General features: G+C 62.6%; 51 protein-coding genes, 2 tRNA genes and 2 pseudogenes. 37 read left to right on the top strand and 18 right to left on the bottom strand.

Features of this window, described 5'->3' with window-relative positions:
* The first annotated feature begins 180 nt into the window (after nt 1-180).
* Complete coding sequence (locus tag KI242_RS06890) at nt 181-2,361, top strand: hypothetical protein (RefSeq protein ID WP_011059644.1); 2,181 nt, start codon at nt 181-183, stop codon at nt 2,359-2,361.
* Nucleotides 2,362-2,635: 274 nt separating this feature from the next.
* On the opposite strand, the gene KI242_RS06885 is transcribed toward KI242_RS06890, so the two are convergent.
* Complete coding sequence (locus KI242_RS06885) at nt 2,636-2,941, bottom strand: DUF2288 domain-containing protein (RefSeq protein WP_041116319.1); 306 nt, start codon at nt 2,939-2,941, stop codon at nt 2,636-2,638.
* Nucleotides 2,942-3,281: 340 nt separating this feature from the next.
* Between KI242_RS06885 and KI242_RS06880 the strand changes: the two genes are divergently transcribed.
* The 9 genes from KI242_RS06880 (at nt 3,282) to KI242_RS06840 (ending at nt 10,932) form a co-directional block, all read left to right on the top strand.
* Nucleotides 3,282-4,409 carry a branched-chain amino acid ABC transporter substrate-binding protein gene (locus KI242_RS06880; protein WP_011059642.1) on the top strand — a complete coding sequence of 376 codons (1,128 nt, stop codon included), beginning with the start codon at nt 3,282-3,284 and terminating at the stop codon, nt 4,407-4,409.
* A gap of 230 nt (nt 4,410-4,639) precedes the next feature.
* Nucleotides 4,640-5,563 carry a high-affinity branched-chain amino acid ABC transporter permease LivH gene (gene livH, locus KI242_RS06875; protein WP_011059641.1) on the top strand — a complete coding sequence of 308 codons (924 nt, stop codon included), beginning with the start codon at nt 4,640-4,642 and terminating at the stop codon, nt 5,561-5,563.
* A complete protein-coding gene (locus KI242_RS06870; protein WP_011059640.1) occupies nt 5,560-6,816 on the top strand; it encodes a high-affinity branched-chain amino acid ABC transporter permease LivM in 1,257 nt (418 codons plus the stop codon). Before livH ends, KI242_RS06870 begins: the two co-directional genes overlap by 4 nt.
* Nucleotides 6,813-7,580, top strand: coding sequence for a high-affinity branched-chain amino acid ABC transporter ATP-binding protein LivG (gene livG, locus KI242_RS06865; protein WP_011059639.1), 768 nt, complete (start codon nt 6,813-6,815; stop codon nt 7,578-7,580). The genes KI242_RS06870 and livG overlap by 4 nt, the downstream gene beginning before the upstream one ends.
* Nucleotides 7,581-8,282: an ABC transporter ATP-binding protein gene (locus tag KI242_RS06860; RefSeq protein ID WP_015634412.1), complete on the top strand. Its 702-nt coding sequence runs from the start codon at nt 7,581-7,583 to the stop codon at nt 8,280-8,282. It abuts the gene before it with no gap.
* A 149-nt stretch (nt 8,283-8,431) separates the two neighbouring features.
* Entirely contained in the window at nt 8,432-8,737 is a 306-nt protein-coding gene (locus KI242_RS06855) for a DUF2282 domain-containing protein (protein WP_026020136.1), read from the top strand.
* A gap of 25 nt (nt 8,738-8,762) precedes the next feature.
* Entirely contained in the window at nt 8,763-9,653 is an 891-nt protein-coding gene (locus tag KI242_RS06850) for a DUF692 domain-containing protein (RefSeq protein ID WP_053156672.1), read from the top strand.
* Nucleotides 9,650-10,420 (top strand): DNA-binding domain-containing protein, encoded by a 771-nt coding sequence (locus KI242_RS06845; RefSeq protein WP_053156669.1) that lies wholly within the window; start codon nt 9,650-9,652, stop codon nt 10,418-10,420. The genes KI242_RS06850 and KI242_RS06845 overlap by 4 nt, the downstream gene beginning before the upstream one ends.
* A gap of 2 nt (nt 10,421-10,422) precedes the next feature.
* Nucleotides 10,423-10,932 carry a DoxX family protein gene (locus KI242_RS06840; protein WP_011059634.1) on the top strand — a complete coding sequence of 170 codons (510 nt, stop codon included), beginning with the start codon at nt 10,423-10,425 and terminating at the stop codon, nt 10,930-10,932.
* 70 nt (nt 10,933-11,002) lie between these two features.
* Here the strand turns inward: KI242_RS06840 and KI242_RS06835 are convergent, their stop codons facing one another.
* A complete protein-coding gene (locus KI242_RS06835) occupies nt 11,003-11,911 on the bottom strand; it encodes a LysR family transcriptional regulator (RefSeq protein WP_212806004.1) in 909 nt (302 codons plus the stop codon).
* A 102-nt stretch (nt 11,912-12,013) separates the two neighbouring features.
* Here KI242_RS06835 and KI242_RS06830 point away from each other — a divergent pair, with 102 nt between their 5' ends.
* The 3 genes from KI242_RS06830 to KI242_RS06820 all read left to right on the top strand — a co-directional run bounded on the left by KI242_RS06830 (nt 12,014) and on the right by KI242_RS06820 (nt 15,213).
* Nucleotides 12,014-12,613, top strand: coding sequence for a short chain dehydrogenase (locus tag KI242_RS06830; protein ID WP_053156663.1), 600 nt, complete (start codon nt 12,014-12,016; stop codon nt 12,611-12,613).
* Between the two features lie 195 nt (nt 12,614-12,808).
* Complete coding sequence (locus KI242_RS06825) at nt 12,809-13,486, top strand: membrane protein (RefSeq protein WP_041120567.1); 678 nt, start codon at nt 12,809-12,811, stop codon at nt 13,484-13,486.
* Between the two features lie 113 nt (nt 13,487-13,599).
* Nucleotides 13,600-15,213, top strand: coding sequence for an NAD(P)/FAD-dependent oxidoreductase (locus KI242_RS06820; protein WP_053149409.1), 1,614 nt, complete (start codon nt 13,600-13,602; stop codon nt 15,211-15,213).
* Nucleotides 15,214-15,345: 132 nt separating this feature from the next.
* Here KI242_RS06820 and KI242_RS06815 read toward each other — a convergent pair whose 3' ends face one another.
* Complete coding sequence (locus KI242_RS06815) at nt 15,346-16,440, bottom strand: PLP-dependent cysteine synthase family protein (protein ID WP_011059629.1); 1,095 nt, start codon at nt 16,438-16,440, stop codon at nt 15,346-15,348.
* 321 nt (nt 16,441-16,761) lie between these two features.
* On the opposite strand from KI242_RS06815, the gene nhaA reads away from it, so the two are divergent.
* Nucleotides 16,762-17,949: a Na+/H+ antiporter NhaA gene (gene nhaA, locus KI242_RS06810; RefSeq protein WP_011059628.1), complete on the top strand. Its 1,188-nt coding sequence runs from the start codon at nt 16,762-16,764 to the stop codon at nt 17,947-17,949.
* A gap of 79 nt (nt 17,950-18,028) precedes the next feature.
* Here the strand turns inward: nhaA and KI242_RS06805 are convergent, their stop codons facing one another.
* Nucleotides 18,029-18,493, bottom strand: a complete 465-nt coding sequence (locus tag KI242_RS06805) for a glycine zipper 2TM domain-containing protein (RefSeq protein WP_011059627.1) — start codon at nt 18,491-18,493, stop codon at nt 18,029-18,031.
* A 174-nt stretch (nt 18,494-18,667) separates the two neighbouring features.
* Here KI242_RS06805 and KI242_RS06800 point away from each other — a divergent pair, with 174 nt between their 5' ends.
* Entirely contained in the window at nt 18,668-18,904 is a 237-nt protein-coding gene (locus KI242_RS06800; protein WP_212806003.1) for a hypothetical protein, read from the top strand.
* Nucleotides 18,905-18,916: 12 nt separating this feature from the next.
* Here the strand turns inward: KI242_RS06800 and pdxH are convergent, their stop codons facing one another.
* From pdxH to dinG, 5 genes are all read right to left on the bottom strand, one after another.
* Nucleotides 18,917-19,564, bottom strand: a complete 648-nt coding sequence (gene pdxH / locus KI242_RS06795) for a pyridoxamine 5'-phosphate oxidase (protein ID WP_011059625.1) — start codon at nt 19,562-19,564, stop codon at nt 18,917-18,919.
* A 23-nt stretch (nt 19,565-19,587) separates the two neighbouring features.
* The gene (locus tag KI242_RS06790; protein WP_053149407.1) at nt 19,588-20,838 is read right to left on the bottom strand and encodes an OmpA family protein; all 1,251 of its coding nucleotides are present in this window, start codon (nt 20,836-20,838) and stop codon (nt 19,588-19,590) included.
* 140 nt (nt 20,839-20,978) lie between these two features.
* Nucleotides 20,979-22,124 (bottom strand): EstA family serine hydrolase, encoded by a 1,146-nt coding sequence (locus KI242_RS06785; protein ID WP_019094465.1) that lies wholly within the window; start codon nt 22,122-22,124, stop codon nt 20,979-20,981.
* A 160-nt stretch (nt 22,125-22,284) separates the two neighbouring features.
* Nucleotides 22,285-24,672, bottom strand: a complete 2,388-nt coding sequence (locus KI242_RS06780) for a beta-galactosidase (RefSeq protein ID WP_053156658.1) — start codon at nt 24,670-24,672, stop codon at nt 22,285-22,287.
* Nucleotides 24,673-24,765: 93 nt separating this feature from the next.
* Nucleotides 24,766-26,910 carry an ATP-dependent DNA helicase DinG gene (gene dinG, locus KI242_RS06775; protein ID WP_011059621.1) on the bottom strand — a complete coding sequence of 715 codons (2,145 nt, stop codon included), beginning with the start codon at nt 26,908-26,910 and terminating at the stop codon, nt 24,766-24,768.
* Nucleotides 26,911-27,009: 99 nt separating this feature from the next.
* Here dinG and KI242_RS06770 point away from each other — a divergent pair, with 99 nt between their 5' ends.
* Nucleotides 27,010-27,474, top strand: a complete 465-nt coding sequence (locus tag KI242_RS06770; RefSeq protein ID WP_011059620.1) for a CopD family protein — start codon at nt 27,010-27,012, stop codon at nt 27,472-27,474.
* A gap of 60 nt (nt 27,475-27,534) precedes the next feature.
* Here the strand turns inward: KI242_RS06770 and KI242_RS06765 are convergent, their stop codons facing one another.
* The 3 genes from KI242_RS06765 to KI242_RS06755 all read right to left on the bottom strand — a co-directional run bounded on the left by KI242_RS06765 (nt 27,535) and on the right by KI242_RS06755 (nt 29,503).
* Nucleotides 27,535-28,293, bottom strand: a complete 759-nt coding sequence (locus tag KI242_RS06765; RefSeq protein WP_015634398.1) for a hypothetical protein — start codon at nt 28,291-28,293, stop codon at nt 27,535-27,537.
* Nucleotides 28,286-28,564, bottom strand: a complete 279-nt coding sequence (locus KI242_RS06760; protein ID WP_011059618.1) for a DUF1145 domain-containing protein — start codon at nt 28,562-28,564, stop codon at nt 28,286-28,288. The genes KI242_RS06765 and KI242_RS06760 overlap by 8 nt, the downstream gene beginning before the upstream one ends.
* A 249-nt stretch (nt 28,565-28,813) precedes the next feature.
* The gene (locus KI242_RS06755; RefSeq protein WP_011059617.1) at nt 28,814-29,503 is read right to left on the bottom strand and encodes an OmpA family protein; all 690 of its coding nucleotides are present in this window, start codon (nt 29,501-29,503) and stop codon (nt 28,814-28,816) included.
* Nucleotides 29,504-29,693: 190 nt separating this feature from the next.
* Between KI242_RS06755 and KI242_RS06750 the strand changes: the two genes are divergently transcribed.
* The 4 genes from KI242_RS06750 (at nt 29,694) to KI242_RS06735 (ending at nt 31,429) form a co-directional block, all read left to right on the top strand.
* The gene (locus tag KI242_RS06750) at nt 29,694-30,191 is read left to right on the top strand and encodes a DUF6231 family protein (protein ID WP_011059616.1); all 498 of its coding nucleotides are present in this window, start codon (nt 29,694-29,696) and stop codon (nt 30,189-30,191) included.
* A 4-nt stretch (nt 30,192-30,195) separates the two neighbouring features.
* Complete coding sequence (locus KI242_RS06745; protein ID WP_011059615.1) at nt 30,196-30,672, top strand: YchJ family protein; 477 nt, start codon at nt 30,196-30,198, stop codon at nt 30,670-30,672.
* 64 nt (nt 30,673-30,736) lie between these two features.
* Nucleotides 30,737-31,222, top strand: coding sequence for an LEA type 2 family protein (locus KI242_RS06740; protein WP_015634397.1), 486 nt, complete (start codon nt 30,737-30,739; stop codon nt 31,220-31,222).
* Between the two features lie 6 nt (nt 31,223-31,228).
* Nucleotides 31,229-31,429, top strand: coding sequence for an SEC-C metal-binding domain-containing protein (locus KI242_RS06735; protein ID WP_007923047.1), 201 nt, complete (start codon nt 31,229-31,231; stop codon nt 31,427-31,429).
* Between the two features lie 38 nt (nt 31,430-31,467).
* Here the strand turns inward: KI242_RS06735 and KI242_RS06730 are convergent.
* A pseudogene (locus KI242_RS06730) lies at nt 31,468-32,035 on the bottom strand (cysteine hydrolase family protein).
* A 141-nt stretch (nt 32,036-32,176) separates the two neighbouring features.
* Between KI242_RS06730 and KI242_RS06725 the strand changes: the two are divergent.
* The 7 genes from KI242_RS06725 (at nt 32,177) to KI242_RS06695 (ending at nt 40,002) form a co-directional block, all read left to right on the top strand.
* Nucleotides 32,177-32,818 (top strand): glutathione binding-like protein, encoded by a 642-nt coding sequence (locus KI242_RS06725; RefSeq protein WP_011059612.1) that lies wholly within the window; start codon nt 32,177-32,179, stop codon nt 32,816-32,818.
* A 233-nt stretch (nt 32,819-33,051) separates the two neighbouring features.
* A complete protein-coding gene (locus tag KI242_RS06720; RefSeq protein WP_212806002.1) occupies nt 33,052-35,481 on the top strand; it encodes a penicillin acylase family protein in 2,430 nt (809 codons plus the stop codon).
* Between the two features lie 325 nt (nt 35,482-35,806).
* Nucleotides 35,807-36,589: a transporter substrate-binding domain-containing protein gene (locus KI242_RS06715; protein ID WP_011059610.1), complete on the top strand. Its 783-nt coding sequence runs from the start codon at nt 35,807-35,809 to the stop codon at nt 36,587-36,589.
* A 56-nt stretch (nt 36,590-36,645) separates the two neighbouring features.
* A complete protein-coding gene (locus tag KI242_RS06710; RefSeq protein ID WP_011059609.1) occupies nt 36,646-37,374 on the top strand; it encodes an ABC transporter permease in 729 nt (242 codons plus the stop codon).
* The gene (locus tag KI242_RS06705; RefSeq protein ID WP_011059608.1) at nt 37,371-38,081 is read left to right on the top strand and encodes an ABC transporter permease; all 711 of its coding nucleotides are present in this window, start codon (nt 37,371-37,373) and stop codon (nt 38,079-38,081) included. Before KI242_RS06710 ends, KI242_RS06705 begins: the two co-directional genes overlap by 4 nt.
* Nucleotides 38,082-38,104: 23 nt before the next feature.
* A complete protein-coding gene (locus tag KI242_RS06700; RefSeq protein ID WP_125062675.1) occupies nt 38,105-39,223 on the top strand; it encodes a succinylglutamate desuccinylase/aspartoacylase family protein in 1,119 nt (372 codons plus the stop codon).
* A 14-nt stretch (nt 39,224-39,237) separates the two neighbouring features.
* Nucleotides 39,238-40,002 carry an ATP-binding cassette domain-containing protein gene (locus KI242_RS06695; RefSeq protein WP_123430417.1) on the top strand — a complete coding sequence of 255 codons (765 nt, stop codon included), beginning with the start codon at nt 39,238-39,240 and terminating at the stop codon, nt 40,000-40,002.
* Nucleotides 40,003-40,054: 52 nt separating this feature from the next.
* Here the strand turns inward: KI242_RS06695 and KI242_RS06690 are convergent, their stop codons facing one another.
* Together KI242_RS06690 and dcd are read right to left on the bottom strand one after the other, a co-directional pair.
* The gene (locus tag KI242_RS06690) at nt 40,055-40,267 is read right to left on the bottom strand and encodes a hypothetical protein (RefSeq protein WP_011059605.1); all 213 of its coding nucleotides are present in this window, start codon (nt 40,265-40,267) and stop codon (nt 40,055-40,057) included.
* Between the two features lie 106 nt (nt 40,268-40,373).
* Nucleotides 40,374-40,940, bottom strand: a complete 567-nt coding sequence (dcd, locus tag KI242_RS06685; protein WP_011059604.1) for a dCTP deaminase — start codon at nt 40,938-40,940, stop codon at nt 40,374-40,376.
* A gap of 352 nt (nt 40,941-41,292) precedes the next feature.
* Between dcd and KI242_RS06680 the strand changes: the two genes are divergently transcribed.
* Entirely contained in the window at nt 41,293-41,502 is a 210-nt protein-coding gene (locus KI242_RS06680) for a cold-shock protein (RefSeq protein WP_002554837.1), read from the top strand.
* 104 nt (nt 41,503-41,606) lie between these two features.
* On the opposite strand, the gene KI242_RS06675 is transcribed toward KI242_RS06680, so the two are convergent.
* On the bottom strand, nt 41,607-42,614 hold the full coding sequence (locus tag KI242_RS06675; RefSeq protein ID WP_026020131.1) for a DUF481 domain-containing protein: 1,008 nt from the start codon (nt 42,612-42,614) through the stop codon (nt 41,607-41,609).
* A 161-nt stretch (nt 42,615-42,775) separates the two neighbouring features.
* On the opposite strand from KI242_RS06675, the gene KI242_RS06670 reads away from it, so the two are divergent.
* The 4 genes from KI242_RS06670 to KI242_RS06655 all read left to right on the top strand — a co-directional run bounded on the left by KI242_RS06670 (nt 42,776) and on the right by KI242_RS06655 (nt 47,553).
* Nucleotides 42,776-43,129, top strand: coding sequence for an MGMT family protein (locus KI242_RS06670; protein ID WP_183001409.1), 354 nt, complete (start codon nt 42,776-42,778; stop codon nt 43,127-43,129).
* A 42-nt stretch (nt 43,130-43,171) separates the two neighbouring features.
* Nucleotides 43,172-44,737: an AmpG family muropeptide MFS transporter gene (locus tag KI242_RS06665; protein WP_212806001.1), complete on the top strand. Its 1,566-nt coding sequence runs from the start codon at nt 43,172-43,174 to the stop codon at nt 44,735-44,737.
* A gap of 129 nt (nt 44,738-44,866) precedes the next feature.
* Nucleotides 44,867-46,582, top strand: coding sequence for a proline--tRNA ligase (locus KI242_RS06660; RefSeq protein WP_015634388.1), 1,716 nt, complete (start codon nt 44,867-44,869; stop codon nt 46,580-46,582).
* 17 nt (nt 46,583-46,599) lie between these two features.
* Complete coding sequence (locus KI242_RS06655; protein WP_011059599.1) at nt 46,600-47,553, top strand: hypothetical protein; 954 nt, start codon at nt 46,600-46,602, stop codon at nt 47,551-47,553.
* Nucleotides 47,554-47,617: 64 nt separating this feature from the next.
* Here the strand turns inward: KI242_RS06655 and dinB are convergent, their stop codons facing one another.
* Nucleotides 47,618-48,685 carry a DNA polymerase IV gene (gene dinB / locus KI242_RS06650; protein ID WP_212806000.1) on the bottom strand — a complete coding sequence of 356 codons (1,068 nt, stop codon included), beginning with the start codon at nt 48,683-48,685 and terminating at the stop codon, nt 47,618-47,620.
* A gap of 295 nt (nt 48,686-48,980) precedes the next feature.
* On the opposite strand from dinB, the gene KI242_RS06645 reads away from it, so the two are divergent.
* From KI242_RS06645 to KI242_RS06625, 5 genes and pseudogenes are all read left to right on the top strand, one after another.
* Nucleotides 48,981-49,057, top strand: a tRNA-Met gene (locus KI242_RS06645).
* Nucleotides 49,058-49,259: 202 nt separating this feature from the next.
* Nucleotides 49,260-49,336: transfer RNA gene (locus tag KI242_RS06640), tRNA-Met, on the top strand.
* A 277-nt stretch (nt 49,337-49,613) separates the two neighbouring features.
* On the top strand, nt 49,614-52,262 hold the full coding sequence (mprF, locus tag KI242_RS06635; protein WP_212805999.1) for a bifunctional lysylphosphatidylglycerol flippase/synthetase MprF: 2,649 nt from the start codon (nt 49,614-49,616) through the stop codon (nt 52,260-52,262).
* A pseudogene (locus KI242_RS06630) lies at nt 52,262-53,559 on the top strand (AcvB/VirJ family lysyl-phosphatidylglycerol hydrolase). The gene mprF and the pseudogene KI242_RS06630 overlap by 1 nt, the downstream one beginning before the upstream one ends.
* A 430-nt stretch (nt 53,560-53,989) precedes the next feature.
* Nucleotides 53,990-54,265 carry a DUF3077 domain-containing protein gene (locus KI242_RS06625; RefSeq protein WP_015634384.1) on the top strand — a complete coding sequence of 92 codons (276 nt, stop codon included), beginning with the start codon at nt 53,990-53,992 and terminating at the stop codon, nt 54,263-54,265.
* Between the two features lie 168 nt (nt 54,266-54,433).
* On the opposite strand, the gene KI242_RS06620 is transcribed toward KI242_RS06625, so the two are convergent.
* On the bottom strand, nt 54,434-56,335 hold the full coding sequence (locus KI242_RS06620) for a potassium transporter Kup (RefSeq protein ID WP_015634383.1): 1,902 nt from the start codon (nt 56,333-56,335) through the stop codon (nt 54,434-54,436).
* Nucleotides 56,336-56,603 lie beyond the last annotated feature (268 nt).

Genomic DNA, 56,603 nt, shown 5'->3' with positions numbered 1-56,603 from the left:
AAGATCACCGAATACTGGCCGATTCATCATGATTCAGGAAAGGATTCCCCCGAGCGTCGCTCAGAAAAAACCCTGACGCCTTGGGCAAAATTCGCGCTCCACGCAGCGACGAGGTCCCATTCCGTGATGGTTCGACGACACCTCGTCCACGAGCCAACCTGACCAGGCATATGGCGCACAATGACTTCTAAAAACAAACCTGCCAACGCAGTCTCCGAGATGACGCTGACCTCCCCCACAACTAGCCCCTCAGACCCGAAGCCATTGTCCAGTTCACGCCCCCTGTCGACTCAGCAGTACCTGTATTTCACCGAAACCAATACCGACCGCATCCTCGACAACCTCGACGGTCTGCGCGACACGGTGTTCCCGCGGCCACCGCACCTGGAAGGCGAGCCGGACAACCGCCGCGACCAGGAATTTCCGTCGGTCTGCCTGATCGGCCTGGGCCGCTGCGGCTCCAACATCGCCCTGGATGTGGCCGAACTGGTGTACAACGCCCGCAAGTTCTACCTCAACGAATTCAATAACGAAGACAAGGCCTACGAAGGCGGCTACAGCCCCGGCCAGTGGATCCGCCAGAACCTGCGCCTGGGCCAGAACAAGGCCAGCAAACCGGTATTCCTGGTGGAGCCTTTGGTGATGCTCGGCGACCTGGACAAGGACATCGCCGGGCGCATCCGTTTCTCGCGCAAGGGCGAGAAAAGCGGCTTCATCCGCGATTACAGCAAGATGAAGATCATGGACCTCTCGGAAGTCCACGCCGGTGGCGCCGGTAACGCGCCAATCCTCGGCCAGTACCTGGCCAAGATCATCCTCAACAAGGACACCCAGCGCTTCTCCAGCCCCGACTGGAAGATGATCCACTCGTACCTGATCGACTCCTGCGGGATCAAGGCCAACCAGTCGCGCCTGTACTTCTCGATCTTCAGTGCCGGCGGCGGCACCGGCTCGGGCATGGCCTCGGAATTCGGCCTGGCCCAGCAGTACTCGTACATGAACAAGACCTTCGACACCAAGCCGATGGACGAGCACGACAGCAAGAGCGGGCACTCCTTCGTCTTCGAGCCGATCTTCACCAGTGGCATCTGCGTGCTCCCGAACATTTCGGACCATCGCAGCGAAATGTCCGAGGCGCTGCACATCAACGCCGGCCGCTTGCTGTGCAAATACCTTTCGGAAGAGTGGGACTTCTCCTACAACTTCGACAATGAAGACAGCAGCGAAGCCAGCGTCATGGGACGGATCCGCCCCTGGAACGCGATGATGCTGATCTCCAACGACATCATGCGCTACGCCGAAGAAAGCGATGACGGCAACATCCAGAACATCGACGTCAACGCCATGGAGAAGCACGCCAACCAGTACATCTCCCAGCAGATCTTCAACATCCTCACCGCTCAGGCAGTGACCACCGACTACGACCAGAACTACTTCCGTCGTGCCGGCATCGACATCGGCGAGACCATCCGCCTGGACGCCAACGACCTGTTCATGAGCCTGGCGGGCCCGGTGGCGATCGCCTACGCCGAGTCCGTGGTGCCGGAGCAGCCGGTGCCCACCGGCGACAAGTTCAAGGTGTTCGAAAAAGAGCCGCAGCGCCTGAACATCGACGACCTGTTCTTCCGCTCCATCGACCTGCCGCACTTCAACAAGGTGACCCAGGCCATCGAGGGCATCAGCCTGCTGCCGATCGAGTCCAAGCGCTACCGCGCGGCCCTGGAGCAATACAAGGCTTCGGGTTATGACGCCGCGGCGCTGCATGACCTGCACTTCTTCAAGAACTGCTCGTCGGTGGTGTCGATCGTGTCCCTGCCCAAGGACTACAAGCTGTCCTACATGGACCTGAACCGGCTCAAGACCCACCTCAACAGCCTGTTCCCCAACACCACCCTCAAGCGCTACGCGCTGGTGATCGGCGCTTCGGCCAACCTGTCGCTGACCACCCTGATCGCCAAGAGCCCGTGCCTGTCGGACGACTTCCTGACCCTGATCGTGGCCTTTATCAAGCGTTGCTTTGCACGCAATCCATACCGTTTCGACGACACCCTGGACAACTCGGTGCTGGATTTCATCGTCAGTGACCAGTTCGATGAAGACCGCATCGACGATCTGCTCAACGAATTCGAGAACCCGGCGAAGATCCTCGACACCAACTGGTATGCGATCAAGCCGATGTACGAGAAGAAGTACCGCGAGCTGATCAACGACAAGGACAAGTTCGTCTCGATCAACGACATCCGCCTGTCCCGGGATTGCGTGAAGAAGGCCATCAAGTACCTGCGGGAAATCTACCGCCACCGTATCGGCAAGACCCGCGTCATCTCGCTCAACAGTCACACGGGCAAGACCGCGTATTAAGAAGGGCTTCGCCGGCCAGCCGGCTCCTGCACGGCAGGGAAAAACCTCCTGTCCTGTGGGAGCCGGCTCGCTGGCGAATGGTCAATTTGCTCACATCGCGAAACAATTAAGCAGCTCGTCGGCTGGGCTTGAAACTGTTCCCCTTCCGTGAACGTCACCCTGAGGGAAAAGCCCGTGGGGCCTTTCTCTACGGCAAGGTGCCATCACTGGATTCACGGTTACTCGGCTACACACTTTTGTCCGACAAAAACCCGCCCCTTATCGGTGCACGCTCTTAGCGCGATGCCCTTTCCTGGATCAGGATCCAGGGTGAAACCACCACCGCCCACAGCGTCGGATCACGTTCCAGTAGATCGGATGCCCGCGTCGCAGACAGTTTCTCGACCTTTCCTTCGGCCAGCCAGGCCGCCACTTTTTCTGCCTGGTTCTCGGCCACGGCCTGGGCCGCCTCGATCAGATCCAGGTCAGCCTCGACCCACAATAGGGCACCCTTGGCGAAGAACGGCTCCAGTTCCTTCCAGCTGATAGATGCGGTCTCACCAAGCAGCTTGGCATAGAGGGTGCTAGGTTCTTGAGTCATGGGACTGTCCAGAAATGAAATCGGCGCAATCATAACGTCGGGGCTCTGGCAGAAAAACCCAGAAGCAAGCGCGACACCGATCGAGAAGCTCAGAAGCGCCAGGGACTGACGCCGAACCGGGCGCAAGCCACGCCGCAAATCTGTCTTTTTCTTTCAATTAAGCGACACCCCGCGTTTTTGCCCCCAGCAGCCAGCTTTTCAAGCGAACAACCGGCGCTCTACACTGTACCGGTACAGTTGCCAGGGGCATTTTCCGACGGGTATTCACGAAATATCTGATTCGGTTCTGCGACCAAGGCCGCCGGAACTATAAAAATTACAACAGTAAGAGTGGAGCACTATGAATAAGGCTACTAAGCAGATTTCCAAACTGTTTGCCGCTATGGTCCTGGCCGGGGTTGCCAGCCATTCGTTCGCAGCTGACACCATCAAGATCGGTATCGCCGGCCCCAAGACCGGCCCTGTAGCCCAATACGGCGACATGCAGTTCAGTGGCGCGAAAATGGCCATCGAACAGATCAACGCCAAAGGCGGCGTCAACGGCAAGAAGCTCGAAGCCGTTGAATACGACGATGCCTGTGATCCCAAGCAAGCCGTGGCAGTCGCCAACAAAGTGGTCAACGATGGCGTCAAGTACGTGGTCGGCCACCTGTGCTCCAGCTCCACTCAACCTGCTTCCGACATCTACGAAGACGAAGGCGTGATCATGATCACCCCGGCTGCCACCAGCCCGGACATCACCGCCCGTGGTTACAAGATGGTGTTCCGCACCATTGGCCTGGACAGCGCCCAGGGCCCTGCCGCCGGTAACTACATCGCCGACCACGTGAAACCCAAAGTGGTTGCCGTGCTCCACGACAAGCAGCAGTACGGTGAAGGCATCGCCACCGCCGTGAAGCAGACCCTGGAGAAGAAAGGCACCAAGGTCGCCGTATTCGAAGGCATCAACGCCGGCGACAAGGACTTCTCTTCGCTGATCGCCAAGCTCAAGCAGGCCAACGTCGACTTCGTCTACTACGGCGGCTACCACCCTGAGCTGGGCCTGATCCTGCGCCAATCCCAGGAAAAAGGCCTGAAGGCCAAGTTCATGGGCCCGGAAGGCGTGGGTAACGACTCCATTTCGCAGATCGCCAAGGATGCTTCCGAAGGCCTGCTGGTCACCCTGCCTAAATCCTTCGACCAGGACCCGGCCAACGTGGCCCTGGCTGACGCGTTCAAGGCCAAGAAAGAAGACCCGAGCGGTCCTTTCGTATTCCCTTCCTACTCCGCAGTTGAAGTCATCGCCGGCGCCATCACCAACGCCAAGAGCGAAGACGCGGCCAAGGTGGCTGAAGCCATCCACGCCGGCACCTTCAAAACCCCTACCGGCGACCTGAGCTTCGACGCCAAGGGCGACTTGAAAGACTTCAAGTTCGTGGTCTACGAGTGGCACTTCGGCAAACCTAAAACCGAAGTTTCCCCTCAGTAAGGCGCGGCCTGACTGACTGCCAATAAAGCCCACGGCGTGCCGTGGGCTTTGTTTTACGAATGTATGGGCCTGTGTTCCGTGATCCGGAATCCCGCCCACCTGAAAATCTCAAAACCGTCATCAGCGGTTCGCTGGCAAAACCCAGCCCGAAGTGGGTGCAGATCCACGGGGCCTGGGCGGGAAAATGACTCCACCAGTGAAATGCGTATCAGGTTTTTAGGAGCGTTGTAATGCCTGACATCTATCACTTTTTCCAACAGCTGGTTAACGGTCTCACCGTTGGCAGCACGTATGCCCTGATCGCCATCGGCTATACGATGGTTTACGGCATCATTGGAATGATCAACTTCGCCCACGGCGAGGTGTACATGATCGGTTCCTACGTGGCGTTCATCGCCATCGCCGGGCTGGCCATGATGGGACTCGACAGCGTCCCGCTCTTGATGACCGCAGCCTTCATCGCGAGCATCGTCGTCACCAGTGCCTACGGCTACAGCATCGAACGGATCGCCTACCGCCCCTTGCGGGGTAGTAACCGCCTGATCCCGCTGATCTCCGCCATCGGCATGTCGATCTTCCTGCAGAACACCGTTCTGCTGGCGCAGGACTCCAAGGACAAATCCATTCCCAACCTGATCCCGGGCAACTTCTCCATCGGGCCGGGCGGCGCACATGAAGTGCTGATTTCCTACATGCAGATCGTGGTATTCGTGGTGACCCTCATCGCCATGCTCGGCCTGACGCTGTTCATCTCCCGTTCTCGCCTGGGTCGCGCCTGCCGCGCCTGTGCCGAGGACATCAAGATGGCCAACCTCCTGGGGATCAATACCAACAACATCATCGCCCTGACCTTCGTGATCGGCGCCGCGCTGGCGGCCATCGCCGCCGTGCTGCTGAGCATGCAATACGGTGTGATCAACCCCAACGCCGGTTTCCTGGTGGGCCTCAAGGCCTTCACCGCAGCGGTCTTGGGCGGCATCGGCAGCATTCCGGGCGCGATGCTCGGCGGGCTGGTGCTGGGGGTGGCCGAAGCCTTTGGTGCCGACGTGTTCGGCGACCAGTACAAGGACGTCGTGGCGTTCGGCCTGTTGGTTCTGGTGCTGTTGTTCCGTCCGACCGGCATTCTGGGCCGTCCGGAGGTTGAGAAAGTATGACTAGGAATCTTAAATCGGCGCTGTTCAGCGCCTTGTTGGTCTGGGCTGTCGCCTACCCGGTGCTGGGCCTGAAACTGACCATCGTCGGCATCAACCTGGAAGTCCACAACACCAGCCCGACCATTCTTGCCACCATCGCGGTGTGCTCGGTGCTGATGTTCCTGCGGGTGCTGTTCCATAGCCAGATCAGCGCCGCCTGGAAGTCCTCTCCCAGCATGCCGTTGATCCCGGCCAAGGCCAGCAACTTCCTGACCCTGCCCAGCACCCAGCGCTGGATCATCCTGGCGTTGATCCTTGGCGCCCTGGTCTGGCCGTTCTTCGGCTCCCGCGGGGCGGTGGACATTGCCACGCTGATCCTGATCTACGTGATGCTGGGCCTGGGCCTGAACATCGTGGTCGGCCTGGCCGGCCTGCTGGACCTGGGTTACGTGGGTTTCTACGCCGTCGGCGCCTACAGCTATGCGCTGCTGTCGCACTACTTCGGCCTGAGCTTCTGGATCTGCCTGCCGATCGCCGGCCTGATGGCGGCCACTTTCGGCTTCCTGCTGGGCTTCCCGGTGCTGCGCCTGCGGGGTGACTACCTGGCAATCGTGACCCTGGGCTTTGGCGAGATCATCCGTCTGCTGCTGCGCAACATGACCGATCTCACCGGCGGCCCCAACGGCATCAGCAACATCGAGAAGCCGACCTTCTTCGGCCTGACCTTCGAGCGCAAGGCAGCAGAAGGCATGCAGACCTTCCACGAGTTCTTCGGCCTGCAGTACAACTCGATCAACAAGGTGATCTTCCTCTACCTGGTGGCCCTGCTGCTGGCACTGGCGGCGCTGTTCGTCATCAATCGCCTGCTGCGCATGCCCATCGGCCGTGCCTGGGAAGCCTTGCGTGAAGACGAGATCGCCTGCCGTGCCCTGGGCCTGAACCCCACCGTGATCAAGCTCTCGGCCTTTACCCTGGGCGCCGCGTTCGCCGGTTTCGCCGGCAGCTTCTTCGCCGCGCGCCAAGGCCTGGTGACCCCGGAATCCTTCACCTTCATCGAGTCGGCGATCATCCTCGCCATCGTCGTACTGGGTGGCATGGGCTCGCAGCTGGGTGTGATCCTGGCGGCGATCGTGATGATCCTCTTGCCTGAAATGATGCGTGAATTCAGCGAATACCGGATGTTGATGTTCGGCGCCATGATGGTGCTGATGATGATCTGGCGTCCTCAAGGTCTGCTGCCCATGCAACGTCCTCACATGGAGCTGCGCAAATGAGCCGTGAGATCCTCAAAGTAACCGGCCTGTCGATGCGCTTCGGCGGCCTGCTGGCGGTCAACGGCGTGGCCCTGACCGTCAAGGAAAAACAAGTGGTGGCATTGATCGGCCCGAACGGTGCCGGCAAGACCACGGTGTTCAACTGCCTGACCGGTTTCTACCAGCCCAGCGCCGGCAGCATCCTCCTGGACGGCGAGCCGATCGAAGGCCTGCCGGGGCACAAGATCGCCCGCAAGGGCGTGGTGCGTACCTTCCAGAACGTGCGGCTGTTCAAGGACATGACCGCGGTCGAGAACCTGTTGATCGCCCAGCACCGGCACCTGAACACCAACTTCCTCTCCGGGCTGTTCAAGACCCCGGCGTTTCGCAAGAGCGAGCGCGAGGCCATGGAGTACGCCGGCTACTGGCTGGACAAGGTCAACCTGCGGGAGTTTGCCAACCGCCCCGCCGGCACCCTGGCCTATGGTCAGCAACGGCGCCTGGAAATCGCCCGCTGCATGATGACCCGCCCGCGGATCCTCATGCTCGACGAGCCAGCCGCCGGCCTCAACCCCAAGGAAACCGAGGACCTCAAAGCGCTGATCAGCGTGCTGCGCGAAGAGCACAACGTCACCGTGCTGCTGATCGAACACGACATGAAACTGGTCATGAGCATTTCCGACCATATCGTGGTGATCAACCAGGGCACGCCCCTGGCCGACGGCACGCCGGAACAGATCCGCGACAATCCCGAAGTGATCAAAGCCTACCTGGGGGAAGCGTAAATGCTGCAGTTCGAAAACGTTTCCACCTTCTACGGCAAGATCCAGGCGTTGCACAGCGTCAACGTCGAGATCCGCCAGGGCGAGATCGTCACCCTGATCGGCGCCAACGGTGCCGGCAAGTCCACCCTGCTGATGACCCTCTGCGGCTCGCCCCAGGCCCACAGCGGCAGCATCCGTTACCTGGGTGAAGAACTGGTGGGGCAAAGCTCGGCGCAGATCATGCGCAAGAGCATTGCCGTGGTGCCGGAAGGCCGCCGGGTATTCGCCCGCCTGACCGTGGAAGAGAACCTCGCCATGGGCGGCTTCTTCACCGACAAGGGCGACTACCAGGAGCAGATGGACAAAGTCCTGGAGCTGTTCCCGCGGCTCAAGGAGCGCTTCACCCAGCGCGGCGGCACCATGTCCGGCGGTGAACAGCAGATGCTCGCCATCGGCCGTGCGCTGATGAGCAAGCCCAAGCTGCTGCTCCTGGACGAACCGTCCCTGGGCCTGGCGCCGATCATCATCCAGCAGATCTTCGACATCATCGAACAGCTGCGCCGCGACGGCGTGACGGTGTTCCTGGTAGAGCAGAACGCCAACCAGGCGCTGAAGATCGCCGACCGTGCCTATGTGCTGGAGAACGGCCGGGTGGTGATGCAAGGCACCGGTGAATCGCTGCTGACCGATCCGAAGGTGCGTGAAGCCTACCTGGGCGGCTAAGCACCTGCGTCACTGAAAACGGCCCTTCGGGGCCGTTTTTTTTATTCCGGGATAAAAAACTGCCCCGGGCTGTAACGAATCCCCATGAGCCTTCTCTAGAGGGGTAAGCAAGCACAGATGCTTCCTTACCCCAACCGCACTGGAGAAACATCATGAGCAACACTCGTACCCTGTCCGCCACTGCCCTGGTCCTGGCCCTGGGCTCTGCCCTCAGCGTCGCCGCCCTGCCCACCACCGCCCATGCCGCGGACGACATGGAAAAGTGCTTCGGCGTGGCCATGAAGGGCAAGAACGATTGCGCCGCGGGCGCCGGCACCACCTGCGCCGGGACCTCCAAGGTCAACGACCAGGCCAACGCCTGGAAGCTGGTACCCAAGGGCAGCTGCGAGAAAACCGCCAGCAGTACCTCGCCTACCGGTTTCGGCCAGCTCGAAGCCTTCAAAGCCAAGTCCTGATCCTGCGCCTGCCTGAGTGTCGACGATGAACACCGCCCCGCTGCACCACCCTGGCCACGACATTCAGGCGCGCGCCTCCAGCCTGCCGCCCCGCGCCGGGCTGGGGCTCAAGACCGAGCATTTCAAACACGTGCTGGAAGAGCAGCCCGACATCGGTTTCTTCGAGGTGCATGCGGAGAACTACATGGTGGCGGGCGGCCCTTTCCACCATTACCTGGGCCTGATCCGCGAACGCTACCCGCTGTCGCTGCACGGTGTCGGCCTGTCCATCGGTGGCGAAGGCCCCCTGGACCAGGCCCACCTGGAGCGGCTGGCCGGCTTGATCGAACGCTATCAGCCCCAGTCCTTTTCCGAACACCTGGCCTGGTCCAGCCACGGCCCGGTGTTCCTCAACGACCTGCTGCCCCTGGCCTACGACGGGCCCACCTTGCGCCGGGTCTGCGAGCACATCGACCAGGTGCAGAACCATCTGGGACGAACCATGCTGCTGGAAAATCCGGCCACCTACCTGCAATTCCAACGCTCGACCCTGGACGAGACCGACTTCATCCGCGAAGTGGTCCAGCGCAGCGGCTGCGGCCTGCTGCTGGACGTCAACAACCTCTATGTGTCGTGCATCAATCACCAGCGCGATCCCCTGGCCTACCTGCAAGCACTGCCGCTGCAGGCGGTGGGCGAGATTCATCTGGCCGGGTTCGCCGAAGACCGGGACAGCCTCGGTGACCGTCTGTTGATCGACGATCACGGTGCCCCGGTCGACGCTGCGGTCTGGGCCCTGTACCAGGAGGTGCTGGGGCTCATCGGCCCGATGGCCACCCTGATCGAGCGCGACAACCACCTGCCGGCCTTTGCCACCCTGATGGCCGAGGCCAGCCAGGCAGAAGCGCTGTTGCTCGGCGCCCAGGTGCAGCCATGAGCAGCCAGGGGGAATTCGCCAGGGCCCTGCTGAGCGCCGAACCGGGCTGCCCACAGGGGCTGTCCAGCAGCAACGGCGCCGATCCGGCCAGCCGCTTCGCGGTCTATCGCAACAATGTGCAGGCCTCGTTGAGCAACGCCCTGGCCGAGTCATACCCGGTCGTCATGCAATTGGTTGGTCGCGAGTTTTTCAACGCCATGGCCGCGCTCTACATCCGGGACTTCGCCCCCGCCAGCCCTCTGCTCAACGACTATGGCCGGGACCTGGGCGACTTTATCCAGGGCTTCGGGCCGGCCGCCGGCCTGCCCTACCTGGCCGACATGGCCCGCCTTGAGCGGCTGCGGGTCGAGGCCTACCACGCCGCCGACGCCCGCCCCATGGAGCCGTCACGGCTACTGGCGGCGATGAACCAGCCCGACCGCCTCGGCCAGGCGCAACTGCTCCTGCATCCGTCACTGCGCACCCTGCACTCCGGCTACGCCGTAGTGAGCCTGTGGGCGGCGCACCAGAGCGATCAGCCCTGGCCGGCTTTCGACCTGCAGCAGGGGCAGAACGCCCTGGTGCTGCGCAACGCCCTGGAGGTCGAGGTGATCGCCGTGGATACCGGCGCCATGACCTTCATTGAAGCCCTACGCAACCACTGGCCGCTGGAAATCGCCGCGGCCCATGCCCTGGACGCCCAGGCCGACTTCGACCTGGGCCAGTGCCTGGGCCTGCTGCTCGGCCACGGCGCTCTTATCGACCTGCAACCCCAGAAGAAGGCCTGACCATGAACACCCAGACAGAAACGCCCATTGCCGGACTGGTGAATCGGATCATTCAAGGGTTTGAGCGCATTCCCTACAGCCTGATCGCCTTTATCGCGCGTTTTTCCATTGCCGCGGTGTTCTGGAAATCCGGACAGACCAAGGTCGAGGGGCTGGCCATCGACCTGGTCGATGGCACCTTCCAGCTGGGCTGGCCGCGCCTGGCGGACTCGACCATTCCCCTGTTCAAGAGCGAGTACCACGTGCCCCTGTTGACGCCGGAAGTGGCGGCGCACCTGGCGGCCTTTGCCGAGCATTTTTTCCCGATGCTGATCCTGCTGGGCCTGGCCACGCGCTTTTCCGCCCTGGCGTTGCTGGGGATGACCCTGACCATCCAGCTCTTCGTCTACCCGGACGCCTACCCGACCCACGGCACCTGGGCGGCGATCTTCCTGCTGTTGATGGCCCGCGGCCCGGGCGTGTTGTCCCTCGACCACCTGCTGGCCCGGCATTTTCGCCACCGTCCTCTGTAGCCGCTGCCGCAGGCTGCGAACAGGGCCGCAGGCCCATCAAGTTCACAAACGACGGTAAAGCCGGAGGAAGCTACAAACGATCCAGCGCCTCACCGCTGCGACGAAACCAGTCCATCAGGTAATCGGCCAGCACCTGGGTACGCTTGGGCAGGCCGCCCTGATAGGAGTGCACCAGGTACATCGGCATGCTGCGGGTCTGGTAGTCCCGCAACAGCCAGCACAGGCGGCCGTCCGCCAGTTCGCTGTGCAGCACATAGGACGGTAGCCGGGCGATCCCCGCGCCCACCAGGGCAGCCTTCTTCAGGAGGTTGTAGTGGTTGCTGGCGAAGGGGCCGCTGACCCGCACCCGCAACAGTTCATGGCGCTGGTGGTACAACCACTCTTCCCGACCGCTGTAATGGCTATTGAGCAGGCAGCGATGCCCGGCCAGCTCCTGAGGCGTGCGCGGCTCGCCGTATTGCTCCAGGTAGGCCGGGCTGGCGCAGGTCATTTCATGCCAGGCCAACAGCGGCCGGGCCACCAGGCGCTGGTCGTTGGCCACCTCCGAGCGCACGGCCAGATCGAAACCCTCCCGGGTCAGGTCGCGGTAGCTGTTGTTCAGGTCCAGCTCGATCTGCACCTGGGGATAGTGCCGGGAGAACTCCAGCAGCAGGCCATCGAAAAAAGTCTCTCCCAGGGACACCGGAACCGTCAGGCGCACCGGGCCGGCCATATCGTCCTTGAGCCGGGCCAGGGCCTGATGGGCCCGCTCCACTTGGACTACCAGCGCCTGGGCCTGAGGCAGAAGCGCCGCCCCGGCGGCGGTCAGGTCCAGACGTCGGGTGGTGCGTTGCAGCAGTACCACGGCGTAGCGGGCTTCCAGGGCGCTGATGCGTTTGGAGAGCTGGCCCTTGCTGCACCCCAACTGCTGAGCCGCCTGGGTAAAGCTGCCGGCTTCCACCAGCACCGCAAATGCCGCCAGGTCATCCATCTCGCTCACGGATTGTTTCCATTTGAAAACCAAAGGTTGCCTATTAGTGCGTTAATCCATGGAAAAAACCACTCTAGACTGCAACCTCACCCCCTTTTCGAGGAACAGCCCATGAAGATTCTCTTGATCGGTGCCAATGGCACCATTGGTTCGGCGGTCGCGCGGGAGCTGGAACAACGTCACGAAGTGGTGCGCATCGGCCGTACCAGCGGTGATTTCCAGGTGGATATCAGCGACAGCCAGTCGATCCGCGCGCTGTTCGAAAAGACCGGGCGCTTCGATGCGCTGGTATGCGCCGCCGGTAACGTGACCTTCGCGCCGCTGGGGGAAATGACTGCCGAGCACTTCAGCCTGGGCCTCGAGGACAAGCTGATGGGCCAGGTCAACCTGCTGCTGATCGGCCGCGAGTACGCCAACGACGGCGCCTCCTTCACCTTCACCACCGGCGTACTGAGCCATGACCCGATCCGCAGCGGCGCCTCGGCCGCCCTGGTCAACGGCGCCATCGACAGCTTCGTGCGGGCCGCTGCCATCGAGCTGCCCCGGGGCCTGCGGGTCAACTCCATCAGCCCCAACGTGCTGCTCGAAGCCATGGACAGCTACGCGCCCTACTTCCGCGGTTTCAAGCCGGTGCCGGCGGCCGACGTGGCCCTGGCCTACGCCAAGAGCGTGGAAGGCCTGCAGACCGGCCAGACCTATCGCGTCGGCTAAGCCCGTTTGTGCAAAAGCCGGCTTGTGCAGGAGCTGGCTCGCCAGCGCAGGCGTCCTCCCGAACCACACAAGGCTCCTGGGCCTCTTCGCCGGCAAGCCGGCGACTACAGTGGATGGCGCTGCTGCGTTCAATCCGGGGTTGTGGTGGCCGGGCGGGCTGCGTAACGTGTCGGACTTCCGCCTGGAGGCCCAATGATGCGCACCGCCCGTTCCCTGCTTTGTTTCGCCCTGTTGCCGCTGTTTGCCGGCTGCCAGATGCTGCCGATGTTCAACCAACAGCCCCAGGCGCCGTCCATGGCCGGGTTGACCCGGATGCAGGGTGAACTCAGTGCCGCCGATGGCAAGCTGCTGTTCAAACCCTGCACCGAAGACCGCCGTTATGTGGTCAACGATGGCGGCAACACCAGTGTGCTGCAGGAAGCGGCAACCCTGGCCGAGAAGCAGGGCAAGCTGTTTGCCGACCTGCGGGGCAAGTTCTCCGCCAGTGCCAGCAGCGACGGCCAGCTGGACCTGCGCCAGCTGTACCGCGTCGAGCGCTCCGCCAGCGCGTGCAGCGATCCGAACTTCCAGCGCCTGATCCTGCGGGCCGGTAGCAAGAACCCGGCGTGGAACGTCGATGTCAGCGCCAAGGGCATGATGATCGAACGCGCCGGCCAGCCGACCCTGGCCCTGCCTTATCTGGAAGAACAGCTGGGGGATGGCCGTTTCAACCTCACCAGTGAAGCCAATCACCAGCGCGTGGAGCTGTGGGTGGCCCCGCAACGCTGCGTCGACCCCGTCACCGGCAGCGTTCAGCACCTGAGCGCAGAGCTGCGGGTGGACGGCCAGGTGCAGCGCGGCTGCGGCTATTTCGGCGGCTCGCGCAACGACTGATTCGACGAGCAGCGGTTTTAGCCTCACGGCCAAGGTGGTTTGCGGCTTATAATCGCCGGTTTGTGCAAAGCAAGCCGGCGCACTGTTGCGCACCGCCTACCCCGGATCCTGTCATGTTACGAATCACCGAACTCAAGTTGCCGATCGACCATCCCGATGAAGACCTGCGCGCCGCCATCGTGCAGCGCCTGGGGATCGCCAGCGATGAGCTGCTCGATTTCACCTTGTTCAAGCGCAGCTACGATGCGCGCAAGAAGTCTTCCGAGCTGTGCTTCATCTACACCATCGACCTCAGCGTGCGCGACGAAGCGCCGCTGCTGCTCAAGTTCGCCGACGACCGTAACGTCAACCCGGCGCCGGATGTCAGCTACAAGGTGGTGGGCCAGGCTCCGGCCGACCTCAGCCAGCGGCCGATCGTGGTGGGCTTCGGCCCCTGCGGGATCTTCGCCGGCCTCTTGCTGGCGCAGATGGGCTTCAAGCCGATCGTCCTCGAGCGTGGCAAGGAAGTGCGCCAGCGCACCAAGGACACCTGGGGCCTGTGGCGCAAGAGCGTGCTCAACCCCGAGTCCAACGTGCAATTTGGCGAAGGCGGCGCCGGGACCTTCTCCGACGGCAAGCTCTACAGCCAGATCAAGGACCCGCAACACCACGGCCGCAAGGTGCTCCACGAGTTCGTCAAGGCCGGTGCGCCGGACGAGATCCTCTACGTCAGCAAGCCGCACATCGGCACCTTCCGCCTCACCGGCGTGGTGGAAAACATGCGCCAGCAGATCATCGCCCTGGGCGGTGAAGTGCGCTTCGAGCAGCGGGTTACCGACGTGCTGATCGAAGACGGTCAACTGCAAGGTGTGGAACTGGCCAGCGGCGAACAACTGCATTCGCGGCACGTGATCCTGGCCCTGGGCCACAGCGCCCGCGACACCTTCCGCATGCTCCATAGCCGCGGCGTGTACATGGAAGCCAAGCCGTTCTCGGTGGGCTTTCGTATCGAGCACCCGCAATCGCTGATCGACAGCGCGCGCCTGGGCAAGTACGCCGGCCACCCGAAACTCGGCGCCGCCGACTACAAGCTGGTGCACCACGCCAAGAACGGCCGTTCGGTCTACAGCTTCTGCATGTGCCCGGGCGGTACCGTGGTGGCGGCGACCTCCGAGCCGAACCGGGTGGTGACCAATGGCATGAGCCAGTACTCGCGCAACGAGCGCAACGCCAACTCCGGCATCGTCGTGGGCATCACCCCGGAAGTGGATTACCCGGGCGGCCCGCTGGCAGGCATCGAGTTGCAGGAGCGCCTGGAGTCCCACGCCTTTGTCCTGGGTGGCAGTAACTACCAGGCCCCGGCGCAGCTGGTGGGCGACTTTATCGCCGGCAAGCCCACCACCGCCCTGGGCAGCGTCGAGCCGTCCTACAAGCCCGGCGTGACCCTGGGTGACCTGGCCCTGGCCTTGCCGGACTTTGCCATCGAGGCCATTCGTGAAGCCCTGCCGGCCTTCGAACGGCAGATCAAGGGCTATTCGCTGTATGACGCGGTGCTGACCGGTATCGAGACCCGCACCTCATCGCCGCTGCGCATTACCCGCGACGCCTCGATGCAGAGCTTGAATGTGAAGGGGCTGTACCCGGCCGGTGAAGGCGCCGGTTATGCCGGTGGGATTCTCTCCGCCGGGGTCGACGGAATTCGCATTGCCGAAGCCGTGGCCCGCGACATTCTCGGCATCCAGGCCTGAGGGACGGGCCCTTTCGCCGGCAAGCCGGCTCCTACCGCCTACCGTAGGAGCTGGCTTGCCAGCGAAGGCGTCGTCCAGAACAACGCAAGGCTCAAGGGCCTCTTCGCCGGCAAGCCGGCGCCTACGACAAGTTCAGATACCGGCGCGCAATACGCTGGCAGGTAGCGCCTCACCACGCTCGACACTGGCGGCTACCGCCTCGATCAACACCGTCAGTTCATAACCCTGCTCTGCCAGCCACTGCTCATCGTAGTAGGTGGTTGCATAGCGCTCGCCCCCATCACACAGAATCGCCACGATCGACCCCGACTCGCCGGCCGCAACCATCTGCTGCGCGGCCATCAGCGCGCCGATCAGGTTGGTGCCGCTGGAGCCGCCAACCCGACGACCCAGGCGCTGGGCCAGATAATGCATGGCCGCCAGGGACAGGGCATCCGGCACCTTGACCATGGCATCGATCACCTTGGGCAGGAACGAAGCCTCGACCCGCGGCCGGCCGATGCCCTCGATCCGCGAACCGCAGTCCAGGCGCAGGCTGGCGTCGCCACTCTGGTAATAGTCGAAGAACACCGAGCGCTCGGCGTCGGCACACAGCACCCGAGTGCAGTGCTGGCGATAGCGCACGTAGCGCCCCAGGGTCGCGGTGGTACCGCCCGTGCCCGGGCTGGAAATCAGCCAGCTGGGCTCCGGGTACCGCTCGAAACGCAACTGCTGGAATATCGACTCGGCGATGTTGTTGTTGGCCCGCCAGTCGGTGGCGCGCTCGGCATAGGTGAACTGGTCCATGAAATGGCCGCCGCTCTCCCGGGCCAGGCGCTCGGACTCGGCGTAGATCTGCGTCGGGTCCTGCACCAGGTGGCTCTTGCCGCCATAGAAGGCGATCTGGGCAATTTTCTCCTGGGAAGTGGTCGCCGGCATCACGGCAATGAACGGCAGCCCCAGCAGCCGGGCGAAATAGGCTTCGGAGATCGCCGTGGAGCCACTGGAGGCCTCGATCACCGGCGCGCCGGGCTTGAGCCAGCCATTGCACAGGGCATAGAGGAACAGCGAGCGGGCCAGGCGATGCTTGAGGCTGCCGGTGGGATGGCTGGATTCATCCTTGAAATACAGCTCGATGCCCGGCAGGCCCGGCAACGGCAGCGGGATCAGGTGAGTGTCGGCGCTGCGCTGGAAGTCGGCTTCGATGATACGGATGGCCTCACGGGCCCACTGGCGATTGTCGCTCATGCTCTATTCTCGTTGGATCGCACGCCGTACCGGCGCAAGAAGATGAAATGCACCCAGCATAGGTGATCCAGGCTCGCGACGGGCAGGCGCCTTTTCCTGGAAAAAATGCCCCCTCAGCCGCTGCGGACGGACATGTTAGGAAATATCCTGCCCCCCTTACAGGTACAGCTATGAAGCAATTGGAAACACAACTGCAAGGGGGATTTTTCAGCAGCCCGCTTGCCTTCTGCATATAACAAAAAAGAATATAACTTTTGTTTTAACAACTAACTGTACGGGTTAGGGTGTGCCACCTTTTTAGTTTTTAGATGGAGAGCGACCTTGCCTCTGCGTAGCACTTTCACTCGTTTCTTTGCCATGGAAGCTGCCAGCGGTCTGTTATTGATCGCCGCAGCCATCCTGGCCCTGATTATCAACAACTCCCCCCTGTCCTGGCTGTACAACGGCCTGCTGGAAACCCCGGTGGTGGCCCAGGTTGGCGCCCTGAAGATCGCCAAGCCGCTGCTGCTGTGGATCAACGATGGCCTGATGGCACTGTTCTTCCTGCTGATAGGCCTGGAGGTCAAGCGCGAAGTGCTGGAGGGGCAGTTGGCCAAGCCGTCGCAGATCGTCCTGCCCGGCGCAGCGGCCATCGGCGGCATGCTGGTGCCGGCGCTGATCTACTGGTTCCTCAACCGTGACAACCCGCCCGCCCTCAATGGCTGGGCGATTCCCACCGCCACCGACATCGCCTTCGCCCTCGGGGTGCTGGCCTTGCTGGGCAAGCGGGTGCCGACCTCGCTGAAACTGTTCCTGATGACCCTGGCGATCATCGATGACCTGGGAGCGATCGTGATCATCGCGATCTTCTACTCCGGCACGCTGTCGACCCTGTCGCTGATGCTGGCTGGCGCCTGCATCGCCGCCCTGGTGGCGATGAACCGGATGGGCGTGGTCAAGCTCGGACCCTACATGATCATCGGCCTGATCCTCTGGGTCTGCGTGCTCAAGAGCGGGGTCCACGCGACCCTGGCCGGCGTGACCCTGGCCTTCTGCATACCCTTGCGCACCCGCAACGCCGAACCCTCGCCGCTCAAGGCGCTGGAACACGCCCTGCATCCCTGGGTATCGTTCGGCATCCTGCCGCTGTTCGCCTTCGCCAATGCCGGGCTGTCGCTGAGCGGCGTGACCCTCGAAAGCTTCACCCACCATGTTCCCATGGGGATCGCGGTCGGCCTGCTGCTGGGCAAGACCATCGGCGTCTTCGGCCTGACCTGGATGGCAGTGAAAACCGGTATCGCTGCCTTGCCGTCCGGGGCCAACTGGGGCCAGGTGCTCGGCGTGGCAATTCTGTGTGGTATCGGCTTCACCATGAGCCTGTTCGTCGGCTCCCTGGCCTTCGAGCCCGGCAGCAGCGAATACGCCGGTATGGACCGCATGGGCATCCTGACCGGTTCACTGTTTGCGGCCCTGATCGGTTACGCCGTCACCGCCGCTGCCAGCCGCAGAAACAACACCCTGGCGTCCTGATCCGCAGCGCTTGGCCAGGCTGAAAACACAAAACCCCGACCAGTTGCCTGGCCGGGGTTTTGTTTTGTAGCAGGGAGGGTCAGCGGGTAACGCGGCTGGTACCGTTGACCGTCATGATGCGCACGCGGTCGCCCACGCGGAACACTTCGTTTTCCTGAACCTGCTGCACATAGGCACGCATGCTGCCGTCGTCTTCACGCACGGTGATTTCAACGCCCTGGGTACGGGTCAGGCCTTCTTCAGTGGCCGAGCCCAGCAGGCCGCCGGCTACTGCACCGATGACTGCGGTGACGATGCTGCCACGGCCGCCGCCGATGGCGCTGCCGCCAACGCCGCCGATCACAGCACCTGCAGCGCCGCCGATCGGGGTCTTGGTGCCTTCGATTTTCACCGGACGCAGGGATTCGATGGTGCCCATGCGCACGGTTTGCACACGACGCGCTTCATCACGGGAATAGGAGTCACCGGTCAGGTTGGAGGCACAGCCACCGAGCAACATTGCCATCGTGGTGAAGGATGCAACCAGCAAAACAGACTTACGCATAGGATCAACTCCAAAGGACAGATAATCATTAGACTCCGCAGCTTGACGCCTGTCACGGCGTCGCCCGGATAAAATTGCTTTCATTCAGCCAAAGTACAGGCTGCGTAAACGCCAGGCTTTCTCATTACGGTAGCTCCAGCTCCCTGCATAGCGCCACCGAACAAAGGATTTTCCATGGACTACTTCATCATCATCGCGACCACCGCAGCTGGCTTGTATTTCCACTGGTGGCTGTATGTACGCATCAAGCGTTGGACCGATCGGGACCTGGCCCTCTCCCTGACCGGAACCGATGCCCAGAAGAAGCAATTCATGCTGGAGCAACTGGCCGAGGCCCAGCGCCAGAAAGTAAAACGCCGGGACCTGCCGCAATGGCTGGAAACCGCTGCGGCCGGCTACCCCGGCGAGTGACCTGCAATCCGATCAAGGAGCCAGACGTTCGCGGACCCACTCCTGGCCTTGCAGGCGATAGTTCAAACGGTCATGCAGTCGGCTGGGGCGCCCCTGCCAGAACTCGATGCGCTCCGGCAGCAGGCGATAACCACCCCAGTGTTCCGGGCAATCGGGCTGGCTATCGCTGAAGCGAGCCTCAGTGGCCTTGAGCAACTCTTGCAGTTCGTCACGATCGGCGATCACCCGGCTCTGCGGTGAAGCCCAGGCTCCCAGCCGGCTGCCCAGGGGACGCACCTGATAATAGGCATCGGACTCCTGTGGAGTGACCTTGACCACCCGCCCTTCAATCCGCACCTGACGCTCCAGGGTCGGCCAGAAGAACGTCATGGCGGCGAAGGGCCGTGCAGCCAGCTGCTGGCCCTTGGCGCTCTCGTAGTTGGTGAAGAAGGTGAAGCCCTGCTCATCCAGGCCCTTGAGCAACAGGATGCGGCAGTGAGGGCGACCATCGGTATCGACGGTCGCCACGGTCATGGCATTGGCTTCCACCGGCGGTTGCTCGGTTTTCACCGCATCGGCAAACCACTGGTGGAACAGCGCAAAAGGTTCAGCCGGGGCCTGCGCCTCGGACAAGCCGTCGCGAGTGTAGTCGCGGCGCATATCAGCCAGGGACTGAGTCATGCCTGCTTCCTTATCCTTGAAAATCAGTTTTTAGCCTGGGCGGTAGCCGTTGCGGTCTTCGAAGAGGCGGCGGCCTTCTTCACCGGAGCCTTCTTGGCTGCCGGCTTCTTGGCCACGGTAGCCTTCTTCGCAGGCGCCGCTTTCTTGGCAGAAGCCGCGGGTACTGGAGGCACGGCATCCTGTACGGCAACCATTTCAGTCTCGGAAGGCGTCGGCTGGTTGTACTTGCTCAGCAGGCCCAGCATGGTGCTGCGCTGGGTCAGCATGATTTCTACCCGACGGTTCAGCGAGCGACCCTGGGGGCTGTCGTTGGCGGCACGCGGCATCACCGAACCCATGCCACGCAGCATCAGGCGGTCCTGCTTCAGGCCGCTGAGGCTGAAGATTGCCGCTACGGACTGGGCACGATCACGGCTCAGCTTCTGGTTGGCCAGGGTCGGGCCGGTGGCGTCGGCATGGCCGAGAATCAATACGGCAGTCTTCGGATCACCTTCCACCGCCTTGGCGACGCGGGTGAACGGACCCAGGGTGACCGGCAGCAGCATGGCTGGACGATCCGGGTTGAACGAGGCATCTACCAGCGCAGTGACCACCAGCACGTTTTCACGACGCTCGATCTGCAGCTTGCTGTCCTTCACCGCTTCGCGCAGGCGTGGCTCGTAGTCGTCCAGCCAGGCTTGGGTGATTTTCGGGTCGGGCATCGGGATGTCCGCCACATTGACCTTGCTCAAAGGCTTGGGCTGGCTCTTGGGGAACGGCCACCACCAGTGGGTTTCGGAGTCGGCTGCCGCTGCCACTGCCGGCGCTGGGGCAGGCTCGGCCTTCTTCGCTTCGGCCACTGGCTTGTCGGAAGAATCCTTGGAGGAGAACGGCCACCACCACTTGCTGCTCTCGGCCTTGGCGGCAGGAGCGGCAGGGGCTGCGGCAACGACCGGCGCTGGAGCTGGAGCGGGCTCGGCAGCAGCGACAGGCGCCGGCTTGGCGCCAGCAGCGGCCTTGGCGGCAGGGGCCGGGTGCTTGCCAGCGGCTGTGTTCTTGGCAGCAGGGGCCGGTGCAGCGGCCTTGGCCACTACCGCAGGCTTGCTTGCAGAAGCGGCAGGTGCGGCTTCAGTGGTGGCAACCGGCTTTTCAGGCGCAGCTGGGGTTTCCTTGCTGCTGGCCTTATCGGAGCCGAATGACCACCAGTGGCCGCCATCCGCTTCATTTTGTGGGGTTTGCGCGCAACCGGTGACGGTCAGGCAGATGGCCAAGGCTAGAGACTTGTTCGACGACATGGGATATCCACAAAATGAGATAAAAAATTCGGTCTAAACAACCGTTACAAACAGACGCTTGGAAATTATAAAAGCCACAGGGTTCCATCCTGCAGCTTTCCAAGCATGTTTAAGCAAAAAAGTTCTTAACAGCAACCTTTTTACAGACAATCCGACAAAACCCGCACCAGCTTCTGTGCCCGAGGGTCCATCAATACATAGGGCCCCAGGGTATTTGTCACAAAACCGAACGCCACATCATGCTCCGGGTCAGCAAAACCGATGGAGCCCCCTGCCCCCGGATGCCCGAACGCCCGCGCGCCCAGGCCAAAGGTGGCATTGGCTACCTGGGGCTGGTCGAGCATGCAACCCAGGCCGAAGCGGGTCTGGGTCAGCAACGTCTTGTCCATGCCCAGGCTGTGTTCCCGAGTCAGCTCTTCGAGCATGTCGGCTTCCAGCAAACTGCCGTCCAGCAGGCCGCTGTAGAACCCGGCGAGGCTGCGGGCATTGCCGTGGCCGTTGGCCGCCGGCTGCTGCATGCGCCGCCACTCGGGTTTATTGGTGCTGGTCAGGATAGACGGTGGATTGGTAAATGCCCGAGTACTCATCGCATCGGGTTCGCGCATGGTGACTTGCAGCAGGCGCTGGGCCGCAGCATCGCCGATGTTGCCCTTGCCACGGGCGATATGCGCCACGCGGTAGAACTCCTCATCGGCCAGGCCGACATGGAAGTCCAACCCCAAAGGCCTGGCGACCCGGGCCACGATGGACTCCCCCGGCCCGCGCCCATCGGCACGCCGGATCAACTCGCCCACCAGCCAGCCATAGGTGATGGCTGCGTAGCCGTGCCCCTCACCGGGCGTCCACCAGGGCTGCTCGGCGGCCAGGGCATCGACCATGGTCTGCCATTCGTAAAGGGCTTGCGCGGGCAACAGCTCGCGCACTGCCGGCAGGCCGGCCTGATGGCAGAGCAACTGGCGCAAAGTAATGGCTGCCTTGCCCGCCGCGGCGAATTCCGGCCAGTAGTCGGCCACGGGCGCATCCAGCTTGAGCTTGCCCTCGGCCACCAACTGCAGCGCGGTGACCGCGGTAAAGGTCTTGGTGCAGGAGAACAGGTTGGCGATGGTGTCGCTGTGCCAGGCCTCGGCGCCGTCCTTGTCCGCGGTACCGGCCCACAGGTCGATGACGGTTTCCCCGCCGACCTGGATGCACAGCGCCGCGCCGCGCTCCTGGGAGTCCTCGAACAGGGCGGCGAACGCCTCGCGTACCGCTTCGAATTTAAGCTCGTAATGACCTTGAATCTGCACCCCTGACTCCCCCTGCAACAATGCTCGACAACGTGGCGCGCATTGTTCCAGCCCCGAAGGCATTTGGGAACAGCCGGCGAGCTGCCGGCTATCACCGGCAAACCCTCGTTTCAGAGGGCTGCCCGGGGTTTCCCGGAAAGCCGCTCAGGCCTTGTGAACGTCAATGACCGTTGCCGGCATGGCCTCCGGCGTGCCCGCCCGGGCCCTTACCGGCGCGGCCTTTGTCAGCACCATCGCCCCCATGCTCACCAGCCACGGCCTGCTCCGCCTCGACCCGAGCCTGCTCCGCGGCCTTGCCCAACTGATCAATGGCCTGCAGGTTGCTCTTGCGCACGCTGTCGACAAAGCCCTGGAACGGCACATCGGTGATGCCCACCAGGCCGAAATGGCCGTTTTCACCGTCCAGCAAGCGCCCGGTCACCGGCTGGTCCAGGTACTGGAACCAGTGCACGCCGACAATCGACGGCTCGCTGACCGCCTGCTTGAGGAAGTTGGCATAGGCCGGGCCACGGTCCTCTTCCCGGGCCAGCTCGGTCACACCGCCCCAGAACGGACCGCGATCCCGGGAACCGAAGTTGAACTCGGTCACCAGTACCGGCTTGTCGAGGCTGCGCAGGTAGGCAAAGTCCTGACCGTCCTGGGGCTTGAGGGTGTACATGTTGAAGCTCAGGACATCGCAGTACTGGGCGCAGGAAGCCACGGCCTCAGGGTTGCTCACGGCAAACCGCCCGCCCAGCAGCAGGTGGTTGGGGGCGTGCCATTTCAGCGAGTCGGAGATGGTCTTGAAGTAGGTATCGGCGAAGACCTTCTGGAAATACTTGAAATCGGCCTCGATCTCCGGGTGCTCCGGGCTCGGCAACGGCGGCACGAAACCCGGGTCTTCCATCAACTCCCAGGCCGGCAGGTCGATGCCCCAGGCTTTCGACAGCCCGGCCTGGTTGCGGTACTTGTCCCGCAGTTGCTTGAGAAACGCGCGCTTGGCCGGTACGTCGGTGGTCAGGCGCAGGGTGCCGTAGGCCAGGGCATAGCGGGATTTGGCATCGTCGCCGGGGCCGGCCCAGGCCAATTCGTTGTCGGCAAAGTAGCCGATCAGCCAGGGGTCGTCCCGATGGTCGCGGGCGGCAATGGCCACGGCACGTTCGGTGGCCATGGCAAAGCGCGGGTCGAAAGGATCCGGCATGCCGCCCCACCAGTCACTGCCGGTGCTGATGCTGGCGTAATCACCCACGATCGACAGCGGCAAGGTGTAAGGCACCCGGTCGGCCAGCCCCAGGGCCGGAGCGCTCCAGTTGCCGATGGTATTGAAGCCCCAGGCCTGCAAGCGGTCCAGGGTGTGGCCAACCCAGCGTTTCTGGTCGAAGGCCGGTGCCACGCAAGGAGTTGCCTGGGGCGCCGGCGAGGTGTCGGCCGGCGCCTGCTGCGCAGTGGCACTGTCCGCGGTGCAGGGCTTGCCGTAGGTCCGTTGCAGGTTGGCCTGATAGAAGTCATACCAGCGCCCTGAACCATAGCCACGGCCCTGGTCGGCGCCATTGCCGCCACGGTTGTCGCCTTCACCGTAATACGCCGCCAGGGGTTCGTCGTCCTTGGGCAAGGCACCGAACATCCATTCCCGGCCCGCGACATAGGTCTGGTTGTTGTCGGGCGCCACAGTATTGACCCCCAGGGAATAGAACGGATGCCCCTGCGGGGTCACGAGGAACCAGCGGCCATCTCGTTTTTCCGTGCGAAAGAAGCCGCTGGCCTTGAAGCTCGGCCCCTTGTTCCAGCCACCGTAGCTGTCCAGCGAAGCCTTCTCGCGCTCCCCCAGCCAGCCCTGGAGCTGTTGCTGCTCCTTGGCGTCGGCCGCCTTGAGCTGATCGTCGCTGGTGATTTTTTCCGGCCAGCGGGCCCGGGTCGATTGACCGTAGGCATCCACCAGGGAACCGTAGACCGCCTTGATCACCCCCTCGCCGTCCTGCACGCCGAAACGCTCCAGCAGAATGCTCTGGGCCGCCTTGGGGTTGTCCATGGACAAGGTCACCGACACCACCTGGCTGCGGTCCAGCTGCCCTTCACTGCTGGCCAGCAGGATGCGCTGGCCGTCCAGGGTCATCGGCATCGGTGGCGCGGCCTTCATGCCCTGGCTCAGCGGACTGCTGGCCACCAGCGGCACCAGCAGGGTCTGCGCCGGGCCGGCCGGCAGGTCGACGCGGCTGACCAGGGTCTTGCCATCATTGCTCTGGATGGTCACGTAGAGGGTCAGGGCCCAGTTCATCGCGCTCTGGATACGCAGGCTCATCATTCCCGACTGCGACCAGTCCCAGGCCCCGCTCTGGGGCGCCAGGCTCAGGCTCGGCCGGCTCGTGGGGTTGAAGATGATGCGCCGCAGCACTTCGCCTTCGGCCGTTTGCTCTGCGTTGGATTGCGGCAGGCTGGCATCCTGTGTCGCCACCTGCACCACAGCAGCAGGTCGGACAAAGTTGAACAGCGTCTGTTGTCCGGCAGGGGCCGCCCAGACGGGCGCGGCAAACAACAGGGCAAATACAGCGGGCAACGAACGGCGAATCATATGAACCTGGCTCTCCCTAAAGACCGATGAACGGCCGGTGCTGAAGCGGTGACATGAAATAGACAGCACGGCACGCAAATATGCGGGCCGTGCTTAAGATATTTCTCGGCGAAACGGCGGCAAGGCATTGAGGATAGCCTTGCCATAGCGCTGGGTGACCAGACGGCGGTCCAGCAGAGTGATGGTGCCGCGGTCCTGTTCGGTGCGCAGCAGGCGACCGCAGGCCTGGACCAGCTTGAGGGATGCATCCGGCACCGAGATTTCCATGAACGGGTTGCCGCCACGGGCTTCGATCCACTCCGCCAGCGCCGCCTCTACCGGGTCATCCGGCACCGAGAACGGGATCTTGGCGATCACCACGTGTTCGCAGTAGGCCCCGGGCAAGTCCACCCCTTCGGCGAAACTCGCCAGGCCGAACAGCACGCTGGAATCGCCACCGTCGACCCGCGCCTTGTGCTTGTTCAGGGTTTCCTGCTTGGACAGGTTGCCCTGGATGAACACCTGCTTGCGCCAGTCCCGGTCCAGGCCGTCGAACACGTCCTGCATCTGCTTGCGCGAGGAGAACAGCACCAGGGTGCCTCGCGAGCCCTCCACCAGTTCCGGCAGGTCGCGAATGATCGCCGCGGTATGCGCTGGCGCGTCCCGCGGGTCGGCCCGCAGGTCGGGCACCCGCAGCACCCCGGCATCGGCATGGTGGAAAGGGCTCGGCACCACGGCGGTCACGGCCTTTTTCGGCAGGCCGGCACGCATGCGGAAACGGTCGAAAGTGCCCAGGGCAGTCAGGGTCGCCGACGTCACCAGGGCACCGTAGGCCACGTTCCACAGATTGCGTCGGAGCATTTCCGCAGCGAGGATCGGGCTGGCGTTGACCTCGATGTCGAACAGCGAGCCGCTTTCGGCCAGGGTCAGCCAGCGGGCCATGGGCGGATTGTCTTCCGGGTCCTCGACGGTGAACGCGGTCCACAGTTCCCAGTTGCCCGAGGCACGGGCCAGCAGGCTGCCGAACAGCGGGTACCACTCTTCGGCCTGGTTGCTGGCGATACCGATGTTGACCTCGCCATCCATGCCTTCCTTGAGCAACTCGGTCAGGCGGGTGAACAGGTCGGTGAGACGGGAAAAGCCCTTTTTCAGCTCCAGGCCCATCTCGCGCATATGCTCGGGGATCAGCCCGCCGACAAAACGGTGGCGTGGCCGCTCGCGGCCTTCCATGTCTTCGCCGGTGCGGAAATCGGCGATCTGCTCGCAGGCGGTGAACATGAACTGCTGCTGGGTCTTGATCTCCCGCGCCAGCTCCGGCACCTGCTCGATCAGGCGCCCCAGATCACCCGGCAACGGATGCTGGGCCAGCAGCTTGGTGAGGTTCTTGGCGGTCTGCTCCAGCCAGTCGGCAGTGGAGCGCAGGCGGGTGTAATGGGCGAAGTGGCCAATGGCCTTGTCCGGCAGGTGGTGACCTTCGTCGAACACATAGAGAGTGTCGCGCGGGTCCGGCAGCACGGCGCCGCCGCCCAGGGCCAGGTCGGCCAGGACCATGTCGTGGTTGGTGACAATCACATCGACCTTGCCCATGCCCTCCCGAGCCTTATAGAAGGCGCACTGGCCGAAGTTCGGGCAATGGCGGTTGGTGCACTGGCTGTGGTCGGTGGTCAGGCGCGCCCAGTCGGCGTCTTCCAGGGCCGTGGGCCAGCTGTCGCGGTCGCCGTCCCATTTATTGCCGGCGAGTTTTTCGATCATGCTGGTGAACAGCTTCTGGCTGGCTTCATCCACTTCGATCTTGAAGCCTTCTTCCTCGAACAGCTGGGCCGTGGCGGTCTGGGCGTGGCCTTCCTGGAGCAGCATGTCGAGCTTGGACAGGCACATGTAGCGACCACGGCCCTTGGCCAGGGAGAAGCTGAAGTTCAGCCCGCTGTTGCGCATCAGGTCGGGCAGGTCCTTGTAGACGATCTGCTCCTGCAGGGCGACGGTGGCGGTAGCGATCACCAGGCGCTTGCCGGCGGCCTTGGCCGTGGGAATTGCCGCCAGGCTGTAGGCCACGGTCTTGCCGGTACCGGTGCCGGCTTCCACGGCGACCACCGCCGGGTCGCCACTGCGCCGGCCTTCGTCGTCGGTGTCGATATCACCCAGGACCTTGGCCACTTCGGCGATCATCAGGCGCTGGCCGTAACGCGGCTTGAGGCTCTTGGCTTCGAGAAAACGCGAGTAGGCGCCCTGGATCGTGGTTTTGAGTTCGTTGCTGATCATGGTTTTTCGGGCGCACAAAACGCTGGATAAATTTTCAGTGGTTCGAATCGGCCGCTATCATACCCCGCTAATTCATCCCGCGCAGAACGGAGTACCCGAATGACCCCTTTCGCCCTTGCCTACACCCTGCATGTCCTGGCCGCCCTGGTCTGGGTCGGCGGCATGTTCTTCGCCTGGATGGTCCTGCGCCCGGCGGCCATGGTGGCCCTGGAGGGGCCGGCGCGGCTGAAGTTGTGGGCGCAAGTGTTTCCGCGTTTTTTCGTCTGGGTGTGGATCGCCGTGGTGCTGTTGCCGATCAGCGGTATCGGCCTGCTGCATTTGCGCTTCAGCGGCTTTGAAACCGCGCCCAAGTATGTGCAGATCATGATGGGCCTGTACCTGGTGATGACCGCCCTGTTCATCCGCATCCAGTCCCTGCAGTTGCCGGAGCTGCGCAAGGCAGTAGCGGCCGAGGATTGGCCCGCTGGTGCCGCGGCGCTGGGCAAGATCCGCCGGCTGGTGGGCAGCAACCTGATCATCGGCCTGGTGCTGGTCGCCCTGGCGGCGGCCCGGCCGACCTTCTGAAAACAGGCCGCCCGCTACAGAAGCGGGCGGCCGGGCAAGGTTCAACGCAAGCGTTACGGCTTATAGGCGCTGCACCGTCAGCGCGCCAGGCTCGCCGGCTGGGCCAGGCTGCCCCTGGGCGCCGGGCCGTCCGCTCTTGCCACCGTCGGTGCGGTACACCAGGCACCCCTTGGACTTGCCGCCCGCACCCGGCTTGCCACCGGCACCGGCCAGCCCGCCTGCGCCACCATCGACCCAGACCTTGATCTGCTCGCTGGGGAAGTCTCGCGGCAGTTCCACCCGGACCTGGGCGCCTGCCGCACCAGGACGGCCATCGCCGCCATTGTCACCGTCAGCCCCACGCCCCGCGCTGCCCCAGGTGCAGCCCGGTTCCTGGCCATTGGCGCCATCCAGACCGACATAACCCGGCGCACCGGCACCACCCCGGGCGTCCACAGACAGCGTCTCGGCCTGCAACGACTCGATGCGCAGGTTCAGGTTGCGCCCCGGCTTGGCGGCCTTCAGGTAGGTACCCGGCGCGCCTCGGGAAGTGATCTGGCTACCCGCTTCCAGCTCCGCACGGCGGACAGTCAAGTGCAGGCTCTGTTCGGTAGGGACGATGGCGATCCGCGCCTCATGCCCCAGCAGCAGTTCGTCCACCTTGAGCTCGGTGACATTGGCCGGGATCAGCAAGGTGCCATAGTCCGCCACTTCCAGCCGCTCCAGTTGCAGAGTGCTGGCGGTATTGGGCAGACGCATCAGGGAGTTGGTTTCGACCTTGACCACCTGGGCCATGGCCAGGGGGCTGCAGAAAAGAGCCAGCAGGCAGAGCTTACGCATGGTCGGCCTCGACAACGACAGGAGCAGGAAGAGTCTGCAGGTGGAAGATCCCCACCAGCAGGATGTACAGCCGGTCACGCCAGGGATGTGGCCGATCCTTGAGGCTGCCGTTGAACAGCAGCAGTTCCAGCAAATGGGTCAGCAGCAACAGGCTGCCCGCCAGATTCACTAGAAGATGCAGCGGGTTGATCAACGGCCTGGCCAGGTTGATCAGCACCACCAACCAGAAAACCAAGGTCAGAAACTTCCCCAGCCCCCATAAAACCTTCATACGCTCCCCTCGTGAATTATTCTTTGCGCGCACAGTAACGACTTATCCCGGGGGTAAGCCAGAGGGGAATGAAAATTCTTCACGAAGTGGCTGTTTAGCCACCGGATCGACGAGGATCGCCCGTTACAGACAGGCTGAGCCCATCGCCGAGAAGACACCGGGATCAAAGGCTCCTGCGCCATCAGCATGGTCCTGGCACAGGAGCAGAGGCGGCCACGTGCGGCTCGTCGCCGCACAGGCCCTGGGGTTTCAGCGGTTGATCTGGATTTCCGTACGACGGTTCATCGCCCGGCCTTCGGCGGTCTTGTTATCCGCCACTGGCTTGCTTTCACCGGCGCCGGTTACCGAGACGAAGCTGCTGCGGGGAATGCCGTTGCTGATCAGGTACTCCACGACCGAGTGGGCGCGCTTGTCCGAGAGTTTCTGGTTGTAGGCATCGCTGCCGACGCTGTCGGTATGGCCGGTCACTCGCAGTTGGGCACTCGACGCCTCCTGTTTCAGTCGGGTGACAATGGTGTTGAGCTTGGTTTTGTCGGCATCGGTCAGCTTGGCCGAGTCGAAATGGAAGTGCACATCACGAATGACAATGGTTTCTTCCTTGACCACTACCACCTCTTCTACCACCGGTGGCGGTGGTGGGCAGCCGTTGGCATCGACCTGGACGCCTCTGGGTGTGTGGGGGCACTTGTCGCGGCTGTCCGGCACGCCATCGCCGTCCTCGTCGCCATCACCTTTTACCCAGCAGTACGCACCCGCCAGGCCACCGACCACCAGTGCGCCGCCGCCCGCCCACGAGGAGCTTTCGGTGGCGCCCAGCGCCGCGCCCGTGACGCCACCTACCGCGGCGCAGATCGGCCAGTCGGTTTTCTGCAAACCTGCACAACCAGTCAACACACTGGTTAACAGAACCAGGGGTACTGCCGTCCGAATGATGCTCATCTGATTTCTCCTGAGGGATCGGCTCAAGGCCGATTCACGGAGTAAAGACCGCGCATTTCATCTGCGCCAGCACCTGGCTATCACCGGTTTCGCCCCGTAAACACGGGAGGTTCGCCGATTTAGTGGTGAACCGCTCTAGGCCCGCAGATGCCGGCACGCTAGTCTTTAGCGTTCTGACCGAGGAGCTAAGATGAGCGCCGGCATTTCCAACCGTACCCCGCAGCAGGCCCTGGCGGCTTTGCTGGATCGCTACGCACCACAACAGCTGCTGCTGATCGGTGCCAGCGACTTCCCCGCCCTGGCTGCCTTCAAGGAGGCCCACCCCACGACCCAAGTGGCCCAGGCGGCACCCGGCCCTCTGCCTGCGGAACTGGCAGCGCGACGTTTCGACCTGGCCCTGGCCGTGGATTGCCTGGAGCACTTGCCCAAGCGCGACGGCCTGAACCTGCTTGGGGGCATTCGCAACCTCAATGCCAGCCGGATCGCCGTGCTGGCCGACCTGTGTGCCTGCGGCTGGCAGGAAACCGACTTCTATTCCCTGGCGTTGCAGGCCAGCGAACGCTTTCAGCGCGATGAACAGGTCCTGACCCTGTTCACCTACGATCTGCTTGAATACAAGCAAGTGCCCGATTGGCTCAACTCACGATTCTGGGCAAACCCGGAAAACTTTGGAAAGTATTGGTGGTAACACAATGAGTGCCTCGATTTGTCCCTGCGGCAGCGGCAACCTGCTGGATGCCTGCTGCGGCCACTACCATGCCGGCCATCCCGCGCCCTGCGCGGAAGCCCTGATGCGTTCGCGCTACAGTGCCTATGTGCTGGGGCAGGTGGATTACCTGCTGGCCACCACCCTGCCGGCGCAACAGGCGGGCCTGGATCGCCAGTCCATCAGCGACTGGAGCGCCCAAAGCACCTGGCTGGGGTTGCAGGTCGAAAGCTCGGAAGTCTTCGGCGGCCAGCCCGAGCATGCCTTTGTCACCTTTACTGCCCGCTGGCACGACAGCCAGGGCGAGCATAGCCACCGCGAACGCTCATCCTTCGTGCAGAACCAGGGACGCTGGTATTTCATCGACCCCACGGTTCCCCTCAAATCCGGCCGCAACGACGCCTGCCCCTGTGGCAGCGGGCACAAGTTCAAGAAGTGCTGCGCCAGCTATTTCAGCCGCTGAGCCACTACCGGCCGATACCAACCCGGGCCCAGGATGGGCACCGGCATCCAGAGGGAGTCTTGCAATGATCGGTGAGCTGCGAGCGTTACGAACCTTGTGCCTGCTCGGCGCGCTGGGCCTGACGGGTTGTGCCTCCTGGTTCAGCGATGAGTCCGTCGACCCGACGGTGCATCTGGTCAAGGTCGAGGTGGTCAAGGCCAACCTGCTGGAACAACGCTTCACCCTGCACCTGCGGGTGGATAACCCCAACGACAGCGACCTGACCGTGCGTCGCCTGACCTACAAGGTCTACCTGGAGCGCTTCCTGCTCAGCGAAGGCGAGCACGAACACTGGTTCACCGTCACGCCCCACAGCAGCCGCTTTTTCAAGGTGCCGGTGCGGACCAACCTGTGGCCGCAGATCCGCGATGTGGTGAAATTGCTGCGCAAGCCCGAGCGACCTATCCCCTACCGCCTCGAAGGGGAACTGGAAATCGGATTATTCATCGGCCAGGACGTGCACCTGAAGCGCAATGGCGTGATAATTCCCGGCGATTTTATCCCGGAGTAACCCGCAATGACCCAGCAACCTCATGTCCATGGACCTGACTGCAACCACGATCATGACCACCACGATCACGACCATGGCCATGTTCACGGCCCGCACTGCAACCACGCCCACCAGGAGCCGGTACGCAACGCACTGAAAGACGTTGGCCGCAACGACCCTTGCCCATGCGGCAGCAGCAAGAAATTCAAGAAGTGCCACGGCGCCTGACCTGAGCGCGGGCGGGGCCTGCCTGAGCACTTGCGCCTTCAGCTGCGCCCGGCCTCCTGGGCCAGCAACTGCGACAGGTCCAGGACGGTGGCGTACTCGCCATCCAGATTGGCCAGCGACATGGCATGCACCTCCTCGGCACTACGGGCCCGACGGCTGAAGTCGGGCTTGTCGAAGGTGTAGCAGGCGTCGGCCACCACCCACACGGCAAAGCCCAGGTTGCCAGCCGTACGCGCCGTCGACTCCACAGAGTTGTTGGTGGCAACACCGACAATCACCAACCCGGCAATCCCCTCGCGCCGCAAATCCGCTTCCAGCGAATTGGCGCAAAACGCATCCGGCACCTGCTTCTGAACCCGCCATTCCCCGTCCCGGGGCTCAAAGCACGGTTGAAACTCCCCCCGACTGCCCGGGCCAGAACACCGAATCCGGCGAACGCGACAGGTGTTGCACATGGATCACCGGCCAGCCGTGGGCGCGCCAGTGGGCCAGCAGTTCGAGCATCCGCACCTGCGCCTCGGGGTTGTTGCGCGGGCCAAGCCGAGGCTGGAGGATGCCTTGCTGCTGGTCGATGAGCATCAGTGCGGTGCTGGCCGGAAGGGGCATGTTTTTCTCTGTCGAGGTCATTGAATTTGCCGCACTTGAGCATCACTTAGCTGTTCAGGCAAGCCATCGAATGCAGACAGGACGACCTAATGCCGGAGTTTGCTGTCCTTAAGCACAGATACATCCCAATTGGAGCGTTCCATGATCGACCTGTATTACTGGACCACCCCCAACGGCCACAAGATCTCCCTGTTCCTGGAAGAAGCCGGCCTGCCCTACACCCTGTACCCGGTGAACATCGGCCTGGGTGAGCAATTCAAGCCCGAATTCCTGAAGATCGCGCCCAACAACCGCATTCCGGCGATCGTTGACCACCAACCCGCCGATGGCGGCCAGCCACTGTCGCTGTTCGAGTCCGGGGCGATCCTGTTGTACCTCGCGGAAAAGACCGGCCAGTTCCTGCCCCAGGACCTGCGCGGGCGCCAGGAAGCCCTGCAATGGCTGTTCTGGCAGATGGGCGGTTTGGGGCCGATGGCTGGGCAGAATCATCACTTCAGCCAGTTCGCCCCGGAAAAGATCCCCTACGCCATCAAACGTTATGTGGATGAAACCGCGCGCCTGTACGGCGTGCTCGATCGGCGCCTGGCGGACCGCAAGTTCGTCGCCGGCAGCGACTACAGCATTGCCGACATGGCGATCTATCCCTGGATCGCTTCCTACAAGAAGCAGAGCCAGAAACTCGAGGACTTCCCAAATCTGCAGCGCTGGTTCAACAGCATCCAGGCCCGGCCGGCTACCGAGCGGGCCTATGCCCTGGTAGAGCAGGTCAATCCCGCCTCCTGAACCTTGTGCCTGCAGGAGCTGGCTTGCCAGTCACGGTGCCCGCAAGGGCCAGCCAAGGCCAGAAGGCCTCTTCGCCGGCAAGCCGGCTCCTACGGGTTTTGCCAGGCGCTGACGCGCCGGCGATCGCTATTTGCAGCGTCGTCGAGAAATACCTCCTGCCCCCGCTTGCGCGGCACTCGCCTGCTCACTAACGTAGCGCCTTTATCGACGCTACCCCCCGCAGGAGCTTTGCCATGGCCTCGCCAGCCTTCTCACATTTTCTTCCCCGGTTCGGCGTTGCCGCGGCAGTGGCCAGTGCTCTGAGCCTGGCCGGTTGCCAGTCCTGGAACACTCAAGACACCCTGCCCCCCACCTCTGGCGTGCAACCGCTCAAGGGCCTGGCACAGAACGTTTCCGTGCGGCGCAACGCGGTCGGCGTACCGCTGATCGAAAGCAGCAGCTTCCATGACGCCCTGTTCACCCTGGGCTATGTGCACGCCAGCGACCGCATTGGCCAGATGGTGACCCTGCGCCTGCTGGCACAGGGCCGCCTGGCCGAAATGTCCGGTGCCGACGCACTGGAAGTGGACCGCCTGATGCGCGCGATCAACCTGAAGAAAAGCGCCGATGAGCTGTACAAGGCTTCGTCGCCACGGATCAAGCGCTTCTTCGAGGTCTATGCCCGGGGCGTCAACGCCTACCTGTTCCGCTATCGCGACAAGCTGCCGCCGGACCTGGCAGCCCAGGGCTACACCCCCGAATACTGGAAAGCCGAGGATTCGGCGCTGATCTTCTGCCTGCTGAACTTCGGCCAGTCCGCCAACCTGCAAGAAGAGATCAACGCCCTGGGGCTGGCGCAGAAAGTCGGCAGCGACAAACTGCCGTGGCTGACTCCGAGCTATCCCGATGAACCCCTGCCCCTGGCCGAAGCGGACAAGCTCAAGGGCCTGAATCTCACTGTGCCGGGCCTGAACGAAGTCAGCCGCGCCATCAACCGTCTGGCCCAGCTCAACAGCCTGGGCACCCGCGGCGGCAGCAACCTGGCCATCGCCCCACAGCGCAGCCGCACCGGCCGCAGCCTGCTGGCCGCCGACAGCCACCTGCAAGCCTGGTACTACACCCAGATCCGCGCGCCGAAATACCAGGCCGCTGGCGCGTCCATCGCTGGCCTGCCGGCGATTCTCCAGGGCTTCAACGGCAAGGTGGCCTGGAGCATGAGCTCGGTGGAGGGAGACAACCAGGACCTGTTCCTGGAAAAGCTCAAGCGCCAGGGCAACGCCCTGTACTACCAGAACAACGGCAAATGGCAGCCGGTGACCGTGCGCAACGAAACCTACTTCGTCAAAGGCCAGCGGCCGATTCGCGAAGCCGTGTACGAAACCCGCCATGGCCCGCTGCTCAACAGCGCCCTGGGGGCAGCGCTCGGTAACGGTTTCGGCCTGGCCCTGCAGACGCCGGAGCTCAAGGACGACAAGACCCTGGACGCCTTCTTCGACCTGTCCCGGGCGCAGAATGTCGAGAAGGCCTCGGATGCCAGTCGGGAAATCCGCGCCATTGCCCTGAACATGGTGTTTGCCGACGCCAGCAACATCGGCTGGCAGGTCACCGGGCGCTTCCCCAACCGCCGCGAAGGCGAAGGCTTGCTGCCTTCACCGGGTTGGGATGGCCGTTACGACTGGGACGGCTACGCCGACCCGATGCTCCACCCCTACGACCAGGACCCGCCCCAGGGCTGGATCGCCACCGCCAACCAGCGAGTGATCTCGCGGGGCTACGGCATGCAGCTGTCCAATTCCTGGCACGCCCCGGAACGGGCCGAGCGCATGGCCGGTCTGGCCTCCAGCGGCAAGCAGGACAACCGCAGCCTGATCGCCCTGCAGTACGACCAAAGCACCCTGTTCGCCGCCAAACTGAAAAAGATGTTCGAAGCTCCGGGCATGGCCCAGCCGCTGAAGCAGGCCATCGAGGCCTTGCCCGATACCGAACGCGCCAAGGCCAGGGAAGCCTATAGCCGCTTGCTGGCGTTCGACGGCAAGGTCAGCGCCGGCTCGGCCGACGCGGCGTTGTACGAATTGTTCCTGCAGGAGAGCGCCAAGCAGATCTTCCTCGACAAGCTCGGCCCCGAGTCCAGTGACGCCTGGCAAGCCTTCGTCGCCAACGGCAACCTTTCCTACTCGGCCCAGGCCGACCACCTGCTGGGCCAGGAAGACAGCCCGTTCTGGGACGATTCGCGCACCGCGCAAAAGGAAGACAAGCCAGCCATCCTCGCCCGTAGCCTGGCAGCCGCCATCAGCTCCGGCGAGCAACTGCTGGGCGCCGACCGCAAGGCCTGGCAATGGGGCAAGCTGCACAGCTACCAGTGGACCAACGCCAATGGCCGGCAGATCCGTGGCCCGCTTCAGGCCGGGGGCGACCACAACACCATCAACAGCGCCGCGTACCGTTGGGGGCAGGATTTTGCCATCACCGATACACCGGCCCTGCGCTTGATCGTGGATTTCGGCCTCAGCGAACCCTTGATGGGCCTCAACAGCAGCGGCCAGTCCGGCAACCCGGTGAGCCCCAACTATGCCAACGGCATCGACGGCTGGCTCAAGGCCCAGTACCTGAGCCTGCCGATGCAACCGCAGAACTTCGAGCGCAGCTACGGCAAGACCCGCCTGACCCTGGTTCCAGGCAAGTAACCTTCCCCCACCCGCTTGCACGTCCTGTGCAAGCGGGCCTGCTCCAAAACGAACAGCTCACCGGCGCCCTCAACCGCGCTTGGCACTGGCAGCCCTGTCAGTTCGCCCATCGTAGATTGCCCACCCCTTCGCACCTTATTGGCGCCTACCAAAAATCACGCCCCATCTCAGCGCACGGGTTCCCTCATGTCGCTGCTTTCCAGCGCTTTTAAAACACCTGTTCGGGACTCTGGTTCGGAAATTGCTACTTTCATTAAGTCTTATGCGGTCCAGTAACAGTACTCATGCGCCACAAGCGCTCATATTGGTTCTTAGGGATTGAATAATGAAAAAAGCATTGCTGACCCTTTCTGCATTGGCTCTCTGCATGGCCGCCGGCTCCGCGCTGGCCAAGGAATACAAGGAACTGCGCTTCGGCGTCGACCCTTCCTACGCCCCCTTCGAATCCAAGGCCGCCGACGGCAGCCTGGTGGGTTTCGACATCGACCTGGGCAATGCCATCTGTGCCGAGCTGAAGGTCAAGTGCAAGTGGGTCGAAAGTGACTTCGACGGCATGATTCCAGGCCTCAAGGCCAATAAATTCGACGGTGTGATCTCGTCCATGACCGTCACCCCGGCTCGCGAGAAAGTCATCGACTTCTCCAACGAACTGTTTTCCGGCCCCACCGCATTCGTGTTCAAGAAAGGCTCGGGACTGAGCGAAGACACCGCCTCGCTCAAGGGCAAGACCGTCGGCTACGAGCAGGGCACCATTCAGGAAGCCTACGCCAAGGCCGTGCTGGACAAGGCCGGGGTCAAGACCCAGGCCTATCAGAACCAGGACCAGGTCTATGCCGACCTGACTTCCGGGCGCCTCGATGCCTCGATCCAGGACATGCTGCAGGCCGAACTGGGCTTCCTCAAGTCACCGCAAGGCGCTGACTATGAGATCAGCAAGCCGGTGGACGACCCGCTGCTGCCGGCCAAGACCGCGGTGGGTATCTCGAAAGGTAACAAAGAGCTGAAAGCGCTTCTGGATAAAGGTATCAAAGCGTTACACGATGATGGCACCTACGCCACCATCCAGAAAAAACACTTCGGTGACCTGAACCTCTACAGCGGTAAATAACCTGTCGGCGCCCATCCTCGATGGGCGCCTTTTTTATCGCTACGGGTCACAGATCGATGCTCGAAGAACTTCTAAAAAACCTGGGGCTTTCCGCGCTCAGCCTGAAGGGTTTCGGCCCTCTGCTGCTGGAAGGTACCTGGATGACCATCAAGTTGTCGGTGTTGTCGCTGCTGGTCAGCGTTTTGCTGGGGCTGATCGGCGCCAGCGCCAAATTGTCCAGCGTTGCCCTGCTGCGGGTTCCGGCCCAGCTCTACACCACCCTGATCCGCGGCGTACCGGACCTGGTCCTGATGCTGCTGATTTTCTACAGCCTGCAAACCTGGTTGACCTCCTTTACCGATTTCATGGAGTGGGACTACATCGAGATCAACCCCTTCAGCGCCGGGGTGATCACCCTGGGTTTCATCTATGGCGCCTACTTCACCGAAACCTTTCGCGGGGCGATCCTTGCCGTGCCCCGGGGCCAGGTGGAAGCGGCCACCGCCTATGGCCTGAAACGCGGCCAGCGCTTTCGCTTCGTGGTCTTTCCGCAAATGATGCGCTTTGCCCTGCCAGGCATCGGCAACAACTGGATGGTGATGCTCAAGGCCACGGCCCTGGTGTCGATCATTGGCCTGGCCGACCTGGTCAAGGCTGCCCAGGACGCCGGCAAGAGCACCTACCAACTCTTCTACTTCCTGGTTCTGGCGGCGCTGATCTACCTGTTGATCACCAGTGCCTCCAACTTTGTCCTGCGCAGGCTTGAACGGCGCTACGCCGCCGGCGCCCGGGAGGCCGTGCGATGATCGAACTCCTGCAGGAATACTGGCGTCCCTTCCTTTATAGCGATGGCTACCACGTGACCGGCCTGGCCATGACCATGTGGCTGCTCAGTGCCTCGATCTGCATCGGCTTTTTGGTGTCGATCCCGCTGTCCATCGCCCGGGTCTCGCCCAAGCGCTACATCCGCTGGCCGGTGCAGTTCTACACCTACCTGTTTCGTGGCACACCGCTCTATATCCAGTTGCTGATCTGCTACACCGGGATCTACAGCATCGCCGCGATTCGCGCACAGCCAGTCCTGGATGCGTTCTTTCGCGATGCAATGAACTGCACCATCCTTGCCTTCGCCCTGAACACCTGCGCCTACACCACGGAGATCTTCGCCGGGGCGATCCGCAGCATGGCCCACGGCGAAGTCGAAGCGGCCAAGGCCTATGGCCTGAGCGGCTGGAAGCTGTACGCCTATGTGATCATGCCCTCGGCCCTGCGCCGCTCGCTGCCCTACTACAGCAACGAAGTGATCCTGATGCTGCACTCCACCACAGTGGCCTTCACCGCGACCATTCCCGACATTCTGAAAATCGCCCGCGACGCCAACTCGGCGACCTTCCTGACATTTCAGTCGTTCGGCATCGCCGCCATCATCTACCTGTGCGTGACCTTCGCCCTGGTGGGCCTGTTCCGCCTCGCCGAACGCCGCTGGCTGGCCTTCCTCGGGCCGACCCACTAGGACTTGCTGCAGGAAAACCGTCAATGCGCCACGAAATCCACGACCTGCTCGCCCCGCTGCCGGGCACCGCGCGCCAGGTCCACAGCTTTCACTTCGGCCCGCCCCAGGCCGCCGGCAAGGTCTATATCCAGTCCTCCCTGCACGCCGACGAGTTGCCCGGCATGCTGGTGGCCTGGCACCTCAAGCAACACCTGGCCGAGCTGGAAGCCACCGGGCGCCTGCGCCAGGAAATCGTCCTGGTGCCGGTGGCCAATCCGGTGGGCCTGGAACAGGTGCTGATGGATGTGCCTCTGGGCCGCTACCAGCTGGAAAGCGGGCAGAACTTCAACCGCGGCTTCGCCGACCTGGGCGAACAAGTCGGCGATGCCATCGAAGGGCTGCTCAATGCCGACCCTGAACACAACCTTGAACTGATCCGCCGTCACCTGATCGATGCCCTGGCGCGCCAGCGGCCGCAAACCCAACTGCAGTCCCTGCAGTTGACCCTGCAACGGCTGGCCTGCGATGCCGACATGGTGCTGGACCTGCATTGCGACTTCGAGGCTGTGGCGCATCTCTACACCACCCCCGAAGCCTGGCCCCGGGTGGAGCCGCTGGCTCGCTACCTGGGCGCCGAAGCCTGCCTGCTGGCCACCGACTCCGCGGCCTGGTCGTTCGACGAATGCTTCAGCCTGCTGTGGTGGCAACTGCAACAGCGCTTCGGCGAGCGTTTCGCCATCCCGACAGGCAGCTTTGCGGTGACCGTCGAGCTGCGCGGCCAGGGCGACGTCAACCACGGCCTGGCCAGCCTAGACTGCCAGGCCCTGATCGACTACCTGACCCGGCTTGGGGCCATCGCCGGTGAAGCGCCGCCACTGCCCGAGCTGCCCTTCCCGGCCACGCCCCTGGCCGGCGTCGAACCGGTGGCGACCCCGGTAGGCGGGCTGCTGGTGTTCAACGCGCTGCCCGGGGAATACCTGGAAGCCGGGCAACTGGTGGCCGAAATCATCGACCCGATCCACGACCGGGTCACCCCCATCCATTGCAACAACGCCGGGCTCATGTACGCCCGCTCGCTGCGACGCATGGCCACCGCAGGCATGGTGATCGCCCATGTCGCCGGTCGCGAGGCCTATCGCAGCGGTTACCTACTTTCGCCTTGAGGATGCACGCCCCCATGTACAAATTGACCGTTGAAGGCCTGCATAAATGCTATGGCGACAATGAAGTGCTCAAAGGTGTTTCCCTCAAGGCCAGGACCGGCGACGTGATCAGCCTGATCGGCGCCAGCGGCTCGGGCAAGAGCACCTTCCTGCGCTGCATCAACTTTCTCGAAACCCCGGATGACGGCGCCATGAGCCTGGATGGCCAGCAGATCCGCATGGTCAGCGACCGCCACGGCATGCACGTGGCCGACCCGGCCGAGCTGCAGCGGATTCGCACCCGCCTGGCAATGGTGTTCCAGCACTTCAACCTGTGGAGCCACATGACCGTGCTGGAAAACATCACCATGGCCCCGCGCCGGGTGCTGGGGGTCAGCCCCAGGGAGGCCGAGGAACGCGCCCGGCGTTACCTGGACAAGGTCGGCCTGCCGGCACGGGTGGCCAGCCAGTACCCGGCGTTTCTATCCGGCGGCCAGCAGCAACGGGTGGCCATCGCCCGGGCCCTGGCCATGGAGCCGGAGGTCATGCTGTTCGACGAACCCACCTCGGCCCTGGACCCGGAGCTGGTAGGTGAGGTGCTCAAGGTGATCCAGGGCCTGGCCGAAGAGGGGCGGACCATGATCATGGTCACCCACGAGATGAGTTTTGCGCGCAAGGTGTCCAGCCAGGTGCTGTTCCTGCACAAGGGCCTGGTGGAAGAAGAAGGGGCTCCGGAGGACGTGCTGGGCAACCCGAAAAGCGAGCGCTTGCAGCAGTTTCTCAGCGGCAACCTGAAGTAACAGCGGTACCGCGCCCGTTCAGGCTCTGGGCCGGGCGGGCGCGGTACGGGCTTCAGGCGACAGGCGCGGGAGGCGGCTCGTCGGGCAGGGTCGGTTCGCCCGGCTCGGTGGGTTCAAGGGGTTGCGGGGAATCGGGATCCGGCTGGCCGGGAATGCCACCGGCCATGCTGACGGGAGGATGCGCCAGCAGGGTCCAGGCCAGTACGCCAACCTGATTGGGTTCCAGCCTGGCCAAGGTGGCACTGATTCGCGGATCTATCTTCATGAGGGCACTCCTGAGCTGTGCCGGGTACGCCTTGCGCGTACCGGCAGTACCTCCAATAGAGTGCCTGCCGGCTCAGGAATTCCCGCTATTCGTCAGACAGACGAACTCAGGTGCGTGGCAGGGTCACGCCGCGCTGGCCCTGGTATTTGCCGCCACGGTCCTTGTAGGACACTTCGCACTCTTCGTCCGACTCCAGGAACAGCATCTGCGCCACACCTTCGTTGGCGTAGATCTTCGCCGGCAAGGTGGTGGTGTTGGAGAATTCCAGGGTCACGTGGCCTTCCCACTCGGGTTCCAGCGGGGTCACGTTGACGATGATGCCGCAACGGGCATAGGTGCTCTTGCCCAGGCAGATGGTCAGCACGTTGCGCGGAATGCGGAAGTACTCGACGGTGCGTGCCAGGGCAAAGGAGTTAGGCGGAATGATGCAGACGTCGCTCTTGATGTCGACAAAGCTCTTTTCATCGAAGTTCTTCGGATCGACAGTGGCCGAATTGATGTTGGTGAACACCTTGAATTCGTCGGCGCAACGCACGTCGTAGCCGTAGCTCGACACCCCGAAGGAGATCAGCCGATCCTGGCCTTCGCCACGCATCTGGCGCTCTACGAAGGGCTCGATCATGCCGTGCTCTTGCGCCATGCGGCGAATCCACTTGTCCGATTTGATGCTCATGGCGGGTGTCCTGAAATAGCGAGGTGAAAAAAAACGGTCTGGCATCTTACCGGGGCGCGAGGTCGGGTTCAAAGTCTGGGACGTTTTTCTCGCCTCACGCCACGATTTTCAAGGGCTGGGCGACGAGCGCCCCGCCGTCAGTCACGAAAACCGAGAAACCTTCGCACTGACCATTGGCACGTTCAGGAAAAAGGGTTAAGGTGGCGCCACTGTGCTGCTTGTGTCACTGAGAATCTCTACACGATGTTGAATTTCGATCCAACCATCTCCAAGAATTTTTCCTGCTCTTTGCACTCAGTCTCGGCCAGGGCTTTTCCTGAGTCGCAGTTAACTTTGTCCAAGGAGATACACCATGTCTAATCGCCAAACCGGTACCGTTAAGTGGTTCAACGATGAAAAAGGCTTCGGCTTCATCACTCCACAATCCGGTGACGACCTGTTCGTACACTTCAAAGCTATCCAATCCGACGGCTTCAAAAGCCTGAAAGAAGGCCAACAGGTTTCTTTCATCGCTACCCGCGGTCAGAAAGGCATGCAAGCTGAAGAAGTTCAAGTTATCTAACTTGTACTGATCCAGTAAAAAAGCCCCGCCCTCAACAGCGGGGCTTTTTTGTGCCCGTCACTTTTGTCGGCGCCCTCGTTGAAAAGGCGCCCATGCGTCCCGGGTTACCAGGTCACGCCAAAGCCCACGGTGTAGCGGGTCTTGTCCAGATCGCTATCTTCGGTACCGCGGATCAGGTCTTTTTCCGCCTTGAGGTTCAACGAAGCCCAGTCGGTGACCTTGTAGCGCAGCCCCATCTCGGCATCCAGTGCATAGTCGGCCACCCCCGAAAGCGGCCGCCCCACCTCGCCATTGGTGAAGAACTCCACCCGCTTGCCGATCAGGTAACGGTTGTAGTCCCACTTCATCGCCAGGGAATAGAAGTTGTCCTTGCCGCCATCGGCGTACTCGTAATCGGTACGGTTGAGCAGCGAGCCCAGGGAGAACGCACCCAGCTCATCATCCCAGAACTGGTAGCCGGGGCCGGTACCCACCACCCGCTGCCGCGCCAGGTCCTCGACCTTGTCCCGCTTGTAGGTCAGGCGCCCTTCCCAGAACCACTTTTCCGTGATGAAACGGTCCAGAGCGTACTCGGCGCTCCAATTATCCGTAGTCACCACATGATCCTGGAACTCACGGTTGTATTCGCCCTGGGCATTGTGGCGCCAGGCCCCGTGACGTGCCGAGGTCTTGAAGTCGATGTCGTAGTCATCGGTGTTCTTTTCGGCGCGCTTGTAGTCCATGGCCACATCGACGTTGCCTTTCCAGACCATGTCTTCCACCAGCGGCTTGGGCTTCATGATCTGCTGGATGCTCGCCAGCTCCACCGTCTTGGGCGCCTCGCCGTTGGCCAGGATCACCTTGCCTTCGTCCGCCGCCTGCAGCGACTTGGCCTTCTCCCCGGTGTAGGCATCCTGCTTGACCAGCAGCTCCTGGTCGCTCTCCAGAGTCTTGACCTGCTTCCAGTCAATATTGATGGCGCCGCCATAGTCGGTCTGGATCAACAGCTTGCCGCCGTCGAACACCTTGATCTTGCCACTCAGGCGATCACCGTTCTTCAACCACACGGTATCGGCCAATACAGGCATGGAGGCGCTGAGCACCGCGAAACACAGCAAAGTTCTAGGCAACATAAGCAATAGAGGACTCGATCTTGCGAAAAAAAACGGCATTATTCCTGCTGAACAAGCCTTAGTCAGGACTGACCCGGGTATTGAGAGTGAGTTCAATACTCATCCGGCTTTGATCACCACAGCCGACCAGCGTCCCTCCTCTATTATCTGGAACCGCGAATGTGACCGAACACAGCGAAGAGCCGCAAAGCCCTGCACAGATCCGACGTACGGCGCTGTACCTGACCCTGGCCCAGGTCCCCGAAGGCAGGGTGGTGAGCTACGGCCAACTGGCGGAGATGGCAGGCCTGGGGCGGGCGGCACGCTGGGTCGGGCGCACCCTCAGCCAGTTGCCCGCCGACACCAGCCTGCCCTGGCATCGAGTGCTCGGCGCCGGTGGTCGCCTGAGCTTGCCGGCCGGCAGTCCCTCGGGCAACGAGCAGCGGGCCAGACTGCGTGGCGAAGGTGTCTCTATCCTGAACAATCGCGTGGATATTCAGCGCCATGGCTGGCGCCCGGTGGAGCACAGCGGTTAGAGTGCGCGCTTTGTTTCCGTAATCTGAGGCAGACTTCAGCCCATGCCCCGTAAAACCTGGCGCGCCGCACTTGCCGCCTATGCCAGCCCCTCGACGCTCGTGCTGTTGCTGCTTGGTTTCGCCGCCGGCATGCCTTACATGCTGGTGTTCTCGACTCTTTCGGTGTGGTTGCGCGAGGCTGGTGTGGCCCGCGAAACCATCGGTTACGCCAGCCTGATCGGCCTGGCCTATGCCTTCAAGTGGGTATGGTCGCCCTTGCTCGACCAATGGCGCCTGCCCCTCCTGGGCAAGCTCGGTCGACGCCGTTCCTGGCTGGTGCTGGCGCAGACCCTGGTGATTCTCGGCCTGATCGGCATGGGTTTCTGCGACCCGCAAAAGCACCTTTCCTGGCTGATTGCCATTGCGGTGATCGTGGCATTCGCCTCGGCCACCCAGGACATCGCCATCGACGCCTACCGCCTGGAAATCGCCGACGACAGCCGCCAGGCCGCCCTGGCCGCCAGTTACATGTCCGGCTATCGGGTTGCCGTGCTGCTGGCCACCGCCGGCGCACTGTTTTTCGCCGAAGGCTTCGGCTCCACCGGTTTCAGCTACAAGCACTCGGCCTGGACCGGCACCTACGTGCTGTTCGGGGTGCTGATGATCCCGGCCCTGATCACCACCTTGCTGATGCGTGAACCCGCGGTGCCGCTGCGCACCCAACTGTCCGCCGGGCGCTACAGCTTCGCTCACCAGTTGATCTCGGTATTCGTGCTGATCGTGCTACTGGTTTCCATCCCCGCCACCTTCACCCAGCTGTACAACACCGACTTCGCCAGCGTGATCTTCGACGGCGTCAGCCTGCTGGACCTGCTGCTGGAAGATCGCGCCTTCCTGCGGGCCATCCTCTACATCACCCTCAGCACCCTGTGCCTCTCGGCCATGGGCCGCCGGGGCCTGGCGCCGGTGCTGACGCCGGTCAACGACTTCATCCTGCGCTATCGCTGGCAAGCCTTTCTGCTATTGGGGCTGATTGCCACCTATCGCATGTCGGACACGGTCATGGGCGTCATGGCCAACGTGTTCTACATCGACCAGGGTTTCACCAAAGACCAGATCGCCGGGGTCAGCAAGATCTTCGGGCTGATCATGACCCTGCTCGGCGCCGGCATGGGCGGCCTGCTGATCGTGCGGTTCGGCATCCTGCCGATCCTGTTCATCGGCGGCGCCGCATCGGCCGGGACCAACCTGCTGTTCCTCATGCTTGCCGACATGGGCCCGAACCTGAAGATGCTGATCGTCACCATTTCCCTGGACAACTTCAGTTCAGGCATGGCCACTTCAGCCTTTGTCGCCTACCTGTCGAGCCTGACCAACCTCAAGTTCTCCGCCACCCAGTACGCCCTGCTCAGTTCCATCATGCTGCTGCTGCCGCGCCTGATCGGCGGCTATTCCGGGGTCATGGTGGAAAAGTTCGGCTATCACGACTTCTTTCTCATCACCGCGATCCTCGGGGTGCCGACACTGATCCTGATCGCCATTCACTGGTTCCAGGAGAGCCGCCGCGCCGGGCCGAAACCCGAGCCCGAAAGCTCCGCCAACAGCACTGCAGTCGGCGAAGAATCCTAGAAAATCCCGGGGGTTGCGCACTTTTCGCAGTAGCCCCTGCCCCCTCCGAGCGCAATCCTGTACGCCAGCGGAACTCGCCCGTACAATGCTCCGTCACTTCCAGTCTTCAGCAACCGACAACGGCCTACCATGCGCACCAGTCAATATTTGCTCGCCACACAGAAAGAAACGCCTTCCGACGCGGTCGTGATCAGCCATCAGCTGATGCTGCGCGCCGGCATGATCCGTAAACTGGCTTCCGGCCTGTACACCTGGCTGCCGATGGGCTTGCGGGTGATGCGCAAGGTTGAAGCCATCGTTCGCGAAGAAATGAACGCCGCGGGCGCGCTTGAAGTGTTGATGCCGAGCACTCAGCCGGCTGAGCTGTGGCAGGAATCCGGTCGCTGGGAAGAATACGGCCCGGAGCTGCTGCGCTTCAAAGACCGTCACGGTCGCGATTTCTGCGCCGGCCCGACCCACGAAGAAGTGATCACCGATCTGGCTCGCAATGAGCTGAGCAGCTACAAGCAGCTGCCGCTGAACCTGTACCAGATCCAGACCAAATTCCGCGATGAAATCCGCCCACGCTTCGGTCTGATGCGCGGCCGCGAGTTCATCATGAAGGACGCCTACTCCTTCCACGCCGACCAGGCGTCCTTGCAGGTCACCTACGACCGCATGCACCAGGCTTATTGCAATGTCTTCACCCGCCTGGGCCTGAAGTTCCGCCCGGTTGAAGCGGACAACGGCTCCATCGGCGGCGCCGGCTCCCACGAATTCCACGTGCTGGCCGAATCCGGTGAAGACGATATCGTCTTCAGCAACGGCTCCGACTACGCGGCGAACATCGAGAAGGCCGAGGCCGTGCCTCGCGAAACCTCGCGCCCAGCGCCAGCCGAAGAACTGCGCCTGGTCGATACGCCAGACACCAAGACCATTGCCGCGCTGGTGGAAAAATTCAATCTGCCGATTGAAAAGACCATCAAGACCCTGATCGTCCACGCCGAAGAGCCAGGCAAGCTGATTGCCCTGATCATCCGTGGCGACCACGAACTCAACGAAATCAAGGCCGCCAACCAGCCTGGCGTTGCCAGCCCGCTGGTCATGGCGTCCGATGCCGAACTGCGTGACGCCATTGGCGCCGGCGCCGGTTCCCTCGGCCCGCTGAACCTGCCGCTGCCGATCATCATCGACCGCTCGGTCGAGCTGATGAGCGACTTCGGTATCGGTGCGAACATCGACGACAAGCACTACTTCGGCGTCAACTGGGAACGCGATCTGCCGGTTCCGACCGTGGCCGACCTGCGTAACGTGGTGGCCGGCGACCCGAGCCCGGACGGCAAGGGCACCCTGGAAATCAAGCGAGGCATCGAAGTCGGGCACATCTTCCAGCTGGGCAACAAGTACAGCAAGGCGATGAAGTGCGAAGTGCTGGGCGAAAACGGCAAGCCGGTGACCCTGGAAATGGGTTGCTACGGCATTGGCGTATCCCGTGTGGTGGCTGCTGCCATCGAGCAGAACAACGATGCCAACGGCATCATCTGGAGCGACACCCTGGCGCCGTTCCAGATTGCCCTGGTGCCACTGCGCTACGAAACCGAGCAGGTTCGCGAAGCCACCGACAAGCTCTACGCGGAACTCACCGCTGCCGGCTTCGAAGTGCTGCTGGACGATCGTGACAAGAAGACCAGCCCGGGCATCAAGTTCGCGGACATGGAGCTGATCGGCATTCCTCACCGGATCGTGGTCAGCGACCGCGGCCTCGCCGAAGGCAACCTGGAATACAAGAGCCGTACCGAAGCCGAGGCGCAAGCACTGCCCGTGGCCGACGTACTGTCCTTCCTTCAAGCCCGTATCCGTCGCTGAAACCAGATAGAGAAGTCATGTTCAAGCGAAACACCTTAAGCCTCGGGGGCGCCGCTTTATGCGGCGCCCTGCTGGTCAGCGGCTGTGCCAACCAGATGTCGCAACGCAGCGAACACGAGGAACGTGTCGAGCGCAAACTGCTCGATCACAGCCTGCAGATCGATGTCGGTGAGCCTAAGGTGCTTGAGCTACCGCAACGCCGAGTGCGCATTCACGAACAGAAGACCTTCGAAGTCACCGAGTTCGAGGTCACTCGCCGCTACGATCGCTACACGCCCTACCAACCCTGGCGCGAGATCTACGAGATCCCGCTGGGCGCGGTGGCACTGGTGGCGGGCGTCGGGGCCAATGTGGTCAATGTGTTCGCCCTGGGCAACCTGCCGGACAGCGTGACCAAGGACTGGATCAGCTACGGCGTGTCCGGACTCAACCCGTTCATGAACATGCCGTCCCATGGCCGTGCCCAGCAGAACCTGGCAGCCATCGATGAAGTCCAGCGCGACAAGCGCCTGGAGTATTCGAGCCTGCCATGGAGCGAGCGTCCGGTGCAGGTCAAGGCCGGCAAGCAGACCTACGAGCTGAGCACCGACCGCAATGGCGTGCTGCGCTTGAACCTGCTGGACAATCCGTTTTCCGAGCAGGACCTGAATCACATCGGCAAGCTGCAGATCAGTGTCGAAGACGCTCAGGACGAAGTGCATTCGGACTCCTCCCTGAGCATCAGCAGCGGCCTGCGCAGCAAGTTGCAGGAAGCCCATGCACTGATCTACGACGACCTGGAAGATGATGAGGTGAGCCAGTGGGTGCACCGGGTCAAGCGCCTGTCGGAGCTGGGCCTGGAGGAAGAAGCCAGCGAACTGGAGCAAAGCCTGATCGAGCTGACCCGCAACGATCCGGAGCTGCAGAACGAGTTCCTCAAGTCCCTGACCAAGAATGCCGGCCGCCTGGTGGCCGACCCCGGCAGCAACTGACCCCCTGTAGGAGCCGGCTTGCCGGCGAAAGCGATGCCTCGGATGGATCGCAACCGGCCAGCCCCTACACACCCCCTCGGAACAGCTCCAGCTGTTCATGACCGCCGCGCATATCCTGCAGACGCACGCCAATTCCCAGCAGGCGCACCGGCTTGCCGCCGCGCTTGAAGGCCTGGGTCAGCAATTGCCGATAACTCTCCAGGTCACGCCCCGCCCCCGCCTGTTCCAGGGTGGTCTGGGTAAAATCATGAAACTTCACTTTGACGAAAGGCTTGCCCGGCCGGTAGCTGCTGTCGATGTGCGCCATGCGCCCCGCCAGGATCTCCATCAGTTCCGGCAACTTCTGCAGGCAACTGTCCAGATCCGGCAGGTCCACGTCGTAGGTATTCTCCACGCTGATCGACTGCCGCCGGCTATCGTTCTGCACTGGCCGCTCATCGATGCCCCGGGCCAGGCTCCACAGGCGCTCGCCAAAACTGCCGAACTCGCGCACCAGCGCCAGCTTGCTCCAGTCCCGCAATTGCAGGCAGTCGACAATGCCCAGGCGCCCCAGCTTGTCCGCCGTGACCTTGCCCACGCCGTGCAGCTTGCTCACTGGCAGCTCGGAGACGAAATCCTCCACCTGGTCAGGGGTGATCACAAACAGGCCGTTGGGCTTTTTCCAGTCACTGGCGATTTTCGCCAGGAATTTGTTCGGCGCCACCCCGGCCGACACGGTGATGTGCAACTGATTGGAAACCCGACGGCGAATGTCCTGGGCGATACGCGTGGCGCTGCCGGCAAAGCTCGGGCTTTCGGAAACATCCAGGTAGGCCTCGTCCAGCGACAGGGGTTCGATCAGGTCGGTGTAGTCGCGAAAGATCGTATGGATCTCTTTGGAAGCTTCCCGATAGGCCTCCATGCGCGGCTTGACGATCACCAGGTCCGGGCACAGGGTCAGGGCGTGCCGGGAGGACATGGCCGAGCGCACCCCATAGGCCCGCGCCTCATAATTGCAGGTAGCAATCACCCCCCGTCGATCCGCTGACCCGCCCACCGCCAGCGGCTTGCTGACCAGGTGCGGGGCGTCGCGCATTTCGATGGCGGCGTAGAAGCAATCGCAGTCAATGTGGATGATTTTGCGCTGCATCATATAAAGGCAGAGATCATGGAAGGCACAGGTCGCAATGAAAGCAGAAGGCAAGTATCTACCGACACCTGTATATAGCACCAGTACCTTGCATCTTCGCGCTGACCTTCATCAGGCCCGGCTGAATTTATTTGCTCAATGACAACAACGCCTTCAATAGAGCTGCAAGCCCCGTTCTAGCTAGGCCCGAGCCTTCCGAAAAGCCCCTTCAAGGAAGCTAAGCGATTGAACCGGAAGCAATTTTCAAAATTTAATGATTGACAGGATCTGCCAGCTCTGTACAATTCGGCCACACAGACGCGGGATGGAGCAGTCTGGTAGCTCGTCGGGCTCATAACCCGAAGGTCGTCGGTTCAAATCCGGCTCCCGCAACCAAACATCAAAAAAGGCTACTCGAAAGAGTGGCCTTTTTTGTGCGTGCCTGTTTTGTACTACTCCCTCTCAAACATGGCACAGGCAAAACTCTTTAGCTGTCGATGACTTAAGAGACAGAACTGGCCATTCGACGTTTATTTGACCTATTGGACCATTAACGGTTGACACTCGGTCGTTCGCCTGTAGAATGCCGCCACACAGACGCGGGATGGAGCAGTCTGGTAGCTCGTCGGGCTCATAACCCGAAGGTCGTCGGTTCAAATCCGGCTCCCGCAACCAAACATCAAAAAAGGCTGCTCGAAAGAGTGGCCTTTTTTGTATCTGTTGAAAAAGTCCTTTCGCAACAATGACCTGGCAAAGTGTTGCGAGCCGTTAGCGATGCTTCGACCCTTCAAGATGCGAGCTATGCTCTGTCTCGAGCGACCACCCGGTGGCCATTGCCCAGGGTCGCCGGGCCACGGTGAGACGCGTTAATATTTGAAACTATTTTTCCTACAGGGATTGGTAACTTGGCTGGATACCCCCATCCTGTCGCGCACAATCCACGAGGTGATTGATGCGCGCCAACACGTCTGATTCACAAGACAGCGATACCACTACCGCCACTCAACCTGTGACAGCCACTCGCTTGCGCTGGCTGGACCTGTTGAGCAAGTACCGCCAACCCCTGGGCCTGGCCATAACCCTGCTGCTGTTCGCCATTGCCCTGATCGCTTGCCGTCACCTGCTCAGCGAGCTGGATTTCTACGCCCTGCACGACTCGATCCTCGAAGTGCCCAAGCCGGCCCTGCTCGGCGCCCTGGGCGCGACCATCGTCGGCTTCATTATTCTGCTGGGGTACGAGTGGTCCGCCAGCCGTTACGCCGGGGTCAACCTGCCCGGCCGCACCCTGGCCCTGGGCGGCTTCACCGCTTTCGCCATTGGCAACGCCATTGGTCTGTCGCTGCTGTCCGGTGGATCGGTACGTTATCGCCTGTACGCACGTCACGGGCTGGGGGCCTCCGACGTCGCGCACATGACCCTGTTTGCCAGCCTCTCTCTGGGTTGTGCCTTGCCACCGCTGGCGGCCCTGGCCACCCTGAGCAACTTGCCGGCAGCCTCGGCGGCCCTGCGCCTGCCTGAAAGCCTGCTGGCCGGCATTGCCCTGGCTATTCTTCTGCTGGGCGCGGTACTGGCGGTCGGTATCTATCGCCGACGCCTGCCGGAACAGCCCCTGCGCGACAACCTGTTGGTCCGGGTCGGACGTCGCACCCTGCGCCTGCCTGGACGCCGCCTGACCTTCCTGCAACTGATCATCACCGCCCTGGACGTCGCTGCAGCCGCCACCGTGCTCTACCTGCTGCTGCCCGAGGCACCGCCGTTCGGCGCCTTCCTGCTGGTGTACCTGCTGGCCCTGGCCGCCGGTGTGCTCAGCCATGTGCCCGGCGGCGTCGGGGTGTTCGAAGCCATCCTGCTGGCGGCGTTTGCCGACAAGCTCGGCGCCGCACCCCTGGCGGCCGCATTGCTGCTGTATCGCCTGATCTACGTGGTGCTGCCGATGTTGGTGGCCTGCGTCCTGCTGCTGATCAACGAAGCCCAGCGCCTGTTCCAGACCCGGCAATCCCTGCGGGTAGCTTCCGGCCTGGCGGCGCCGATCCTGGCGGTGCTGGTGTTCCTCTCAGGCGTGGTGCTGCTGTTCTCCGGCGCCACCCCGGAAATCGATACCCGCCTGCAGCACATCGGCTTCCTGATTCCCCACCGTCTGGTGGACGCTTCACACTTCGGCGCCAGTCTGATCGGCGTGCTCTGCCTGCTGCTGGCCCAAGGCCTGCGCCGGCGCCTGTCCGCCGCCTGGATGCTCACCACCATTCTGTTGCTGGTGGGCGCCCTGCTCTCGCTGCTTAAAGGCTTTGACTGGGAAGAAGCCTGCCTGATGACCCTCACCGCCAGCCTGCTGGCGGTGTTCCGGCGCTCGTTCTATCGCCCCAGCCGCCTCACCGAACTGCCCTTCTCGCCGCTGTACCTGGTGGCCAGCGTCTGCGTGCTCGGGGCCTCCATCTGGCTGCTGCTGTTCGCCTATCAGGACGTGCCCTACAGCCACCAACTGTGGTGGCAGTTCACCCTCGACGCCGACGCCCCCCGGGGCCTGCGCTCGCTGTTGGGAGCTGCGGTGCTGTTGCTGGTGGTGTCCCTGACCTGGCTGCTGCGTACCGCACGCCCAGTCATCCACCTACCCACCAGCGACGAGCTGGACAAGGCCGCGAAGATCCTCATGGCCTCGTCCCAACCCGATGGTGGCCTAGCCCTGACCGGTGACAAGGCGCTGCTGTTCCACCCCAACGACGATGCCTTCCTGATGTACGCTCGCCGCGGCCGCAGCCTGGTGGCGCTGTACGACCCCATCGGCCCGACCCAGCAGCGCGCGGAAATGATCTGGCAGTTCCGCGACCTGTGCGACCTGCACCACGCGCGCCCGGTGTTCTACCAGGTACGGGCGGAAAACCTGCCCTACTACATGGACATCGGCCTGACCGCGATCAAGCTCGGCGAAGAAGCCCGGGTCGACCTCAAGCGCTTTGATCTGGAAGCCAAGGGCAAGGAGATGAAGGACCTGCGCTACACCTGGAACCGCGGCACCCGCGACGGCCTGTCGCTGGAGATCCACGAGCCGGGGCAAGCGCCGATGGACGAGCTGAAAGTGATCTCAGATGCCTGGCTGACCGGCAAGAATGTCCGCGAGAAAGGCTTCTCCCTGGGGCGCTTCAGCGACGACTACCTCAAGCACTTCCGCATCGCCATCATCCGTTTTGAAGGACGCCCGGTGGCCTTCGCCAACCTGCTCGAGACCTACAGCCATGACCTGGCCAGTCTCGACTTGATGCGCGCGCACCCGGACGCGCCGAAGCTGACCATGGAGTTCATGATGGTCGGCCTGATCCAGCATTATAAAAATCATGGATACGCCCGCTTCAGCCTGGGCATGGTGCCGCTGTCCGGCCTGCAACCCCGGCGTGGCGCGCCGCTGACCCAACGCCTCGGCTCGATGGTCTTCCGCCGTGGCGAGCAACTGTATAACTTCCAAGGCTTGCGCCGCTTCAAAGACAAGTTCCAGCCCGACTGGGAACCCCGTTACATGGCCGTGCCGGCCGGGCTCGACCCGCTGGTGGCACTGGCCGACACCGCCGCCCTGATCGCAGGCGGCCTGACTGGATTGGTGAAACGCTGATGATTCAACGCTCTTGGCGGTATCTGCTGGCCACACTGGTGGTGCTGGCTTTGATTGCGGGTGGCGGCTACTGGTGGTGGAACCGTCCCGCCCCTGAACCCACCCTGGAACAACTGACCCAGGCCGACGGTTCGACCCTGACCCGAGTGACCCCAGGCGCCAAGGCCAAGGCCCGGGTGGTGGTGGCGGTGCTGCCTGATTCCACCCTGACCGACAAGCAACTGCTGGCCCTGAGCCGCAGCGGCGCGGCGCAGATCGTCCAGGTGATCCTGCCCAAGGACGATTGCAAACTGCAGGAACAAGCCCTGCAAAGCGCCCTGCCCCAGCTCAACGGCCCGGCCACCCTGGTCAGCGGCATCGGCCCTGGCGCCGCCCTGGCCTGGCGCTGGATCGCCTCCCAGAACGACGACAAGGCCCAGGCCGTGTCGGTAGGCTTCACCATCAACCCGGCGCCCGGCTGCACCGATCCACTGCCCAAGACCCTGGCCCACGGCCACTGGCTGGTGGCCTGGAACGACAACCCGGATGACGAAAGTGCCGGCTTCGTGCGTGATACCCCAACGCCACCACCAGCATCAGCGACTACGACATCCACCTGCCCCAAGTGCTGAACAACGAGCTGCGCAAGCTGCTGGTGGGTTCTGAAAACGGCGGCCTGAACATTCCCGTGGTGGAAGTCCCGGCCGGCCAGGCCAAGGACACCGTGACCCTGTTCCTCTCCGGCGACGGCGGCTGGCGCGACCTGGACCGCGACGTGGCCGGCGAGATGGCCAAGATCGGCTACCCGGTGGTGGGCATCGACACCCTGCGCTACTACTGGCAGCACAAGACGCCTGAGCAAAGCGCCGTTGACCTCACCGAACTGATGCAGCACTACCGGCAGAAGTGGGGCACCAAGCGCTTCGTGCTGACCGGCTACTCCTTCGGCGCCGACGTGCTGCCGGCGATCTACAACCGCCTGCCGGAAGCCGAGCAGCAGCGGGTCGACGCCATTATCCTGCTGGCCTTCGCCCGTACCGGCAGCTTCGAGATCGAAGTCGAAGGCTGGCTGGGCAATGCCGGCAAGGAAGCTGCCACCGGCCCGGAAATGGCCAAGCTGCCCGCCGCCAAGGTGGTGTGCATCTACGGTGAGGAAGAAGTCGACGAAAGCGGCTGCACCGACAAGACTGCGGTCGGTGAAGCCATGAAGCTGCCGGGCGGCCATCACTTCGATGAGAACTACCCGGCACTGGCCAAGCGCCTGGTGGATGCCATCGAGAAGCGCCAGGCCAAGGATCAGGCTAGCGCTCAAGAGTGAGTTGAGCTTCGCCGCACAAAAGCCCCCGCAGCCTTGAAGCTGCTGGGGCTTTTTTACATCAGCTGTCCCGCTGAAGACGGCTTAATTGCGGATGACTCCCGCGCAGCTTGTAGGCAAACTCCGAGACTGGCGTAAGGGGTGCGTTTTGGGCACTTTGCTGCCTTGTTGGCCTTGGCTTCGACAGGCTAGGCTACGGGAGTCGCTGAGCATTCAGTGACCGGGCTTGGAAACCCGAAGAATCTGGGCAACTAGCACCCCATAGTGATTGCAGGCGAATTTAGCACCTGCAATTCATCAGTTATGGCAGCTGTGCGTGGGAGACCTTCGGGTCTGCCGGTTCCCTGGGTTCCCGGTTTTCCAACCTGCGCACAGCTGCCACCCATTCGCGTGGAAACGAACGTGGTAGCTCCTCGAATTCAGGAGTTGGACCATGAACAATGCGAACCTGCCTCAACTGTCAGATCTGAAAACTATCGGCTTAAGCACTTTCCTTTACTGCTCGGAACGCCCGCTGTTCCAGGTCAGTCCCGGCCTGCCCATTGGCGACGCCCTGGCCCAAGCCTCCGACCTGTTGTCCCTGGCCAAGGCGTTTGCCGAGGACGCCGCCTACAGCAAAGACAGCGATCGCCACGCCTGGGCCGCGCACTACCTGACCGCCATGGGCAAGGCGGTGGTGGACGATGTGGTGCAGGCGCTAGCCGCGTAAAGGCCAGGGGTGATCTCGGGGCCGGTGGGCTCCGGGAGAAACCGTCCAGTCATCAGCATCGATGTCGGCTACCAGTCCGTCATCGCGAGCAAGCTCGCTCCTACAGGGTCCGTGAAACGAAAAAGCCCCCGCTGCCGCAAGGCAACAGGGGCTTTTGTCTGGTCGGGTTTACATCTCGACCTGAGTACCCAGTTCGATCACCCGGTTCACCGGCAGCTTGAAGAAGCGCAGGTTGCCGTTGGCGTTCTTCAACATGAAGGCGAACAGCGCTTCGCGCCAGCGGGCCATGCCCACCAGCTTGGAGGCGATCACGGTTTCACGACTGAGGAAGTACGTGGTGCGCATGGGACTGAAGTCCAGCTCGTCCAGGTGGCACAGTTTCAGGGCCTCCGGCACGTCTGGCTCGTCAGTGAAACCGAAGTGCAGGATCACCCGGAAGAAACCTTCGCCGTAGGAGTCCACCTCGAAGCGCCGATTTGCAGGCACTCGTGGAATGTCCTCGTAGACCACCGTCAACAGCACCACTTGTTCGTGCAGCACCTGATTATGCAGCAGGTTGTGCAGCAAGGCGTGGGGCACGGCGTCTGGACGGGCGGTGAGGAACACGGCAGTGCCCTGCACCCGATGCGGCGGCTGTACGCGGATGCTGCTGATAAAGATTGGCAGCGGCAGCCCGCCTTCGTCCAAGCGATCCACCAGCAATTCCTTGCCGCGCTTCCAGGTGGTCATGAGGATGAACAGCACGATCCCCGCCAGCACCGGGAAGGCGCCGCCCTGGAAGATCTTCGGCACGTTGGCGGCGAAGAACAGCCCATCCACCAACAGGAATCCCAGCAGGAGCGGCACCACCAGCATCGGCGGCCACTTCCACAGCAGCAGGATCACCGCCGACACCAGGATGCTGGTGATCAGCATGGTCCCGGTCACCGCCACGCCGTAGGCCGAAGCCAGGGCACCGGAGGACTCGAAACCGAGCACCAGCAGGATCACACCCACCATCAGCGCCCAGTTCACCGCGCCAATGTAGATCTGCCCCTGCTCGGCGCTGGAAGTGTGCTGAATGTGCATCCGCGGGATGTAACCCAGCTGGATCGCCTGACGAGTCAGGGAGAAAGCCCCGGAAATCACCGCCTGGGACGCGATCACCGTGGCCAGGGTGGCCAGCACCACCAGCGGAATCAGGGCCCAGCTCGGCGCCAGCAGGTAGAAGGGGTTGCGGGCGGCTTCAGGGTTTTCCAGCAGCAGCGCGCCCTGGCCGAAGTAGTTCAGCACCAGCGCCGGCAACACCAGGGCGAACCAGGCCCGGGCAATGGGCTTGCGCCCGAAGTGCCCCATATCGGCGTACAAGGCTTCGGCACCGGTCAATGCCAGAACCACCGCCCCGAGGATGGCGACCCCCATGCCCGGATGGACAATGAAGAAGCGCACGCCCCACATCGGGTTCAACGCCTGCAACACCTCGGGGTGCTGGAGAATGCCATTGACCCCCAGCCCGCCCAGAACCACGAACCAAGCCACCATCACCGGGCCAAACAGCTTGCCGATGCGATCAGTGCCGTGTTTCTGGATCAGGAACAAGGCCACCAGTACCACCAGCGCCATCGGCACCACCCAGTGTTCCAGGCCGCTGAATGCCAGCTCCAGGCCCTCGACCGCCGACAGCACGGAAATCGCCGGAGTGATCATGCTGTCGCCATAGAACAGCGCCGCCCCGATCAGGCCCAGAATCACCAGCATCGAACGCAAGCGCGGATAGGAACCGGAAGCCCGCCTGGCCAGCGCGGTCAGGGCCATGATGCCGCCCTCGCCCTGGTTGTCGGCCCGCAGGACGAACAGCACGTACTTGATCGAGACGACCCAGACCAACGACCAGAAAATCAGGGCCAGGATGCCAAACACCCCGTCATGATTGACCTGAACCCCATAATGGCCGGCAAACACCTCCTTGAGGGTGTAGAGCGGACTGGTGCCGATATCGCCATACACCACCCCGACCGCCGCCACCAGCATCCCCAGAGGCTTGCCCCCGGAGTGCTCGCCACTCGCCGCCTGACTACTTGCCTGACCCATCAATGACTCCTACTACTCAAGACCGGGGCTTCTTATATAGAAAGCGCAAGGTTATACAAGCGCTATTCTCTTAAGTTGCGCAGTTTGCCATGTAATTTGCAGATTCTTATTACCACTAAGGCACCAACTAACACCGTATGAAAGCAACCGGGCATAACGGGACGAAGCATAGTCCAGCGCTCGTCGTATTTCCCCCGCATAAAGCTGGTCAAGCGCTTCGACCATCGCTAGAATTGCGCACTTTTTGATCAGAGGCGCAGCCAGCGCC

It is taken from the genome of Pseudomonas sp. Eqa60 (assembly GCF_018326405.1).
GTDB lineage: Bacteria > Pseudomonadota > Gammaproteobacteria > Pseudomonadales > Pseudomonadaceae > Aquipseudomonas > Aquipseudomonas protegens.
This window is presented reverse-complemented; position numbering and strand designations above follow the sequence as displayed.

Excerpts from the sequence above, each read along its gene's own strand:
- KI242_RS06715 (WP_011059610.1), top strand. The coding sequence starts at position 35,807 with ATGAAAAAAGCATTGCTGACCCTTTCTGCATTGGCTCTCTGCATGGCC.
- dcd (WP_011059604.1), bottom strand. The coding sequence starts at position 40,940 with ATGAGCATCAAATCGGACAAGTGGATTCGCCGCATGGCGCAAGAGCAC.
- KI242_RS06790 (WP_053149407.1), bottom strand. The coding sequence starts at position 20,838 with ATGTCGTCGAACAAGTCTCTAGCCTTGGCCATCTGCCTGACCGTCACC.
- KI242_RS06840 (WP_011059634.1), top strand. The coding sequence starts at position 10,423 with ATGAACACCCAGACAGAAACGCCCATTGCCGGACTGGTGAATCGGATC.
- KI242_RS06825 (WP_041120567.1), top strand. The coding sequence starts at position 12,809 with ATGCGCACCGCCCGTTCCCTGCTTTGTTTCGCCCTGTTGCCGCTGTTT.
- KI242_RS06695 (WP_123430417.1), top strand. The coding sequence starts at position 39,238 with ATGTACAAATTGACCGTTGAAGGCCTGCATAAATGCTATGGCGACAAT.
- KI242_RS06655 (WP_011059599.1), top strand. The coding sequence starts at position 46,600 with ATGTTCAAGCGAAACACCTTAAGCCTCGGGGGCGCCGCTTTATGCGGC.
- KI242_RS06745 (WP_011059615.1), top strand. The coding sequence starts at position 30,196 with ATGAGTGCCTCGATTTGTCCCTGCGGCAGCGGCAACCTGCTGGATGCC.
- KI242_RS06805 (WP_011059627.1), bottom strand. The coding sequence starts at position 18,493 with ATGCGTAAGTCTGTTTTGCTGGTTGCATCCTTCACCACGATGGCAATG.
- KI242_RS06830 (WP_053156663.1), top strand. The coding sequence starts at position 12,014 with ATGAAGATTCTCTTGATCGGTGCCAATGGCACCATTGGTTCGGCGGTC.
- KI242_RS06890 (WP_011059644.1), top strand. The coding sequence starts at position 181 with ATGACTTCTAAAAACAAACCTGCCAACGCAGTCTCCGAGATGACGCTG.
- KI242_RS06780 (WP_053156658.1), bottom strand. The coding sequence starts at position 24,672 with ATGATTCGCCGTTCGTTGCCCGCTGTATTTGCCCTGTTGTTTGCCGCG.
- KI242_RS06660 (WP_015634388.1), top strand. The coding sequence starts at position 44,867 with ATGCGCACCAGTCAATATTTGCTCGCCACACAGAAAGAAACGCCTTCC.
- KI242_RS06625 (WP_015634384.1), top strand. The coding sequence starts at position 53,990 with ATGAACAATGCGAACCTGCCTCAACTGTCAGATCTGAAAACTATCGGC.
- KI242_RS06735 (WP_007923047.1), top strand. The coding sequence starts at position 31,229 with ATGACCCAGCAACCTCATGTCCATGGACCTGACTGCAACCACGATCAT.
- KI242_RS06755 (WP_011059617.1), bottom strand. The coding sequence starts at position 29,503 with ATGAGCATCATTCGGACGGCAGTACCCCTGGTTCTGTTAACCAGTGTG.
- KI242_RS06700 (WP_125062675.1), top strand. The coding sequence starts at position 38,105 with ATGCGCCACGAAATCCACGACCTGCTCGCCCCGCTGCCGGGCACCGCG.
- KI242_RS06680 (WP_002554837.1), top strand. The coding sequence starts at position 41,293 with ATGTCTAATCGCCAAACCGGTACCGTTAAGTGGTTCAACGATGAAAAA.
- KI242_RS06705 (WP_011059608.1), top strand. The coding sequence starts at position 37,371 with ATGATCGAACTCCTGCAGGAATACTGGCGTCCCTTCCTTTATAGCGAT.
- KI242_RS06880 (WP_011059642.1), top strand. The coding sequence starts at position 3,282 with ATGAATAAGGCTACTAAGCAGATTTCCAAACTGTTTGCCGCTATGGTC.
- livH (WP_011059641.1), top strand. The coding sequence starts at position 4,640 with ATGCCTGACATCTATCACTTTTTCCAACAGCTGGTTAACGGTCTCACC.
- KI242_RS06820 (WP_053149409.1), top strand. The coding sequence starts at position 13,600 with ATGTTACGAATCACCGAACTCAAGTTGCCGATCGACCATCCCGATGAA.
- livG (WP_011059639.1), top strand. The coding sequence starts at position 6,813 with ATGAGCCGTGAGATCCTCAAAGTAACCGGCCTGTCGATGCGCTTCGGC.
- KI242_RS06770 (WP_011059620.1), top strand. The coding sequence starts at position 27,010 with ATGACCCCTTTCGCCCTTGCCTACACCCTGCATGTCCTGGCCGCCCTG.
- KI242_RS06885 (WP_041116319.1), bottom strand. The coding sequence starts at position 2,941 with ATGACTCAAGAACCTAGCACCCTCTATGCCAAGCTGCTTGGTGAGACC.
- KI242_RS06815 (WP_011059629.1), bottom strand. The coding sequence starts at position 16,440 with ATGAGCGACAATCGCCAGTGGGCCCGTGAGGCCATCCGTATCATCGAA.
- KI242_RS06675 (WP_026020131.1), bottom strand. The coding sequence starts at position 42,614 with ATGTTGCCTAGAACTTTGCTGTGTTTCGCGGTGCTCAGCGCCTCCATG.
- KI242_RS06725 (WP_011059612.1), top strand. The coding sequence starts at position 32,177 with ATGATCGACCTGTATTACTGGACCACCCCCAACGGCCACAAGATCTCC.
- KI242_RS06870 (WP_011059640.1), top strand. The coding sequence starts at position 5,560 with ATGACTAGGAATCTTAAATCGGCGCTGTTCAGCGCCTTGTTGGTCTGG.
- KI242_RS06750 (WP_011059616.1), top strand. The coding sequence starts at position 29,694 with ATGAGCGCCGGCATTTCCAACCGTACCCCGCAGCAGGCCCTGGCGGCT.
- KI242_RS06690 (WP_011059605.1), bottom strand. The coding sequence starts at position 40,267 with ATGAAGATAGATCCGCGAATCAGTGCCACCTTGGCCAGGCTGGAACCC.
- pdxH (WP_011059625.1), bottom strand. The coding sequence starts at position 19,564 with ATGACTCAGTCCCTGGCTGATATGCGCCGCGACTACACTCGCGACGGC.
- KI242_RS06740 (WP_015634397.1), top strand. The coding sequence starts at position 30,737 with ATGATCGGTGAGCTGCGAGCGTTACGAACCTTGTGCCTGCTCGGCGCG.
- KI242_RS06665 (WP_212806001.1), top strand. The coding sequence starts at position 43,172 with ATGCCCCGTAAAACCTGGCGCGCCGCACTTGCCGCCTATGCCAGCCCC.
- dinB (WP_212806000.1), bottom strand. The coding sequence starts at position 48,685 with ATGATGCAGCGCAAAATCATCCACATTGACTGCGATTGCTTCTACGCC.
- KI242_RS06620 (WP_015634383.1), bottom strand. The coding sequence starts at position 56,335 with ATGGGTCAGGCAAGTAGTCAGGCGGCGAGTGGCGAGCACTCCGGGGGC.
- KI242_RS06760 (WP_011059618.1), bottom strand. The coding sequence starts at position 28,564 with ATGAAGGTTTTATGGGGGCTGGGGAAGTTTCTGACCTTGGTTTTCTGG.
- KI242_RS06710 (WP_011059609.1), top strand. The coding sequence starts at position 36,646 with ATGCTCGAAGAACTTCTAAAAAACCTGGGGCTTTCCGCGCTCAGCCTG.
- KI242_RS06845 (WP_053156669.1), top strand. The coding sequence starts at position 9,650 with ATGAGCAGCCAGGGGGAATTCGCCAGGGCCCTGCTGAGCGCCGAACCG.
- KI242_RS06850 (WP_053156672.1), top strand. The coding sequence starts at position 8,763 with ATGAACACCGCCCCGCTGCACCACCCTGGCCACGACATTCAGGCGCGC.
- KI242_RS06765 (WP_015634398.1), bottom strand. The coding sequence starts at position 28,293 with ATGCGTAAGCTCTGCCTGCTGGCTCTTTTCTGCAGCCCCCTGGCCATG.
- dinG (WP_011059621.1), bottom strand. The coding sequence starts at position 26,910 with ATGATCAGCAACGAACTCAAAACCACGATCCAGGGCGCCTACTCGCGT.
- KI242_RS06860 (WP_015634412.1), top strand. The coding sequence starts at position 7,581 with ATGCTGCAGTTCGAAAACGTTTCCACCTTCTACGGCAAGATCCAGGCG.
- KI242_RS06800 (WP_212806003.1), top strand. The coding sequence starts at position 18,668 with ATGGACTACTTCATCATCATCGCGACCACCGCAGCTGGCTTGTATTTC.
- KI242_RS06720 (WP_212806002.1), top strand. The coding sequence starts at position 33,052 with ATGGCCTCGCCAGCCTTCTCACATTTTCTTCCCCGGTTCGGCGTTGCC.
- mprF (WP_212805999.1), top strand. The coding sequence starts at position 49,614 with ATGCGCGCCAACACGTCTGATTCACAAGACAGCGATACCACTACCGCC.